This window comes from Pseudomonas sp. P7758 (assembly GCF_013386485.1).
Taxonomy (GTDB): Bacteria; Pseudomonadota; Gammaproteobacteria; order Pseudomonadales; family Pseudomonadaceae; genus Aquipseudomonas.
This window is the reverse complement of sequence record NZ_JACARS010000057.1, coordinates 1-45,036: the sequence shown is the minus strand read 5'-3', so window position 1 is coordinate 45,036 and position 45,036 is coordinate 1. Positions and strand designations below refer to the sequence as shown.

Sequence of the window (45,036 nt, the reverse complement as noted above, 5' to 3'; positions counted from 1 at the left end):
AAGCCCGCTCCCACATTTGTATTGCGGTGTTCTCTAGAACTTAGTTCTTCACCACTTCCTCAAGCGTGAAGCGCCCCAGCGGGTTTTGCAGGAAGTTGCTCACGTTCTTGCGTGAGATGTTGATGTACGGGCTGTAGTACAGGTCGATCCAGTTCACATCCTGTTTCGCCATTTTCTGCAGGTCGACGTACATCTGCTCACGCTTGACCGGATCCGCCTCGATCCGCGCCGCGGCCACCAGGTCCTTGACCTTGTCGTTCTTGTAGCGGGTCATGTAGTTCTGGTTGGTGTCGTGGCCCAGCACGAAGGTGGTCTTCTGGTCCGGGTCGAGGATGTCGTTGGTCCAGTACATCACCGAAATATCGTAATCGCCGTCCACCAGCATCTGCCAGCTTTGGGTCGGGTCGACCTTTTGCAGGTTGGCCGTCACACCGACCTTGGCCAGTTGATCCTTGATCATCACCGCAATCTGCTCGTCGGCTTCGTTGCCGGCGTTGACCACATAGTTGAGCTTCAAATCCTGGGCGCCGGCAGCCGCCAGCAGCTTCTTGGCTTCGGTCGGGTCATACGGGCGTTGCAGGTTGTTGGCGTAGTGGTACAGCGAGCCTTTTGGGATGTAGGAATAGGCCACGGNNTCGATGGCCATGTCCAGCGCCTGGCGCACTTCCGGCTTGGCCAGCAGGCCGTGGGCGTGGTTGATCAACAAGTGATCTTCACGGGTAGACGGGTCGGAGTGCACCACCACGTTCTTGTCTTTTTTCAGCTCTTCAACCCGGGAAAACGGGACGAAGATCGCCGTGTCCAGCTCATTGTTCTGCACCATGCGCATGCGGGTGTTGTCGTCGGTGACGGAGACCCATTCCACACCATCCAGGCTGACGTTGCTGGCCTGCCAGAAGTTCGGGTTCTTCTTCAGGATCACCCGATCGCCCTTGCGCCACTCGTCCACGGTAAATGCGCCGGAGGTCACCGGGTTTTCCGAGTAGGCGTCTTCGCCCATCTTGGTCATGGCTTTTTCCGACAGGATCGACACCGTCGGCGAAGCCAGTTGCGAGAGGAAGGCCACTGCCGGGGTTTTCAAGGTCACTACCAGGGTTTGCGGGTCGCTGGCCTTGGCGGTGTTGATCAGGCTGAACGGGTCGCTCCACAGCGAGGCCTTGTTGTCGCGGATGCGCAACAGGCTGAAGGCAGCGTCGTCGGCGGTGATCGGCGAGCCATCCGAGAACTTCGCGGCACGCAGCTTGAAGGTGTACGTCAGGCCGTCCTTGGAAATGTCCCAGCTTTCTGCCAGCCCCGGTTCCATCTTGGTGCCCAGGTTGTCCACGCGCACCAGGGTGTCGTAGACGTTGGCGAACACCCAGGTATCGCGGTTCTGCGCGCTTTTGATCGGGTCAAACGTGGTGCTGTCTTCGCGGCAGCCGATGGTCAGCACACCTGCGGCGTGGGCAATACCGGCGGTCAGCGACCAGGCGGTGAGTGTGGCGGCGGCGAGCAACTTCAAGTGACGGGATTGCATGTCATAACTCCTTGTCTATAACGGCGGTTGTTCATGATCGGCAGGAAGGGTTCAAAGCAAAGGTTCTTCAAGCACGCAACTGTACCGATGCGTTTGCACAACGTGAGTCGGCGGCAATACCTCGGCACACACGGCGCGTGCATGTCGGCAACGCGGGTGAAAGGCGCAACCGCTGGGCAGTCTCAACGGGCTGGGTGGCTCGCCCGGCAAGGGCTCGCTGGGCAGCGGGCGGTACGGATCAATCTCCGGGATCGCCTGGATCAACGCCGCCGTGTAGGGGTGACGGGGCGTGGTGAACACTGCCTCCACCGGGCCTTCCTCGACGATTTTCCCCAGGTACATCACCGCCACCCGATCACACAGGCGGCGGACGATGGCCAGGTCGTGGGCGATAAACAGGATCGCCAGGTTCATGCGCTGTTGCAGTTCCAGCAGCAGGTTGATGATCTGGCCCTGGATCGACACATCCAGGGCGGCCACGCATTCGTCGGCGATGATCAGCCGTGGCTCCACTGCCAGTGCCCGGGCGATGCCGACGCGCTGACACTGGCCGCCGCTCAGGGAGCCGGGCTTGCGGCTGGCGAGTTCGGGGCGCAGGCCTACGAGGTCGAGTAATTCGTCGACCCGGCGTGGGATGTTTTCTGGCGCCACCTTGCGCTGCACCCGCAGGACTTCGGCAATGGTTTCGCCGATGGTCAGCCGCGGGTTCAGGGCCGCGTAGGGATCCTGGAAGATCATCGCCGTCTCGTGCCGCAAACGGGCGATATCGACCGGCCCGGCGTGGGCCATGTCGATGCCGTCAAACACCACCTGCCCGGCGCTGATGGGGTTGAGGTGCAGGATCGCCCTCCCCAATGTGCTTTTGCCGCTGCCGGACTCGCCCACCAAACCCAGTGTTTCACCGGCGGCCAGGGTCAACGACACCCCGTTGACCGCCCTCACCCACTGTTTATTCAGGCCGAACAGGCCGCTGCCGGCGGCGGCGAAACGCACCTCAAGGTCATTCACCTGCAACAACGTCATGGGCGAACTCCCAGGGGATAGTGACAGGCCACCCGCGCGCCTTCCGGCAGCAGCTCGGTGCACAAGCTGCCGACTTGCGGGCAGCGCGGGTTGAACCGGCAGCCCTTGGGCAATGCGTCGAGCAATGGCGGTTGGCCGGCGATGGTGCGCAACAGGGCGTGGCCGCTGCTGGTGGCGGGCTGGCACTCGATCAGGCCGGCGGTGTAAGGGTGTTGCGGGTGTGCCAGCAGCTCGTATTTGCTGCCGTGTTCGCACAGGCGCCCGGCGTACATCACGGCGATGGAGTCGCAGGTTTGCGCCACCACGCCCAGGTCGTGAGTGATCATGATGATCGACAGGCCACGCTGGTCCCGCAGGTCCAGCAACAGCCGCAGAATCTGGGCTTGCACGGTCACGTCGAGGGCGGTGGTCGGTTCGTCGGCAATCAGCACCTTGGGATTGCAGCCAAGGGCCACCGCGATCATTGCCCGCTGGCGCATGCCGCCGGAAAACTCGTGGGGGTAATTGTCGATCCGCGCCTGGGGATCGGGAATGCCGACCTGGCGCAGCACTTCGATAGCCTGCAAGCGCGCCTCCTTTTTCGACGCGCCCTGGTGCAGTCGGATGCCTTCGGCGATCTGCTCGCCGATGCGCATCAACGGGTCGAGGTGGCTGCTGGGGTTCTGGAAAATCATCCCAAGTTGCCCACCGCGTACCGCGCGCATGCCGGCGTCATCCAGCTGCAGAAGGTCCTGGCCCGCCAGGCGCACCGAACCGCCCTGCACCCGCAGGCTCGGGGACGGCAGCAAGCGCATCAGCCCGCGACAGGCCATGGTCTTGCCCGAACCGCTTTCGCCCACCAGGCCGAGGATCTCACCTTCGGCCAGGTCGAACGACACCCGGTCCACCAACGTTACGTCGCGCCCGGTGTTATTGGCGATGACGCTCAGGTCCTGCACCTGCAACAGGCTCATGAGCGATCCCCCAGCACTTGCGCCACACCATCGGCCAGCAGGCTGAAGCCCATGGCCAGGGTCACGATGGCCAGGCCCGGGAAGGTGCAAATCCACCAGGCAGTAGTGATGAACGCCTGGCCTTCGGCAACCATGGTGCCCCACTCGGCGGTCGGCGGTTGTACGCCCAGGCCGAGGTAGCTCACCGCTGCGCCATTGAGCAGCACCAGCACTGCGTCAGACATCGAGAACACAATCGAGCCGAACATCGCGTTGGGCAACAAATGCCGGAATAGAATGCGCCCATGGCCAAAGCCCAGGCTTTTGGCGGCCAGGGCGAAGTCGCTTTCCTTGAGCACCAGGATCTGCGAGCGGATCAGCCGCGCGTAGGACACCCAGCCCACCAGTGCCATGGCGATATAAAAGCTTTTCAAACCCGGGCCGAGAATGGCCATGATCGCCAGCATCAGCACCAGGAAAGGGAACGCGAGGATCACGTCGATCACCCGCATGCAGAAGCTGTCGAAACGCCCGCCGATGTAGCCGGACACCGCACCGACGAAGGTGCCGATCAGGAACGGAAAGATCACCCCCACCACCGCCAGTTGCAGGTCGATGCGTGCACCCCAGATTACCCTCGAAAGGATGTCTCGCCCGTAGTTGTCCGTGCCAAATGGATGGGCCTGGCTGGGGCCCAGCAAACTGATATCGGTGTTTTGCGCAATCGGATCAAAGGGTGCGATCCAGGGGGCGAACACGGCCAGCGCCAGCCATGTCAGCAGAATCAACAGGCCCCAGGCCGCCGTCAGCCGGCCATTGCGAAAACCAAAGCGCAGGCGCAGGCGCCATGGGGCGATCAATGGGCGGCTGCTCATTGCATCTTCACTCGCGGGTCCAGCGTGACCGTCACCACATCGGCAACAAAGTTGACCAGCACGGTGGCACAGGCCAGCACCATCGCCACGCCCTGCACCACCATGTAGTCGCGGGTGAAGATGCCGCGCACCAGCAATTGGCCGATGCCGGGAATCGCAAACAGGCTTTCGATCACCACCGTGCCGCTGATCAGCCAGCCAATGTTCACCGCCAGCAGGTTCACCGCCGGCACCAGGGAATTGGGCAGCACATGACGACGAAACACCGCCGCCTCCGACAAACCTCGCGCCCGGGCGGCGGTAACGTGGTCAGCCTGCAACTCCATCAACATGCTCGCCCGCAGGTTGCGCACCAGCACCGCCGACAGCGCCAGGGCGATGGTCAGGCACGGCAGAACCATGTGGTGCGCCTTGTCCAGCCAGGTGCGCCCATACCCGGAGACCGGGAACAGGCCCCATTGCACGCTGAGCAACAGGATCAGCATCAAGCCCAGCCAGAACGCCGGCATGCCCAGGCCCACCGTAGTGAACAGCCGGATCAGGTTATCCGCCCAGCCACCTTTATTACGCGCGGCCACGGTGGCCAGCGGCACGGCGATCAACAGCGCCAGCAGCACACTGCCGAGCACCAGGAACAGGGTCGGCTCGATGCGGGTGACGATCAGTTTCAGCGCGTCGACCTTGTACAGCAGTGACTGGCCGAGGTCGCCCTTGAGCAGGTTTTTCAGGAAGTAGAAATATTGCAGCCACAGCGGCTGGTCGAGGCCGTACTGGGCGCGGATCTTCAGCAAGGCGTCCGGGGTGCTGCGCGAACCCAGCAGGGCCCGCGCCGGGTCGCCGGGAATCGAGCGCACCAGCACAAAGGTGATCAGGCTGATGCCAAACAGCACCGGCAGCAATTGCAGCGGCCGGGACAGCACAAAACGGTAACGCGCCAGGTTCATCCGTCAGCCTCGATGACGAGCGAGGAAGTCCAGCAGCACCGGGAAGTATGCCTGGGGCTCTTCGTAAAACGGCATATGGCTGCTGTTGGGGAATACGTGCAGCTCGGCGTGCCGGGCCGCGCTTTTCATGCGCATGGCGCAGGCCGGGGTCAGTTCGTCGTGCTGGCCGGTGGTGATCAGTATCGGCATCTTGAAATCGGCCATCTCGGGGATGCGGTTCCAGTCCTTGAGGTTGCCGATGTAGAGAAATTCGTTGGGACCCTGCATGGTTTCGTAGGGGCCCATGTTCCAGTCGCCGAGGGAACGCTGGACCGGCGCCGGCCATTCGTCCAGGCGGCAGACGTGGCGGTAGTTGAGCAAGGTGATGGCGGCCTGGTACTGCGGGTGATCGAGGGTGCCCATGGCTTCATGGCGTTGCATCATCGCCACGGTTTCGCTACCGAGTGCGCCGCGCAGGCGTTCCAGCTCGAGGGACAGGTGCGGAATGTCGCCGACGGTGTTTTCCAGAATCAGGCTTTTCAGCGCATCGGGGTAGTGAATGGCGTACTCGATGCCCAACCATCCGCCCCAGGAATGCCCCAGCAAGTGCACGCGGCCAAGGCCAAGGGCCTGGCGCACGGTTTCGACTTCTTCGACATAACGGCTGATTTCCCACAGCGAAACATCGGTCGGTCTGGCTGAAGCGCCCGTGCCAAGCTGGTCGAATGCAACCACTCGCAGGCCGTTGTCCTTGAGCCAGCCATGGGCGTCGCGCAAGTAATCGCAAGGCAGCCCGGGGCCGCCATTGAGGCACAGCAACACCTCATCGCCTTCGCCAAAGCTATAGGCCACGAGGTTGTGGCCATCGACCTGCACGTTGTACCGCTGGTCGGGGGCAATTTCACGCCACATGCATACATTCCTTGTTGTGTGTCGGCCCTGTGGAGAGTGGCCGTTTAGAGGCCAACACTACCGAGGATGCCGCGTGTCCATAACCTGGTAATTCTTATAGGTTTGGTCTGGCAGTCCTTCGCCGGGGCGTGGCATTCTACTTGCAGCAAGACGAGATTCAAATGAAATCGGGAGCAGAACGGATGCTGGCCAGGCTAACTGCGTTTAATGACCGTCTCATCCCCGGCAGGAGCCTGGATGAACAGATGGACAACACCCTCGTATTGGCCCAGGACCTGGGTTTTGATGCGTTGGTCTACGACTACACCCCCGTGCCCATTGACCATAATGGTGCACTGATCACCCCTTCTGTGCTGCAACTGCGCAATACCCCGCCCGACTGGTACAACCTGTGGTGCAGTTCCGGCTTTTATCAGATCGATCCGGTGCAACACCTCGCACTGTCGACGGTTTCACCATTTGTGTGGTCCTACGAGGCCAAGGCCGATACCGCGCTGCAAAAAATCATCGACCCCTGCCACGCCCCGGTTTCCAGCTACTTGCACGACCGCCAGATGACCTGCGGCGTCAGCGTGCCGATCCATTTGCCCCGTGGCGGCTTCGCCTCGCTGACCGGCCTGCGCACCGGCAAGGCCAGCGCCGTGTTGCAGGACGCACGCCAGACGCTGTCGGAATTCAGCCTGATTACCCACGCCTTGCAGGAAGCGGCCTACCCGCTTTTCAGCAAGGAACTGCGCTCCTACCCGCATATCCGCCTGACCAAGCGTGAGCGCGAATGCCTGAAATGGGCCGCCGACGGCCTGACCGCCGCCGAAATCGCCACGCAATTGAGCCGCTCCCTGGCAGTGGTTACCCTGCACCTGGCGTCGGCCATGCACAAACTGGGGGCCAAGAACCGGGTGCAAGCGGTGGTAAGGGCCACTCATTACCGGCTGCTGGAAGACTGATCCGAAGGAAAAACCTAGCTGTTTTGCTAGTTACTTAAACTTTCTGTGCCGACTATCGTGTACCTGATCACTTTTTCTCAGGGCAGGGCACGAAATGGAATTCATCGAAACAATCCGCGAAGGCTATGCGGCCTTTCGCGACTACCAGACCTGGTATCGGGTAACCGGCGACCTGGACAGCGGCCTCACACCGCTGGTCATCCTCCATGGTGGCCCGGGTTGTACCCATGATTATGTCGATGCCTACAAGGACGTAGCCGCCAGTGGCCACGCGGTCATTCACTACGACCAACTGGGCAACGGCCGCTCCACCCACCTGCCTGACAAAGACCCTTCATTCTGGACCGTCGGCTTGTTCCTCGAAGAACTGGACAACCTGCTGGACCACCTGCAGATCAGCAACAACTACGCGATCCTGGGTCAATCCTGGGGCGGCATGCTCGGCAGCGAACACGCCATCCTGCAACCCAAGGGCCTGCGTGCATTTATTCCGGCCAACTCGCCGACCTGCATGCGTACCTGGGTTGCCGAGGCCAACCGCCTGCGCAAGCTACTGCCTGAAGGCGTGCACGAGACCTTGCTCAAGCATGAACAGGCCGGCACCTACCAGGACCCTGAATACCTGGCCGCCTCGCGGATTTTCTATGACCAGCACGTGTGTCGGGTCAATCCGTGGCCGGAAGAAGTCGCCCGCACATTCGCCCAGGTGGATTCGGACCCGACGGTGTATCACGCCATGAGCGGCCCGACGGAATTCCATGTGATTGGCAGCTTGAAAGACTGGAACGTGATCGGCCGGCTGTCGAAGGTCAATGTGCCGACCCTGGTGATTTCCGGTCGCCATGACGAGGCCACGCCGCTGGTGGTCAAGCCGTTCCTGGATGAGATCGCCGATGTGCGCTGGGCGCTGTTCGAAGACTCCAGCCACATGCCGCATGTTGAAGAGCGGCAGGCGTGCATGGGGACGGTGGTGCAGTTTTTGGATGAGGCTTGTTCCGTGCCCCACAGAACGCTCAAGACTGGCTGAGATCAAAATGTGGGAGCGGGCTTGCTCGCGAAGGCGGTGGATCAGTCAGCATATTTAGCGACTGACACACCGCCTTCGCGAGCAAGCCCGCTCCCACATTGGACTCTTTGTGGCTGTTACACCTCGCTGGTCTGTGCCCTGCCGTGCACGGCCGCTCTCTTCGGCACTTCCTCCAGCAACGGAATCTCCTTGCCCTCGGCATCAAACAGCTTGCCGCCGCTGAAGTAATCCCCGTCCCGCAACGCCGCCACATCCTGGAAGCACAGGCTGCGTTCCGTCCCGGCGACAAACACCGACTGCTGGTCCGAGTTGCCCGCAGTGAAGTGGTTGAACGCCAGGTTCAACAGGATCGCCATGATCGCCGACGAACTGATCCCCGAATGGAAAATGGTCGCGAACCAGCTCGGGAAGTGATCGTAGAAACTCGGGGCCGCAATCGGGATCATGCCAAAACCGATGGAAGTGGCGACGATGATCAGGTTCATGTTGTTGCGGTAATCAACCTTGGACAAGGTCCGAATACCACTGGCAGCCACGGTGCCGAACAGCACGATCCCGGCCCCGCCCAGCACCGAAGTCGGCACTGCCGCAATCACCCGCCCCATGAACGGCAGCAGGCCGAGGATCACCAGGAATATCCCACCGGTGGCGACCACATAACGGCTCTTGACCCCGGTAACCGCCACCAGCCCGACGTTCTGTGCAAACGCACTCTGGGTGAACGAGCCGAAGATCGGCGCAAACATGCTCGACAGCATATCCGCACGCAGGCCATTGCCGAGGCGCTTGGAGTCGACCTTGGTGTCGATGATTTCACCCACTGCAAGAATGTCCGCCGAGGTTTCCACCAGGGTCACCATGACCACGATGCACATGGAAATGATCGCCGCGAGATGGAAGGTTGGCATGCCGAAATGGAAGGGTGTGGGAAAGCCGAACATCGGGCCCTGGGTCACGCTGGAGAAGTCAGCCATGCCGAGGAACACCGCGATAACCGTGCCGATCACCATCGCCAGCAGGATCGACAGTCGCGAGATGGTCGCGCTACCGATCTTGCTCAGCAGCAATACCAGTACCAGGGTCAGCGCCGCCAGGCCGATGTTCGGCATGCTGCCGAAATCTGCGGCGCGGCTGTTGCCGCCCATGGCCCAGCGGGCGGCGACGGGCATCAACGTCAGGCCGATGGTAGTGATCACAATCCCGGTGACCAGCGGCGGGAAGAATTTGGTGATTCGCGAGAACACCGGGGTGATCAGCAGGCCTATCAGGGAGGCGGCCATCACCGCCCCGAGAATCGCCGGGATGCCACCCGCACCGTCGCTGCCAACAATCGCCACCATGGTCGCCACCCCGGCAAAGGACACCCCTTGCACCAGCGGCAACTGGCAGCCGAAAAACGGCAGGCCCAGGGTTTGCAGGAGCGTGGCCAAGCCGCCGGCAAACAGCGAGGCAGCGATCAGCAGGCCAATATCGGCCGGCGACAACCCGGCCGCCTGGCCGACGATCAACGGTACAGCCACGATGCCGCCGTACATGGTGAGCACATGCTGCAGGCCGTAAGCCATGTTGGCCGCGACGCCGAGATTCTCATCTTCTGGCCGCTGCGGTGACGCCTTCGGGATAGTCATGGTGAGGGGTTCTCTGTTTTTGTTGTGCACTCACTGTATGCAATAGAAAGATTGGATGTCCATAGAGTTGTATACAATCATTTTCACAAGAACACCCTGAACGCCGTTACAAAAATCCATTCAGCCGCCCTGCCCCGTGGCTCGAAGCGCTGCGCACAAGGACTTGAAAAAAATGCTCAACCGCAAGCTGCGCATCCACGCCCCGGCGATTTACTACTTCGACATGGTTCGCCGCTGCCACTCGATCCGCGAAGCCGCGCGCCGCCTGAACGTGGCGTCTTCGGCGGTGAACCGGCAGATCCTCAAGCTGGAAGACGAGGTGGGCGCGGCGCTGTTCGAGCGCCTGCCCGGCGGCCTGCGCCTGACGGCGGCCGGGGAAATCCTGACCCGCCACGTGAGTTTCCTGTTGCAGGACGTGGAGCGCGTGCGCGGTGAACTGGATGGCTTGAACGGTGTGCAGACCGGCCACGTGGAAATCGCCACGGTGGAAGGCGCCACTGTGGAGCTGCTGCCCGCCGCCCTCAAGCGCATGCGTGAGCGTTATCCGAAAGTGACCATTGGCGTCACGGTACAAGGTTCGCAATCGATTCCCGGTGCGGTGGTCAACGGCCAGGCTGACCTGGGGTTGGCCTTTGCCTTACCGCGTAGCAGCGAAACCATCCAGGTGTGTGTCGGCCATTTCCGCCTGGGGGCGTTGATGGCACCGGGGCATCCGTTGGCCGGTGAAAGCAGCGTGAGTTACGCGCGCTGCTGTGAACACGGGGTGATCCAGGCCAAGAGCGAGCTCTCGGTTCACCACCTGATCGCACCGCTGCACAAGCGTTCGGCGGCGACGAACAAGCCACTGCTGCACAGCAACTCGATGGAGCTGGCCCGGCAATTGGCGCGCCAGCAACTGGGCATCGCGTTCCAGACGCGCATTGGCGTGGAGGTGGATTTAGCCCGCGGTGAACTGCTGCACATTCCGCTCAGCGACCAGGGCGGGATCTTCAGCGACCTGGGCTTGTACGCCCGCAAAGACCGGGACTTGCCGATGGCGGTGCAAGCCATGGCCCATCTGCTCAGTGAAGAAATCAGTTTGCGCGAACATCAGGAAACACCCTGGGCGCCGCGTATTTCCTGACTCTCAGGCCAGTTTCAGTGCTGCCGTTTCGGCATCGGCCCAGGCGAGATTCTGTTCTTTGGAACCTACAACGGATGTGCCGATACTGCGCCCGGCGACCCTTGCGCGGTCGCCATGAGCCAAAACGCCAAAGGAATTAAAACAATGAAAAAGGCACTGCACGGCGCAACCGTATTACTCACATTGTTCGGCGGCGGGGAGGCTGTCGCGCTGGAATGGATGAACAACAGCCTGGGATTTCGCTACGGCCAGCAGTTCACCAACCCGAACAACCCGGATGAATTCAGCAAGCGCATCTACAGCTTCACCCACGCCAGCGGCTACCAGTACGGCAGCAACTACCTGAACCTCGATGTGTTCCTGTCCGACAGCCGCGACCCGCGCAAGGGTACCGACCACGGCGGCAGCGAAGTGTATGCGGTGTACCGGCACCAGCTGTACGCCTCACGGGTATTCGATGTGCCGCTGGGCACCGGGGTGATCAAGGATTACGCACTGACCTTCGGCTTTGATGCCAACCGCAACAACAACCTGGCGTCGGCGAAAAAACGCGCGCTGGTGATTGGCCCGACCTTGAAGTTCAACACCGTCGGCGTGCTGGACCTGAGCCTGATGTACTACAAGGAAAGAAACCATTCCGGCATCCCTGGCGCGAAAGAACCCGATCACACCTTCGACGATACCTACATGCTTAACCTGACCTGGATGCGGCCTTTCGATATCGGCAACCACGGGGCGAAGTTTCAGGGGTTTATCAATCACGTCGGGGAAAAGGGCGAAGACTTCCATGGCCGCGACACCGCGCCGGAAACCCTGATGCGCACCGCGCTGATGGTGGCGGTGCGCCCGGGCAAAAGCGTCAAGCCCAATCTCTACCTGGGCGTCGGCTATGAGTATTGGCATAACAAGTTCGGCGTGGACGGCGGCCGGGGTAGCCGCACGTCAACGCCGACGGTGAACATGGAAGTGACGTTCTAGCGGGCGCGCACCAGGTCGGCATCGCCATCGTCAACCTTCGGCCGCGCCAGCCAGTAGCCCAACACGGCCAATGGCGCGGTCGCCAGCATCACGATCGCAGTGATCAACAGCGGCTGGTCGATCATCGACGACACGATCAGGCTCGCCAGGAAGCACAACCCCAACTGCAAGGTGTTCTGCAATGCCGCCGCCTTGCCGGAATTTTCCGCAAACGGCATCAGTGCATTCGCCACCACGATCGGGTAGCTGGCGCCATTGACCAGGGCCATCAGGCAGAACGGAATCAGCAAGGTGGCGAGCGTCGGCACGGTCAAGGTCGCGACGAGGTACAGCGCGACCATGCTGATGCAGTACGCCAGCAGCAGCCACGGCAACAAAGTCTTGCCCTGGAACCGCTGCAACGCACTGCGGCAACTGTAGCCACCGATCAGGAACGACAGCGTTGGCAATACGTAGCTCAAGCCGATGTCATTCGGGCTGTAGCCCATCCCGCCAAGGATGAACGGCGAGGCGGTAAGCCAGGCGAAAAAACTGGCCGAGCATGCGGCAAAGATCATCACGTTGCCGGTGAACACCCGCGACTTGAGCAATTGCCCATAGCCGAGTCGGGACGGTTCGCCGTCGGTTGTCAGGCGTTTGGGCAGCGGCCTGAGAAACAACGTAGGCAGCAGCAGGAGCAGCGAAACCACCAACAACACACCGAAAATCGCCTGCCAGCCCCAGTGATTCAGCATCAGCGCTCCCAGCAATGGCGCCAGGGCCGGAGACAGTGACATCAGCGGCATAATGCCGGCGAACACCCGATGGGCCTTGTCCGCCGGGTAGCGGTCGATCACCAGCGCCTGCCAACTGACGGCGGCGGAACACACGCCAATCGCCTGGACAAAACGCAAGGCCAACAGCTGCGGTGCGGTCTCGACCCAGAACATCCCCAGGCAGCCGAGCACAAACAGGGAAAGGCCCGTAAGCAGCACCGGCTTGCGTCCCAACCGGTCGGATAGCGGCCCCCACAGCAACTGCCCGACGGCAAAGCCGGCGAGGAAAATGCTCAGGCTCGCGCCCACCGCGCCGGGGGAAATCTGCAGTTGCTCGCCCATGGCGCCAAACGCCGGCAAGTACATATCCATGGCCAGATAGCCGAGCATGCTCAGCCCCGCCAGGTACCAGGTGAATCCAAAAGAATTTTTCATTGAAGCCTTGTATAACCTGCCATCAAACTATTTGCTGACTGGCGCCTATTATGAAGCTGAGCATTTCCCTGTGAAGCGATAATAATTGAACACTCTTATCAATATTTTTGAAGGCAACCCCCATGTGGTCTGAATACTCCCTGGATGTGGTGGATGCGGTGGCCCGCCACGGCAGCTTCAGCGCCGCCGCCCAGGAACTGCACCGCGTGCCATCGGCCATCAGCTACACGGTGCGGCAAATCGAAGAATGGCTGGCGGTGCCGCTGTTTGTCCGACGTCATCGGGATGTAGAGCTGACACCCGCCGGAAAATTGTTCGTCGACGAGACCCGGGGCGTCATGAAAAAAATGCTCGGCACCCGTCGGCTATGCCAGCAAGTGGCCAATGGCTGGAGTGGCCAATTGAAGGTCGCGGTGGACTCCATCGTCAAACAGCAGCGCTGCCGGCAACTGGTGCTGGATTTCTATCGGCAGTTCCCGGAGGTGGAATTGCTGATGGAATACGAGGTGTACAACGGCGTGTGGGATGCCCTGGCCGACGACCGCACCGACATCGTGATCGGCGCCACCAGCGCGGTGCCGGTGGCCAGTCAATTCACGTTTCGCGACATGGGCCTGCTGAACTGGCTGTGCGTGGTCAGCAGCCGGCATCCGCTGGCGGCGGAAGAAGGCCTGCTCAGCGATGACCAATTGCGGCCCTTCGCCTCCCTGTGCATGACCGACACCTCGCGCAACCTGCCCAAGCGCGACACCTGGACCCTGGATAACCAGCGCCGGTTGGTGGTGCCGCACTGGGCTTCGGCGATTGACTGCCTGCGGGACGGCTTGTGCGTCGGCATGGCACCGGCGCACTTGGTGCAGCCGTGGATCGAGCGCGGCGAGCTGAGCGCCCTGCAACTGTCCCGGCCCTTCCCTGCCAGCCCGTCGTGCGTGGCCTGGGCACAGAACAAACTGTCGCCGGCCATGGCCTGGTTGCTGGATTACCTGGGGGATACCGAGACCCTGAATCAGGAATGGCTGAACGGGGTGCAGGTGGGCTCCGGCTACCCCGTTTGACTGATCGTTCCCACGCTCTGCGTGGGAATGCAGCCAGTGACGCTCCGCGTCAGCCTCATCCGTGTTTAGTCCAGAAGCCGGGAAAGTGCGCGTACGATCATCTCCACTTCCTTGGCATCGATGGTCAGCGGCGGCAGCAGGCGGATGATCTTGCCCCGGGTGACGTTGATCAGCAGGCCATGCTCTTGCGCCGCGCGCTGGGCCAGGTCGCGGTGAGGTGTTGCCAGTTCGATGCCGATCATCAGCCCCTGCCCGCGAATCGCCAGCACCCGGGGATGCTCGTTCAATTCCACCCGCAGGCGCGCCAGCAGCCGCTCACCCTGTTGCGCCGCGTTGTCCAGCAGGCCTTGTTCTTCGATGATCTCCAGCACCGTACAACCGACACGGCAGGCCAGCGGGTTGCCGCCGAAGGTGCTGCCGTGGCTGCCGGGGGTAAACAGTTGCGCAACAGCGGCCCGGGCCAGGCACGCGCCAATCGGCACACCGTTGCCGAGGCCTTTGGCCAGGGTCATCACGTCAGGCACGATGCCTTCATGCTGGAAAGCAAACCAGCGCCCCGTGCGGCCGATCCCGGTCTGGATCTCATCGAGCATCAACAACCAGCCTTGCCGGCTGCAGTGCTCGCGCAAGGCTTTCAGATAGCCCGGCGGCGCGACTTGCACGCCGCTTTCGCCCTGGATCGGCTCAAGCAGCACCGCAACAATGCGCGGGCCAAACTCCCGGGTCACGGCCTCCAGCGCCTTCAAGTCACCGAAGCCGACCTTGATAAAGTCCCCCGGCAGTTTTTGAAATCCCAACCGCACGGACGGCCCGTCGCTGGCGGACAGGGTGCCCAGGGTGCGCCCGTGAAAGGCATTCGCCATCACCACCACCAGCGGCTGTTCGATGCCCTTTTTCCAGCCATGCAGCCGGGCCAGCTTCAGCGCCGTTTCGTTGGCTTCGGCACCGGAGTTGTTGAAGAACGCCTGGTCCAGCCCGGAGAGCCGGGTGAGGCGCTGGGCCAGGCGCTGCTGCCAGTCGATGCTATAGAGGTTGGAGGTGTGCAGCAGCAAACCGGCCTGCTCACTGATGGCCGCTACCAGCCGCGGGTGGGAATGACCGACGTTGGTCACCGCCACACCTGCCACCGCATCCAGGTATTCACGGCCCTGCTGGTCCCACAGGCGCGTGCCAAGGCCACGGGTAAAGCTCAGGGGCGACGGTTGATAAGTGGTCATCAGGCAGGCGGCGGTCATGGCATCAGGCTCCAGTGCATCGTAGTGATGGCACCAGTATCGTTAGCCACCCGAGCTGGATAAACTGCACAACACTGCGATCACTTTAAATCAGGGTTTGATAATGGATCTGTTCCAGGCGATGACGGTGTACGTAAAAGTGGTGGAAGCCGGCAGCATGACGGCGGCGGCGCAGGCGTGCGGCATGTCCACCACCATGGTCGGCAATCACCTGCGCGCGCTGGAACAAAGGCTGGGGGTCAGCCTGCTCAAGCGCACCACGCGCAAGCAAAGCCTGACCGAGTTTGGCGGGATTTATTACCAGCGTTGCCTGGAGGTGCTGGGCCTGGTGGCCGACTCCGAGCAGATGGCCGAACAAGCCAACAGTGACGTGCCCAAGGGGCTGCTGCGGATCACCGCACCACCGGCCTTTGGCACCGAACGCCTGGCACCGGCGCTCAGCGAATTTTCCCAGCGCTACCCACAGATCAAGCTGTACGTGGTGCTGAGCAACCAGCGGATGGACATGGTCGACAGCGGCTTCGACGTGGCCATCCGCTTGGGCGACCTGGACGCTCCAAGCCTGATTGCCCGCCCCATGCAGGATTACACCATCACCCTCTGCGCCTCTGCGGAGTACCTGGCGCGCCGTGGCACACCTCAACGCCCCGATGACCTGCAGCAACATGACTGCCTGGCGTTCGCTTACCCGGCGACCGACGATTGGCGCAACGCCGACAAATTGTGGCGAATGCGCGGTGCAGAGGGCGAAGTGGAAATTCCGGTTTCCGGCTCATTGACCATCAACAGTTCGCAGGCCTTGCGCCAGGCTGCCCTGGAAGGCATGGGCATCGTGATGCTGCCTGACGCCCTGGTCGAGCCAGACCTGCGGGCCGGGAAACTGGTGGCATTACTGACGGACTACCAACTGCCCAGCCGGCCCATGCATTTGCTGTACGCCCAGGACCGCTATCGCCTGCCCAAGCTGCGGGCGTTTGTGGACTTCGTCATGGAGAAATGGGCGCGCTAGAGGCTCACCCCCAGCTCGATCAAGCGCTCACGGGTCTGCGCGGCAGACACGTGGTGAATCCCCTGCCAACCCAGCGCAGTGGCCGCCTCGGTATTGCCGGCTACGTCGTCAATAAACACCACTTCACCCGGCTGGATATCCGGCAAATGGGCGCGCACCTGCGCCAGGCTGGCGTGGTAAATAGCAGGATCGGGCTTGATCAGCTTGATTTCGCCGGACACCACGATGTCGCGAAAATACTGCAGGAAGGGATAGTGGGCGCGGGCATAGGGAAAGGTCTCGGCGGACCAGTTGGTCAGGCCGAACAGCGGCATCTTCGCCTCATGCAACGCTTCGAGTATCGCCACGCCCTCCGGCAATGAACCACGCAGCATCTCGTGCCAGCGGTCGTAGTACGCCTGGATCATTGGTGCATGCTGCGGATGTTCGGCGATCAGCGCGCGGGTGCCCTCAGCCAGGCTGCGCCCGGCGTCCTGCTCGGTGTTCCAGGCCTGGGTGCAGACGGTGTCCAGGAACCGTTGGCGCTCCCGGTCGTCGGTAATCAGCTGGCGGTAGAGATGGTGCGGGTTCCAGTCGAACAGGACACCGCCGAAATCAAAAACGACTGCACGAATCGTCATGTAGATCCTCCGTTAGCGTGGGTGTGATAACGGCCGCAGTCTGGCATGACGCGCACAAAAAAGCGGCCCCTGGAGGCCGCTTCTTCGTTACCGCAAACGCTTAAGCCTGAATCAGGCCCTTGATCTTCACGGTCGGATTCACGTCAGCGTCGTAGTCCACGCCGTCGATCTCGAAACCGAACAGGCGCAGGAATTCCGCCTTGTAGCCGGCAAAATCGCTGATCTCGTTGACGTTGTCATCGGAGACCTGATTCCACAGGGCCGCTACCGCGTCCTGAACCTTAGGCTCAAGTTCCGCGAGGTCGGCGCGCAGGCGGCCGTCGGCGTCGAGCTTGGGCTCTTTGCCATACAGGCTGTCCTTGAACAGGCCGTAGACCTGCTCGATGCAACCTTCGTGGGTGCCCTGCTCTTTCATCACTTTAAACAGCAACGACAGGTACAGCGGCATGATCGGGATCGCCGAGCTGGCCTGGGTCACTACTGCCTTGAGTACCGACACACGGGCGTCGCCTTTCAGCGCCGCGAGGTTTTCGCGCAGGGTCAGGACTTTCTTGTCGAGGTCCTTCTTGGCTTCGCCGATGGAGCCGTTCCAGTAGATGTCCTGGGTCAGCTTCTCGCCGAGGTAGGTGAACGCAGTGGTCTTGGCGCCTTCGGCCAACACGTCGGCGTCACGCAGGGCGTCGATCCACAGCTGCCAGTCTTCGCCGCCCATGACTTTCACGGTGCCGTCGATTTCTTCCTGGGTGGCCGGTTCGAGGGTGGTGTCGACCACGACGCCCTTGTCGGTGTTGATGCCGCGCAGGGTCACAGCCTTGCCGATCGGCTTCAGGGTGGAGTTGTGCACCACGCCTTGCGGGTCGGTACGGCGTGGCGCGGCCAGGCTGTAGACCACCAGGTCGATCTTGCCCAAGTCTTTCTTGATGGTTTCGATGGTCAGGCGCTTGATCTCGTCAGAGAACGCATCGCCGTTGATGCTCTTGGCGTACAGGCCTTTTTCCAGCGCAAACTTCTCGAAGGCGGCGCTGTTGTACCAGCCGGCAGAGCTGAGCTTGCCTTCTTCGCCTTCTTTCTCAAAAAACACGCCCAGGGTGTCGGCGCCGCAGCCAAAGGCAGCGCTGATGCGCGCGGCCAGGCCGTAGCCGGTGGAAGCCCCGAGGACCAGCACCTTTTTCGGGCCGCCTTCAATGGCACCGTGTTCGGTCACGTAGTCGATCTGCTCTTTGACATTCGCTTCACAGCCAACCGGGTGAGCGGTCACACAGATAAAGCCACGAACCCGCGGTTTGATGATCATAAAATTTCTGCCTCTTCCAAGGTGCCGAAGGCCAATGGTGGCCATTACAGCGTCAATCGTACGGGTCTATGACGCCCGGAAAACCGAAGCGTCACGATAGTCGCAAATCTTCTGTTCACAAAATGCTATCCGCAACACCGCCAGCCTGGCCATCCGCCGAGGCATTTTAGGGGGACAGCGGTAAAAATCTGTGCAGTGACTTCACAAATTTCCAGCATTTAAAACGCCACGTGAGGGCGATAACACCCTATCATGACCATATTATTTCGATATGTTTCAGCTCAGGCATGATGCCCCACGGGTTGACTGACTCCTTTGCCTGGCCGGCCAGTCAATCGCAGACGGTTTTGAAGCAATCGAAAACTGCCCGATGGAGCCCAGTTTCATGAGTAAGAGTGTCATCCGCAAACGCCTGGCGTCCGCCGCCTGGGTCCTTGGCGTCTTGCTGTTCATTTATTGTTTCCCCAAGACCACCCTGGTGTTTCTGCTGCTGGTGGTGTTCTGCGGCCTGTACGATTTCCTGCGCAATGGCCTGTACGACGGCGCGACCATCAAGAAGTATTTCATCGGCAACGGCCGCAATACCTGGTTGCTGGCGCCGTTCAACACGCTGTTTGACCTGATGAGCCAGCGCAATCGCCACGTTTATAAAATGAACGACCTGCCGCCGGCCTGGCGCGAAGACCTGCAAAAGGTGATCGACGACGCCATGGCCAACAAAGACGAGATCATTCAGTACCTGGACGAGCGCATGGCCGAGAAAAAACGCGGCATGCTGTTTTTCCAGTGGTACGGCCGCCCGATCGAGACCACCCTGGATATCCCGCAACTGCGGGAAAAACTGCCCTACGTGAAAACCATCGGCGTGTCGGTATTCAACGAAAACCGTTCCACCTCGTTTCACTTCGGCCCGCTGCGCATGATGTTCCGCGTGCTCTACAACATGGCACCGGCGCCCCATCACGATGGCGTCTACATCCAGGTCGGCAAGCACAAACACTACTGGCACGATGATCCGCTGTTTATCTTCGATGACACGCTGATGCATGCCTCCTTCAACAAGAACGACGCCAAGCGCTACTGCCTGTTCATCGACATCGTGCGGCCAACCCTGGTGCCGTCGGTGCTCAACGGCCTGATCGCGGGCTTTGCCGGAGCAGTCTTTACCCTGCGTCGGTTTTTCTACAAAAACTGGAAGCTGATTCAGTAACTTCTGCGGCATGATGGTGCGCGACGGTGTTTGCGCTCGGCTCCAGTGCCGGGGAAAATGCCAGTCCAATGCGACCGAAAACGGCGCGCACTATCCTCAAGCCACTGGCCATGCATGGTCCGGTGGCTGTGCTTTCAGGGAATCAGAATGCCCCAAAGACAAGTCATCAATGCCTCCGTAAGCCCTAAAGGCAGCCTTGAAACGCTGTCGCAACGTGAAGTCCAGCAACTGAGCGAAGCCGGTACCGGCAGCATCTACACCCTCTTCCGTCAATGCGCCCTGGCCATCCTCAACACCGGCGCGCACATCGACAACGCCAAGACCATCCTCGACGCCTATAAAGATTTCGAAGTGCGCATCCACCAGCAGGACCGTGGCGTGCGCCTGGAACTGTTGAATGCACCGGCTGACGCGTTCGTCGATGGTGAAATGATCGCCAGTACCCGGGAGATGCTGTTCAGCGCCCTGCGTGACATCGTCTACACCGAAAACGAACTGGACAGCCAGCGCATCGACCTGAGCAGCTCCCAGGGCATCACCGACTACGTGTTCCACCTGCTGCGCAACGCCCGTACCCTGCGCCCGGGCGTCGAGCCGAAGATCGTGGTGTGCTGGGGCGGGCACTCGATCAATACCGAAGAATACAAATACACCAAGAAAGTCGGCCACGAACTCGGCCTGCGCAGCCTCGACGTGTGCACCGGCTGCGGCCCCGGCGTGATGAAAGGCCCGATGAAGGGCGCAACCATTTCCCACGCCAAGCAACGCATTACCGGCGGGCGCTACCTGGGCCTGACCGAGCCGGGGATCATCGCCGCCGAGGCGCCGAACCCGATCGTCAATGAGCTGGTGATTTTGCCGGACATCGAAAAGCGCCTGGAAGCCTTCGTGCGCGTCGGCCACGGCATCATCATCTTCCCGGGCGGCGCCGGCACCGCCGAAGAGTTCCTGTACCTGCTGGGCATCCTGATGCACCCGGACAACCGCGACGTGCCGTTCCCGGTGATCCTCACCGGGCCGAAACACGCCGCGCCGTACCTGCAACAGTTGCACGCGTTCGTCGGCGCGACCCTGGGCGAAGCGGCCCAGGCTCACTACCAGATCATCATTGACGACCCGGCTGAGGTGGCCCGGCAGATGACCGCCGGCTTGAAAGCGGTCAAACAGTTCCGCCGCGAACGCAACGACGCGTTCCACTTCAACTGGCTGCTGAAGATCGACGAGGGCTTCCAGCGCCCGTTCGACCCGACCCACGCCAACATGGCCAGCCTGCAACTGAGCCACGCGCTGCCGCCCCATGAACTGGCGGCCAACCTGCGCCGGGCGTTCTCGGGGATTGTGGCCGGCAACGTCAAGGACAAGGGCATCCGCCTGATCGAGCAGAACGGGCCGTATGAGATTCATGGCGACCCGGCGATCATGAAACCGCTAGATGAGTTGCTGAAGGCGTTCGTAGAGCAGCACCGGATGAAACTGCCAGGCGGCGCCGCCTACGTGCCGTGCTACCGCGTGGTGCAGTGAGTCAGCGCTGAACCGCTACGCACTTGATCTCCAGCAGCAAGCCTGGGTTGGCCAGTTCTGATACGCCAATGACCGTCCAGGCGCACAACCCGCGAGGGAACAGGCGGTTTTTCACTTCACGGAAAACCGCCATGTGCTCGCTCATGTTCACGTGGTAGGTGGTCATGTCGACCACGTCTTCAAACGTACAGCCCCCCTCCTCCAATACCAGGCGCAGGCTCTCCCAGGCGGCGACGAACTGTGCCTCGGGATCGGTGATGACTTCCAGGTGTTCCGTGCGGCCGACCTGCCCTGCGCAGTACAGGGTCTTGCCGACTTTTACCGCCGGGACGTAGCCGGCGCGCTCGACGATGGGGTGCATGGAAGTGGGGATGATGAGGTGGCGGTCGGTCATATGTTGTATCTCTTAAGGCTGGTTTCAGGCGTGTCGACGGGAAACGTTCGGACTATCGTTTTACCTGTTCCGACCCACCCACGCCAGATGAGTAACCTATGGACCAATGGATCTTGCCCTCCACTATTCCTTACCCTAAGGTAAGGAGTATCACGAGAGAGGCTTTCAACATGGCTACCGCCACACTCACTTCAAAAGGCCAAATAACCATTCCCGTTCAAGTCAGGGCCGCACTTGGGCTGAACACTGGCGACCGGGTCGAATTCGTCGAAATGGAAGAGGGCAAGTTTGCGATCATCGCGGCCAGCAAGACTGTGTTGGACCTCAAAGGGCTGATCCGCAAACCCGCCAAGCCCGTCAGCATCGAAGAAATGAACCTGGCCATCGCTGCACAGGGAGCCAAAGCACGATGATTGGACTGGATACCAATGTGCTGGTGCGTTACGTCACCCAGGATGATCCCGTCCAATCGCCAAAGGCATCCAGACTGATCGAGTCGCTCACCACTGCCTCGCCGGGTTTTGTCAGCCTGGTTTCAGTGATGGAACTGGTGTGGGTCCTGCAGTCCAGTTACCAGTCAGCCAAGAGTGAAGTGGTTGCGGTCCTGGAGACGCTGCTGCGTACCCGCGAACTGACCGTAGAGCACGCCGACGTTATCTGGCAGGCACTCCGGCGATTTACAAGCACCAGGGCCGATTTCGCCGACTGCCTGATTGAACGCTGCGCCCACGCAGCAGGCTGTGAATATACGGCGACATTTGATGTCAGCGCGGCCAAGGCTACCGGCATGCGGCGGCTGACCTGAGGCGTCGCGTTGCAGAAGCGTCAAGGCTTTGGTAGAAAATGCCATTACTGACTTTATCCAGAGACAAGACCAACGTGCGCACGCTTTTTCTCGCCGGCCTGGCATTAACGTCCCCATTGACCCTCGCCGAAGCCATCACCTGGCCCGACCTGCCCGACACCTGCTTCGTCAGCGGTCGCTCCGCTACCAGTCAGGATGTGGACACCGGTTGTGCGGCGTTTCTGATCAATGTGAAGGGCAAGGCGGCAGGCACGCCGATCAAGCTGGATATCCCGCAGTACGCCATGCATGTCGACGAAGGCACCGGCAAGGAAACACCGGTGATCCTCATCCAGGCGGAAGAGAATGGCGATGTTAAAGCGGTAGGTTACAAGGAGCTTGGCACCGGCCAGTTGGGCGCGGCGCTGCTCAGGGAAGTTCGGCTTCTGGGTACGAAGAAGCCGATTTAAGCCATCGGAAAACGGTCAGCGAACCCAACCGCCGCCCTGCCAGTGATAGCCGTCGTTACGCTGCTCCCAATGCGGGTGAACATAACGATAACCTGGCCGTACCGGCTCCCAGTGGCCGTGAACCGCCACATAGCGCCCGCCTTCCCAACGCCAGTAGCCACGCGACCACAGGTAACCTGGCCGCCCTTCGGGCTCGACCTCGATGACCTGCACCGGCGGCGGTTGCGGCGCGACGACTTCTACATAATCACGCTGCACCGGTCGTCGATCATGCACGACCCGCTCCTCTACACACCCGGAAGCCGCGACGACCAAAGCCGCCAATGCCGCATAACGTAACAACATACAGAATCCTCGGGCGTGACCGCCCAGCGTTTATACCGGTAAAAAAAATGCCCCCTTGTTCCAGCCGCGCTCCTGCTTGGCCATAAGACTTTTTAACAGGTGCCAACTGTCAGCTTGCTGAACCCACGGGCAGACAGCAGGTAAAGAAAAACTGACCTTTTCAAGAGGCACAGACTGCGACCGGCTGTTTCAGTCGCACCAGAATCAGCCCGGCCACCACCACGGAGATCCCTGCATACGTCGACGCATGAATCTCATCGCCAAACATCAGTGCCGCCCACACCAGTGTCACGGGAGGCTCCAGGTACACCAATGTCGCCACATGGGTAGCCGTCATTACGCGCAACAACATCCACAGGCTCAGGTAAGCCACGAAGGTAGAGAACACCGTCAGCCAAACGATGGAGATCAATACGTCGGGGGTCTGCGGAATGCTCAGCGTATCGGTGTACAGCACCGCTGCAGCAAAGCCGATCAAGGTCAGCAACGACTGGATAAACAACGCCAGGCTCAGGTCGCCGGAATCAGTGCGGGCCGCCCGCCGTTCGTACAGCGTGGCCACGGTCAGACCGAGTGCCGACACCAGGGGCAATGCATACATGACCCACCCGACTTCGGCCCCGCTGTTGCGGTATTGCCCGAAGATGACGATCGACACGCCGGCAAAACCGATCATCAACCCCAGCCACTGCCAGCCGCCGCTGCGTTCGGCGTGGCTACCCGATGACAGCGCCGCCGTCATCAATGGCTGCAGGGCCGCGATGATCGCCGCAATCCCCGGCGGCAAACCGTTCTGGATCGCCACGTAGACACAGGTCAAATAGAGAAACTGCGAGAGGAAACCCACCACCGCGTGATGGCGGATCTGTGCCCAGGAAACCTTCAGCAGCCGCACGTTCAAAAACAGCGCCAGGCACAACGACACCAGCAAGAAACGCCAGAACAGCACGTTGAACACGCCATCACTCCGGGTCGCCAGTTTCGCGCCGATAAACCCCGAACTCCACGACAGCACGAACACCGCCTGTAACAGCAACCGCCCCACGGTTGATCGCTTCATTGAGCCTCCGGTTCGCTTGATTGACCAAAAGGCTAAGTGCCGCGCATGATTCTGTATATTTGAATAATCTGTACCACTAATCCTTAAAAGTGGAATCATGAGCAAACAACTGAATATTGACCTGTTGCGCACTTTCCACGCGGTGGCCCGCTTCCAGCGATTCAACGAAGCGGCCAATCATGTGCACCGCAGTGCCTCGACGGTGACCACGCAGATCCAGAAGCTCGAAGACCAGGTCGGCCAACGCCTGTTCAGCCGCAGCAACCAGGGGGTTGAACTGACGATGTACGGCAAGAAACTCCTGGGCGAAACCACCGAATTCCTCAAGAGCCACGACCGCTTGCTGGCCTCCCTCACGCCGCAACGCATGCAGGGCAAGATTCGCCTGGGTTTGCCTGATTCTTACGCGCCAGACTTCATGCAGGAGTTCCTGCCCCGCCTGGTCGCCGACAACCCACTGCTGGAACTGGAGGTAGAGGCGCGCTCCAGTGGCGAACTGCTCACGCTGTTCGCCAGCAGGCAGTTGGACCTGGCCCTGATTGTCAGCGCCCAGCCGTTGGAACAAGGCGAGCGCCTGGGAGAAATCCAGCCGCTGTGGGTGGCCGCCGAACACTTCAGCTGCCCACCGCAGGCGCCACTGCCGATTGCCGTGCAACTGACAGGTTGCCCTTATCGCGCTGCAGCGATTCGAGCGCTGAAGGAGCACGGCACTTACTATCGGGTGCTGCTGGAAAGCGCGAGTTCGCCCGCTGTTGAAGCGTGTATCCGCAGTGGCATGGCGGTGGGGTTGGTGGAAGAAAGCCGCATGGGTAAGGGATTGACGCGCCAGATTGCTGGAGCTGAACTGCCGCCACTGCCGCTGCACCACCTGTACCTGCTTGGCGACAGCAGCAACCTGTTGGCACTGCATCTGTATGAGCAGGTCAAGGCCGGCTTCAGCGTCTAGGGCGGTCCGAAACGCAACAGCACCGCATCGACAAATCGCCGCAGCTTGGCGGTGCGCTGGCGATTCGCGGTGTAGAGCAAATGCATCTGCCGACTTGGCGCCTCATAGTCCGGCAGCACTCGCACCAACTCACCGCTCTTGAGGGCCGAGCGCAAGAAATCCTCAGGCCCCAGCACAATCCCGAAACCATCCCGCGCGGCCGACATCAAGGCCCGGCTTTCATTCACGTGCAGGCGGCTGGCGACCTGGGCCTTGTGCAGGACGGCGCCTTGGTAGAACGACCATTCGCGATCAGCCGGACGTGACCAGTAGGCGTATCCCAGGCACTCGTGGTGTTCAAGGTCAGCGGGCGTCAGCGGCGTGCCGCGCTCGGCCAGGTATTTGGGTGCCGCACAGACCACCAGGCGGTAGGGCTGCAGCGGCCGGGCGGTGAGGCTGCTGTTCGCCAGCGGGCCGATACGGAACGCCACTTCGTAGCCCTCCTCCACCAGGTCGACAAACCGGTCGGTCAGGTGCAGGTCGATTTCCACCTCGGGGTTGTCGCGTAAAAATTCGGTCACCAGTGGCATCAGGCTGTAGGAGCCAAAAGTCACTGGGGCGCTGATCTTGAGCTTGCCCCGTGGTGTGTCATTCATGATCTGGGCGAGGGAGTCTGCGGCCTCTGCCTCTGTCAGGATATGTTTGCAGCGCTCGTAGTACGCGCTTCCCAACTCCGTCAGGCTTTGCCGGCGTGTGGTGCGGTTGAGCAGGCGTGCGCCCAGCCGCCGCTCCAGCGCCGCCACATGCTTGGCTACCATCTGCGGCGACATTCCCAGGCGTTCGGCAGCACGGGCGTAGGACCCCAGCTCGGCAGCCATCACAAAGGCACTCATGCTTGAAAGGCGGTCCATCATTCACCACTCCCAGTAACAACACCAAGACCAGAACGGCCATTTATCCTCATCCAGTAGCCAATCATCATAACGTCTCTCTCAACTCAGGAGCACCGACATGAAAATTGGCATCATCGGAGCAGGCTTTATCGGACGCGCCGTTGCGCAGTTGGCGTTGGCGGCCGGCCATGAAGTGATGTTGAGCAACTCCCGCGGCCCGCAGTCGATGAGCAGCGTGCTGAGTGGCATTCGTGGGGTTCAAGTGGGTACTGCGCAAGACGCCGCGCAATTTGGCGAACTGGTCCTGCTGGCGATTCCGTTCGAACATTACCGCAGCGTGCCGGCGCAGTGGCTGGAAGGCAAAACCGTGATGGATGCCAACAACTACTACCCGAACCGCGACGGCCATATTCCCGTGCTCGACCGCTTTGAAACCACCACCAGCCGGTTGGTGGCCGAGCACCTGTCGCAATCAAATGTGGTGAAAGTGTTCAACGCTATCCTGGCGCCGGACCTGACCCAGGATGCTCGCAGCCGCGGCGCACCCGACCGGCGCGCGCTCCCGGTCGCGGCGGATGACCCGGCAGCCAAGGCGCAAGTCATCGCCCTGCTGGACGAGATCGGCTTCGACGCAGTAGATGCCGGTGGGCTGGATGAGAGCTGGCGGTTTGAACGCGCCAAGCCGGCGTACTGCATACCTCTGGATAAAGAGGGACTGAAGGCAGCGTTGGCAGCTGCAGAGCGGCAGGTCGAAGTACCCGCTCATTGGTGACACCTGCAAAAAAGCCCGCTGACCGTCACCGGTTCAGCGGGCTTTTTACGTTGCGCAGGCCCTGAATCAGGACCGCACCAACGTCTTACAGCGCGAGGTCAGAAGCTGGCTTGCTCGGCTCAGCCGCAGGCTTTGCAGCCTCGGTGGCTTTTGGAGCAGTCAGCTGCGGAATCGCAGGTGGAGGCGTCAGCTGCAGAATGTTGGCGGTGTAGGCCCATTCTTTAGCCACAGCTTCAGGGCTGTCGTTCAGCTTGGTGCCGTAGCTAGGCACGATCTGGTGCAGCTTTTCCTGCCAGGCCGGGGAAGCAACCTGTTCCTTGAACACTTTCTGCAGCACGGTCAGCATGATCGGAGCCGCGGTGGACGCGCCTGGCGATGCACCCAACAGGCCGGCGATGGTGTTGTCGGCGGAGCTGACCACTTCGGTACCGAGTTTCAGGACGCCGCCCTGCTCTTCGTCACGCTTGATGATCTGCACACGCTGACCGGCCTGCCACAGGCGCCAGTCTTCTTTCTTGGCGTTCGGGAAGTACTCTTGCAGCGCCTTGAAGCGGTCGTCATCCGACAGCATCAGTTGGCCGGCGAGGTACTCGACCAGTGGGTATTCGCGGATACCGACTTTGGTCATTGGCCAGATGTTGTGGGTGGTGGTGCTGGTCAGCAGGTCCAGGTACGAGCCTTCTTTCAGGAACTTGGTCGAGAAGGTAGCGAATGGGCCAAACAGAATCACGCGCTTGCCATCCAGCACGCGGGTGTCCAGGTGCGGAACCGACATCGGCGGTGCACCAACGGAAGCTTTACCGTAGGCCTTGGCCAGGTGCTGCTCGGCAATCGTTGGGTTATCGGTGACCAGGAACGAACCACCAACAGGGAAGCCCGCGTATTCCTTGGCTTCAGGAATGCCCGACTTCTGCAGCAGGTGCAGTGCACCGCCGCCCGCGCCGATGAACACGAACTTGGCGTCGGTTTCCGTCTTGGTGCCGTCTTTCAGGTTCTTGTAGCTGACACGCCAGGTGCCATCGGCGTTCTTGGTGATGTCCTGCACTTCGCTCGACAGTTTCAGGTCGAACTTCGGCGTAGTTTGCAGGTGAGCGACGAACTGGCGCGTGATCTCGCCGAAGTTCACGTCCGTACCGATCGGGGTCCAGGTGGCCGCGATTTTCTGGTTCGGGTCACGCCCTTCCATCATCAGCGGAACCCATTTGGCGATTTGCGCCGGGTCCTCGGAGTACTGCATGCCGGCGAACAGCGGGCTCGCCTGCAGCGCTTCGTAACGCTTCTTCAGGAACTTGATGTTGTCATCGCCCCACACGAAGCTCATGTGCGGAGTGGAGTTGATGAACGAACGCGGGTTCTTCAGGACGCCCTGCTGAACCTGCCAGGACCAGAACTGACGGGAGATCTGGAACGCTTCGTTGATCTCGACCGCTTTCGGGATCTCAACGTTGCCGTTCTTGTCTTCCGGGGTGTAGTTCAGCTCAGCCAAAGCCGAGTGACCGGTACCGGCGTTGTTCCAGCCGTTGGAGCTTTCTTCGGCCACGCCATCAAGGCGCTCGACCATCTCCATCGACCAATCCGGTTGTAGCTCATTGAGCCATACACCCAGGGTTGCACTCATGATGCCGCCGCCGATCAGCAGCACATCGACTTTCTTTGCCTCTTCCGCGTGAACGGAAGTGATCCCCATCGACAAAGCCAGCCCCAGCAGGGCAGTGTTTACTTTTTTAAACATCAGTAGCACCTATGATAAAACGCCATCCGCCCCACTGCCCCTGATCATGGGCAACCCTCAATCACGCTGCGCCAGGCAACGCACCGCGGGGTGTGCACATTCATTCGGGGACCGCAGGGTGGGCACACAAGGCCGACGTATCGACCTCACTTTTATGTCCCTTCTGCGCTGACTTCTTATCATTATTGGCTTCAGCTACCTGGGCGACAGCTAACCACCGGGACGTATACGGGTGTACGTACTCGATAGAGGCTAGACCAAGATGGCGCGCAGAATATCACGCTCGGCGCCTTATATGGACTCAGCGGTCGGGCGGCCATCAGTTCGCCAGTTTTTAAGATCCGTCTCATGTGCCTCTAAAACACAGCATTGCACTATGGATTGGCTTACCTGACGGGTAGGCAGACAACCTTCCTTCTCTTAAAAGAGGCACTGCAATGCTGAACAAACTGAGCCAACTCACCCTCGCCTGCGGCGCTTGCTGGTTGCTGGCCGGCACCGCTCAGGCGGCGGACGGGCAGATCGAATTCACCGGTTCCGTCACCGATAACGCCTGCACCATCACCACCGGCGACGTGAACAAGTCGGTGACTCTGGACCCGGTGCGCATCGCTGACTTCGCGCCCACCGTGGGTTCGGTGCTCACCGATAAAGCCAAGCCGTTTTCCATCAGCCTGGACAACTGCAGCACCGCGACCCGTAAAAACGTCGCGATCACCTTCAGCGGCCAGCAAGACGCCAGCGACCCGACATTACTGGGCCTGACCGGTGAAAACCAGGTGCGCGGCATCGCGATCCAGATCACCGACTCCCGTAACGGCAACAAACTGCCACTGAACACGCCGACCGCCGATTACGACCTGCGTGCACAGTCCAATACCTTCGACTTTACCGCTGCCTACGTGCGCACCGTCGCCGACACCACCACCGGTGAAGGCGACGACGCGGTGACCACCTCCGGCATCAGCACCGGTCAGGTGCACGCGCTGGCCAGCTTCGACGTTACCTACAAGTAATTGCTCGTCAACACCGTGGGCCAGGCGTTCGCGCGCCGGCCCGCGGGCTTCCGGAGGTCCCCCTGTCATGCGTTTGAAAGTCTATCTTCTGCTCGCCCTGCTGCCGCTCTGGCACAGCGCCGCCAACGCCGCCGTCACCGTCGGCGCCACGCGACTGATCTACGACGGCGCTTCCAACGAAGCCAACCTGAGCGTCAGCAACCGCGACGACACCTCGCCTTACCTCGTGCAGTCCTGGGTCAGCCACTTCGGCAGTGGCAACGAGGAAAGCGTCGATAACTTTATCGTCACGCCGCCGCTGTTCCGGCTGGATGCCGACAAGGAAAATATCCTGCGCATCATTTTTACCGGTGGCCCAGAAGTGCCCCAGGACCGCGAAAGCCTGTTCCTGATGAACGTCAAGGCAATCCCGGCCATGAGCGACGATCAAAAAGGCAAGAACGTGCTGCAGATCGCGCTCAAGACCACGATCAAACTGTTCTACCGCCCGGCCGGCCTCAAAGGTTCGCTCAAGGACGCGGTGGCGCAAGTGAACTGGAAGGCCCAAGCGGGTGCATTGGCCGTCAATAACGCCTCCAAGCTGCACGTGGTGGTCAGCGAACTGAAGCTCAACGGCCTGCCGATCACCCAGGCGCCGGATGTGCTGCGCCCAGGCGAAGCGCGTGAGCTGCCGATCCAGGCAAAGGCCGGCGATGAAGTGCAACTGAGCTACATCGATGACTACGGCAGCATCGTGACCGCCCCCGTCATCCGCATTCACTGATACCCACGCGACAACCCCGGAACGCCTTTTCAGGAACGACCATGCTCCGTTCATTCCCATTCATGCGCCGTCGGGCCGTGAAGGCTTTCGGCTGCCCGCTCGTGGCCGCCGCCGCCTTGCACCTGGCCCCCGCACACGCCGGCTACGAATTCGATGCGTCGTTTCTCGAAATCGGCGGCGGGCAGAGTTCGGCCGCTGTGAAACAACAGGTCAGCGCCATGAGCGACGGCCAGTTGCCGGGGATTTACCGGGTGGATATCCAGCTCAACCAGCGCTCGATCGAACAGCGTGATGTGCGTTTCATCCGCGCCACCGGCACCCAGGAACGCTCGAGCACCGGCCTGTTCCCCTGCCTGGATGTCGAGTTCTTCCGCGCCCAGGGCGTGGCCGACACGGCCCTGCAAAACCGCACCGACGCCGACCCCACCTGCATTGCGTTCGATCAGGGCCTGGCCGGCGTGAGCTACGACTACGACTTCAACCGCCAGATCCTGTCGATTGAAATCCCACAGGCCTACCTGGGCAGCATCCCTTTTGAAGTGCGCCGTCGGCAATGGAGTAACGGCGAACAGGTGGCCTTCACCAACTACAGCTTCACCGGCAGCACCGTGGAGTCCGATACCGGCCGCCGCCAGGACCAGTTCGGCAGCCTGAGGAGCGGCGTGAATGCCGGGGCCTGGCGCCTGCGCAATTTTTCGACCTGGCAAAAAGGCAGCACCACGCCCGGGCGCTGGGAGTCGCTGGAAACCTACGCCCAGCGCGACATGGGCAATATGATGGCGATCGCCACCCTGGGCGATTCCACCACCGAAGGCGACCTGTTTGACGCGATCCCCTATCGCGGGCTGGGCATCGCCTCTGATCTGGACATGCTGCCCGACCAGGCCCGCGAATTCGCCCCGGTGATTCGCGGCATTGCCAATGGCCGCTCGCGGGTGATCATCCGCCAGCGCGGCTATGTGATCCATGAGCAATGGGTGCCGTCGGGGCCGTTCGCCTTGACCGACCTGTACCCCACCGCCAGCAATGGCGACATCGAAGTCACCGTGGAAGGCCCGGACGGCCAGCGCCAGGTCTACACCCAGTCGTTCTCGTCGGTGCCCTACATGCTGCGCGAAGGCCAGCAAAGCTATTCGGTATTCGCCGGCCAATACCGCCCGGCGCAATCGTCCTTTGTGCAGCAAACCCCAACATTTATCCAGGCCTCCCTACGACGCGGTTTGAGCGGCAGCACCACGCTGTTTGGCGGCAGCCTGCTGAGTAATCAATACAACGCCGGCCTGCTGGGTTTTGCCCACGACTTTGCCGGCTTTGGCGCGATCTCGGTGGACGTGACCCACGCCCGCAGCGACGCCGTGGGCCGGGAGAAAACCACGTCCAGCGGCCAGTCGTTTCGCTTTCGCTATTCCAAGTCCCTGGCGGCCACCGACACCAACTTCAGCCTGATCGGCTACCGCTACTCCACCGGCGGCTACTACTCGTTCAACGAAGCGCTGAACAGCCGCAGCACCGAGCAAACCCTGGACACGTACCGCAGCGGCCACATGAAAAGCAACTTCACCGCCAACGTGTCGCAGCAATTGGGCGGCTACGGCGGGGTCTATGCCAACGTGTCGAAAACCGCCTACTGGGACAAGAGCAAGGCCGACACCTCGATCCAATTGGGATACAGCGCGAGCGTCGGGGACATTTCCTACTCCCTTGGGCTGGGCCTGAACAAAGGCGCCAACAGCGACGACCGCAGCCTGTCCCTGAGCATCAGCATGCCCCTGGGCGGTACGCGCAGCCAGCGCGTTACGGCCAACATGAACCAGAGCGCGCGGGGCTCGGCATCACGCACCGCGACCCTGAGCGGCAACGCGTTCGAGGACGATACGCTGGCCTACAGCGCGGGTGTGTCGCAGCAAGTCAGCGGCGCGCAACGCCAGACCGGCGGCACCTTCGCCGCGCAATACGACGCGCCCAACGCGATTGTGCGCGGTGCCTATAACGAGACCACCGGCAGCCGCCAACTGGACATGGGCGTCGAAGGTTCGGTGGTGGCGTATGGCAGCAACCTGATGTTCAGCCAGCCATTGGGCGAAACCAATGTGATCGTCGCCACACCGGGCGCCGCCGACGTGGGCATCAGCAACAAGCGCGGTGTGCGCACCAACAGCAATGGCTACACCGTGGTGCCGCAGGCCCTGCCCTATCGCAAAAACCGCGTGTCGCTGGACACCCAGTCGATGCCGTCTGACGTCGACATCGCCGAGCCGGTGCAGGAAGTCACGCCAAACCGCGGCGCGTTTGTACTGGCCGACTTCGACACCCGGCGCGGCCAACGCATCCTGTTTCGCATCAGCGACCCCCTTGGCGAAGCAGCGCCGTTTGCCGCCCGCGCCGAATTGTTTGCCCCGGATGGCCGCGCCCTCGGCAACACCCTGGTGGCCGACAAAGGCCGCGCGTTCCTGACCGGCGTGCCGCCCGAGGCGCGGTTGTTGGTCAGCGTCGACGGCCAGCCGTGGTGCAGCCGTGAATTGAAGCTGGACGAAACAGCGCCTGCCGACGGCGGCATCACCCAAATGAATATTCAATGTGAGCGCGCGGCCGGTGGGTCGGGTGCCAAGGACTCCTGACATGATCGTTAAAGCAACACATAAGGTGCGTGGACGGCTGATGCTTGCGCTGTTGTGCGCAGTATTGAGCTGCCTTTCACAACAGGCGCAAGCGTTGGTCGAAGGGAATCTCAACTGCACAGTGCCAGGCGTTCCGAGCGGCGGCTACACGTTTACACCGGGCCAGGCGATCAGGATCGTCTTCGAGGGCACGTGCACCGTTCGCCGCGCATTCCCCTATTCAGCCGGTTTAAATACGCGAATCAACTACATGAGCGGCCCGAATCAAGCCCCGTTGAGATGGTCCGACCCGTATAACAACATCTATTTATACGATCTGAATATCGGCCAATACAGCCGCAATTGCCTGGGCGGCTACTGCCGGCCTCTACCCCTTAATACTGTGGTGCCTTACCGCTACATTCTGGTGGGCACAGCACCCCAAACTGCAGGCACACGTTGGATAGGGGTGTTGCTGGGCGTTACCTCGGAAAACTGGCTGGGTTATGGCGAGTGGTTTCTTAACACAGGGTTTTCATACACCGTAGTCCCGCCTGCCTGCAGCCTGAGTTCACCCGGCAGCGTCAACCTGCGCTTCGGCTCTATCAGCAACAGCGACCTCAATAACCAGATGCAGTCGACCACAGTGTCAATTAAATGCTCGGCGCAGATGCGAGCCAACGTCTACCTGCTTCCAAACCAGACGGTAGTCAGCCCTACTACCGGTGTGACGCGCACCTCGCTGGCAGGTTTGAACATGCAGGCGCTGTGGACCGACACCCTGAACCCGGTGAACTTCACTACCCCGCGCTTTATGCAGTTACGCGTGGGCAGCAATGACGTAAACCTGAGCTTCAAGCCACAACTGGCGGCCGGGCAATCACCGACGGGTGCGTTTCAGAGCCAATACACGCTGAACATCGACTATCAATGAGGGCCTTGCCATGAAAACTCCACTGCTCGCCCTGATGCTGCTCAGCAGCACCGCTCACGCTGCCGACGTGGTGAATATCACCGTCAGCGGCACCCTCACCCGCCCACCGTGCGTATTGAGTACCGGCACAACCCTGACCGCCGCATTTGGCGACGTGCGTACTGACCAGGTGGCGACCACCGGCACTGTGGAAGTGCCGGTGCGCTTGAAGTGCTCGTCGGGTTCTTCGCTAAATGTCAGCTTCACGTCCAATAACGGCACCTACACCTCCACCGTGGCCAAGACCACGGCGGATAACCTCGGTGTGTCGTTGCTGTGGGCGGACAACACGGCGGCAAACCTCAATGGCACCGTCAAGAAATACACCAACCTCAGCGGCGACGTGGATATCAGCCTCAAGGCGCAACTGGTCGAACGCGGCACGCTGGCGCCGGGCGCGTTCACCTCGTCGATGGTCATGACCCTCAATTACCTATGAAAGCGCTCGCCTGGATGCTGCTGGCCGTAGCCAGCACCGCCCTTGCGCAAGCGGCGGAAGAAGCGCAGATCGACGTCAGCGGCAAGCTGACCGCACCGCCGTGCACCGCAAGGTTTCCGAGTACGCAACAGGTGGACCTGGGCAAGGTCAACCTCAACCAGTTGGCCGACGGCAGCACCGTCGCCACCGATGTGCCGCTGGTCTTCGACTGTCAGGCGGGCGCTCAGGTCGAGCTGAGTTTGTCGGCGGGCATGGCCCGGGCCCTCACCGTCAGCCCGGTGCTGCTCACCAATCTCCCATCCCTGGGGTTGCAGGTGCAATTGCGTGACAAGACCGACAAGCCGGGGATCGGCCTGGGCCAAACCGGCACCTGGCCGGTAGAAGACGAACCGTTGGCGCTGACCCTGCGCGTCAAGCCCGTGTCCCTGGGCGAGCTGCCCGAGGCGGGTAGCTACAAAGCCACCCTGTTGATGCAGATGACGTACCGCTGATTACTGAAACTGCCGGGCTTCGATGCAATAGGTCAGCAGCGCCTGGTCACTGTCCACCTCCAGCTTGCGCATGGCCGAAATCTTCTGCGCGCTGACGGTCTTGTTGCTGCGGCTCAACTGCCGCGCGATATCGCTCACGCTCATGCCCGTCACGAATAAACGCAGCACTTCCATCTCCCGTGGCGACAGGCTCTGGAAGCGCGCCTGCACCTGGGTCACATTGGCCAAGACCGAAGTCGCGGCGGGCTCCGGTGCGCGGTAACTGCGCTGGGCACTGATCGCGCCGAGGGCCTTTTCGATCTCGCCGTGCAGGTGGTTCTTCTGGATCACCCCGGCCACACCCAATTCCTGCAAGCGGGTGAGAATCAGGCTGTTGGAAATCATGGTCAGCACCAGCACCTGGGTCGCGGGAAAGTGACGCAGGATGTACTCGATCAGCTTCAACCCATCGCCATAGGTGTCGTCACCCGGCATGTTGAAATCGGTGATCAGGACTTGCGGCCGGTGCTTGCGCAACTGCTCGATCAGTTGACTGGAACTGACCGCCTCGCCCACCAGGCTGTAGCGTGAATCACGCTGCACAATTTCGCGCACGCCCACCAGTACGATCGGGTGGTCATCGGCGATCACAACGTTCATTTCTCGCATTCTTTATCTTCCTTGTAATGGGCTTTCATCAAGTTTGCGACTCTGCCAGCAAGCACTGCGCAACCGCTGTAAGCCGTGCGCACACGCCTCGAATCTGCGTGGTGGCGTATGTATCCAGCGGTGCGTCGTACAGGGTGTTCTCCCATGCCTGACAAGCGCTGGACAGTTCCCCGGCACGCACACTGGCCAGCGCGCCGTTGAGGCTGTGCAAACGCTCACGTACGAGGGTGGCATCGCCGGCCGTCAGGCCTTGTTCGATCTGCTGCACATCCACCAGCAACGTGTCGGCCATCAGTTGGCGCATGGCCGGGGAAAGCTCGATCCAGCCTTCGCGGTCCCGGTCCACCTGCACCACCGGCAAGGCCGTGGCTCGCCGGCAGTGCGCCATTAACGCCTGGCGCAGCATGCTCAGGCTCAGCGGTTTGACCACCCACGCGTTCATGCCCACCGCCAGGCAACGCTCGCCCTCCTCGCGCAGGGCATTGGCGGTGACGCCGATGATCGGCACCTGGACGCCTTGTTCACGCAACGCGCGGGCCAGGTCGTAGCCGTTGAGGCGCGGCATATTGATGTCGGTGATCACCAGGTCGAACGGCTGCGAACCCCAGATTTGCAGCGCATGCTCGCCGTCACGCGCTACGGTGGGGTGGGCGCCAAGGGCCTCGAGCTGTTCTTGCAGCACGGCCTGGCTGACCGGGTTGTCTTCGGCGACCAGCACGCGCACGTTCAGGCACGGTGCGTCCAGGCACGGCGGCATCGGCGGTTGTTCCGCAGAGGGCAGGGTTTCCTGAAGCACCGGCAAGGTGATGAACAGCGAAAAACTGCTGCCCAACCCTGGCTCGCTGACCACGCGCATGCTGCCGCCCATCAACTCACTCAAGCGCGAGCAGATAGACAGGCCCAGGCCGGCGCCATTGCCGTCCTGGTCGCCCGCTACCTGATAAAACGGCTTGAACAACTGGTCCAGCGCCTTTTCCGGAATGCCCACGCCGGTGTCAGTGACCTGCCATTGCAGGGTCACTTTATCGTCAAGTAGTTGCTGCACCATCAGGCGCAAACGCACGCGCCCGGAGTCGGTGAACTTGATCGCGTTGCCCAGCAGGTTATGCAGGACCTGCCGGATGCGGCCAGCATCGCCAAGCAGTTGCGGCGGTAGCAGCGGGTCGATCTCGGCATCGATCTGCAAGCCTTTATTGCGCGCGGTCGCGCTGAACGCCAACACCGATTCCGCCACCAACTGGCCCGGGCTGAACGGCGCCGCTTCCACGGCCATTTGCCCGGATTCGATTTTCGATACATCCAGTACGTTGCTGATCAACTGGAACAGCACAGTGGACGAACCCTGGATAATTTCCAGGTAGTGGCGCTGGCGCTCGCTCATGTCGGTCAGGGCCATCAGTTCCAGATTGCCGAGCACGCCGTACAGCGGGGTGCGGATTTCATGGCTCATGGTTGCCAGGAACACGGTTTTGGCCTCGTTGGCTTCGGTGGCTTCCTGGCGCGCCTGGGTCAGCAACTGGGCTTCGTCCACGTGTCGGGTGATGTCGTTGCAGCCGCAGAGGAACACGTCCTCACCTTCGTACCGCGCCGCCACCACCACGACCTGCAAGTACCGCCCCTCCACCGCCAGGCACATCTCGCCGGGGGTGTCCGGGCCATCGTTGGCCTTGAGCACGTCGAGCAGCGGTGCGGTGCCCTGCAATTGCAGCGCGCGCTGGTTTTCCAGGAGTAACTGGTGATCGCTGCGGCGCACTACGCACAATCCCACCGGGGCGTTGTGCAGCATGATGCGGTTGAATGCCTCGCTCTCGAACAGACGCTCCTGCGCGCGTTGCGCCGGGCTGACGATGCGGGTCTTGTACCAATGGTTGATCCACCAGCCCAGCAGCACGGCCGCCAGAAACGTCAGGCCAAGGCCCAGCAGCGGCCATTTGGCGTAGCGCAGGAAATCCTGATAGCTGATGGCGTACAGGCCGGTCCAGTGCTCGCCACCCTCGCTGAGCATCTTGAAGCGCAAACCCTGGCTGTTGAAGCTCAGGCCCAGGGGCGCCATGTGTTCATCGCCGAGGCTGCCGAGCAACACGTCGCCCTGGGGCGAGATCAGGGTGAACTGGTTGTAGACCGACAGTTGCAGTACTCGCTCGATTTCGTCGACCTGCGAGGTGTCCACCACCGCCGCCAGCGTGAGCAGGCCCTGAGGCTGATTGGCCGGCAATACGGCGGCAGGCGCGTCGAGGCCGATCATCGCGACCACGCTGCGGCTGTTCTGGTACAACTGCGGCGGCGCACGCATCCAGCGCACGCGGCTGTCGGTCAGCAGGAGGCTTTGGCTCTGTTGCAGTTGCTGCAAGCGGCTCACCACGTCGCGGTACTGCTCGCGCAACAATGGCTGGTGCTGGCGCAAGCCGCCCACGCCGGGCACGGCCAGGCTGGCGACGGCATTGGGGGTGAACACGAACAGCTGCGGCGAGGCGTAAAACGAGCTGGCCCAGTAGCCGCCGTAGTAGTCAGTCAGTTGCACGCCAAACGCCAGTGCCCGGCGCGTGTCATCCGCCGAGAACGTCTCGGCGTGGGACAAGGTGAAGGGTAGCGACATCGCAAACCCCTTGGCCTGCAACACCACCTGCCCGCCTTCGTGCTGCAACTCCACCACCGAGGTCGACTGCACGGCCGGCAGCGGCGGCGCGTTGCTGCGGCTGTAGCCACTGGCCACGTTGCGCAGGAACGCCTCGTGCTCATGGATGATCTCCACCACGCGGGCGAAGTGGAACTCGACCTTTTCCTGTTCAGCGTCGAGCAACCGCGACACCGCCCAATAGCAACTGCTGGACAGCAACAAGGCGAGCCCCGTGAGCAATAACAGGGCTTTGTTCAAGCGTTGAGAGCTTTGCGCCAGCTTGTCCAGGCGCAGACTTGCATGTTTCATCGTCAGTACCGCAGAAGCCTGAATCAGGATATGGGGCCTATGCTTGATCCCGGCATTGGCCAATAACGCCCGGCTGACCGGGCGACCCTTCCTTCGGGCTTCTTGACTGTGTGACCCTGGCCACTCACATAAGTGCTGGCGCAGGGCCATCCTCGATTAACAGGGCGCTGAATTTTTCCGCCGCCACGGCATGGGAGATCAGGAAACCCTGCACCTGATCGCAGCGGATACGCCGCAACACCGCCAGCTCCGCCTGGGTCTCGGCGCCCTCGGCGATGGTGGTCAGCCCGAGTTTGCGGCCCAGCTCGACAATGCTTTGCAAGGCCGACGCCAGGCTTTCGTTCTCGGCACAGCCATGCACCAGTGACCGGTCGATCTTGACCTCGTTGAACGGCGTCGACACCAGGTTGAAGTAGGAACTGAACCCCTTGCCGAAGTCATCCTGCGCCAACCCAAAGCCCATCATGCGCAAGCGACATGCTCCAGCGTAGTAGTTACTGGGCAGCCGTGTGGTGGAGCTTTCCATCAATTCGAAGGTAATTTGCCGGGGTTCGGCGTCGCGGCTTTGCACCTGGGCAAGCAGGCGGTCGACCAGGTCGCTCTGGTCGAGCAAATGCGTGGGCAGGTTGATCGACACCGGCAGCCGGTAACCGAGTTGCGCCCACTGGGCCTGGGCGATGAGGGTTTGGCCGAGAATGCAGGTGAGCAAGCGGGTTTCCAGGTCAAGGCGCTCGATGTCGTCAAGAAACGCGCCGGGCATCAATAACCCTTCCACCGGGTGCACCCAGCGTGCCAGGGCTTCGGCGCCCACGATGCGCCCGTCATGCAGGGATTTTTTCGGCTGGAACCACGCCTGGATTTCACCATTGGCCAAGGCGCGCTCAAGGTTCTCCCGGGCATGGCTGACACCCCGGTGGCAACACGGCGTGCGCGCCTGCTCGGCGAGTTTGTCGAGGCAATCGCGCAGGGTGCGCACCTCGCGTTCGCGCACCGGCTTGGAGATTAGCCCGGCGACGGTCAGGCCGAGGTTCCCGGCCACCTGCCCGGCGCCCACCAACATGCGCCGCGACGCCACGCTCATCAGCGCCAGCGCAGGCGGCGCGTGCATGCGGGCCAAGTGCTGGATCAGTTGCACACCGTCCATCCCCGGCATCATCAAGTCGCTGAGCAGCAGATCGTAGCGCTGTCGGGCCAGGCGTTGCAGCGCGGTGGCGCCATCCCAGACCACATCGACGTCAAACCCGCCGATGGCCTGGAAGACGTTGATCAAGTACTCATGCTGGAAAGGATGGTCTTCCACGATGAGTACGCGATAGGCGCTCAAAGCACCCTCCTCTGATAGCGATGCAGGCACTGGTAGAGGGCGCGCAGGGTGAACGGCTTGACCAGGCAATGATCCATGCCAGCGTTCAGGCAGCGCTCGGCTTCGTCGAGCATCGCGTTGGCGGTGGCCCCGATGATCGGCAGTGAGCAACCCAGGCGACGCAGTTGTTCGGTGAGTTCATAGCCGTTCATGCGTGGCATGTTGACGTCGGTGAGAATCATGTCGAACGCGGTATCACCCCACAATGACAGCGCTTCAATGCCGTCGCCGGCCAGCACCACGCTGCAGCCGAGCTCTTCCAACTGGTCGCGCAGGATCAACTGGTTGATCAGGTTGTCTTCGGCCACCAGCAGGCGCAGGTTGAGGCTGAACTCGGTGGGCTTCTCGCTGATCCTCGGCGACAACAACTCTTCGCTGCCCTGGGCGCGGCTGACCGCGCGGTTGAGCGCCTGCAGGTTGTTCAGGCCGATCTGCCAGGGATAAGCGCCATGCTCGTCGACCGCGGCCATCACCCGCGGCCCGGACCAATGCAGCAACTGGTCGGGCTCGGTCGGGCCGGGATACAGCTCGACCAATACCGCGCCGGGGTCGGCCTCGGCGGACTCCGGCGCACCGAGTTGCGCGCGCGCGCCCCAGCGACGCAACCAGCCGCCAACACTTTCCGCCAGCTCACGCACCGGCGACACCACATACACCCGCTCGCCGAGCAGCGGCTGCGCCCAGGGAGCCTGGTCGTCGTCGTTGACTTGCTCCAGCGGCAAGGTGAAGGAAAAGCTGCTGCCCAGGCCCGGTTCGCTGACCACCCGCAAGGCGCCGTTCATCAAGTGCATCAGGCGCTTGCAGATCGACAAGCCCAGGCCGCTGCCGGCGACCACATTCGCATTGCCGCTGACCTGGAAGAACGGCTCGAACAGGTACCGCTGGTCTTCCTCGGCGATGCCCTTGCCGGTGTCGACTACCTGCCACTGCAACATCGTGCGCTCGCCTTCACGGCTTTCCAGGCGCAGACGCAAGACAATCCGGCCGCTTTCGGTGAATTTCAGCGCGTTGTTCAGCAGGTTATTCAGGATCTGGCGGATGCGTGTGACATCCCCGCTCACGTGGTCGGGCAACTGCGGGTCGAGGCAGGCGAACAACTGCAGGCCCTTGCTTTGGGCGGCGCCTGCGTAGCCCTGGATCACTTCCTGCACCAACTCGATCGGTGAGAACGTGCTGAACTCTAGGGACAGTTGTCCCGCTTCGATTTTCGACACGTCCAGCACATCGCAGATCATTTGCAGCAAGTTCGCCGACGAGCCCTCGATGGCATTCAGGTAGCCACGCTGCTGGCTGTTAAGGTCGGTGCGCGCAAGCAATTCCAGGGTGCCCAGCACGCCATACAATGGCGTGCGGATTTCATGGCTCATGGTTGCCAGGAACAGGGTCTTGGCCTCATTCGCCGCGTCCGCCAGCGTGCGCGCCTGCTGCAGGGCCAACTCCACCTGCTTGCGTTCGGTGATGTCGCTGAAGGCGCAGATCAGCACCTCCTCACGCTGGTAACGGGTTGGCGCGAAACTCAGGTACAGGTGACGACCGTCGGCCATTTGCAGCTCGTCGGTGCTGCTTTGTTCCGACTCATCGAACGCGCGGCGAATCCAGCCGTGACACAGTTGCTGGCGCTCGTGGCCGTTGCCCAGCCATTGCCGGGACAGGGGGTTTTCCAGCACTACCTCGCCGTCGCTGCGGCGCAGCACGCACAAGGCCACTGGCGCGATGCGAATCACCGCGCTGCTGAATGCCTCACTCTCCACCAGCGCTTCGATGCGATTGGCTGCCGGGATAATCAAACGCTGATCGATGCGCCGCACCAACCGCACCATCAACAAGCTGGCCGCTGCGCACAACAGCAGGCACAGCAACAACGGCATGGCCAGGCTGGGCAACAGTGAACTCAGCTCCAGGCTGTAGACGATCTGCCACTGGGAGTAACCCAGGTGCTTGCGAATGGCCAAGCGATCCGGCAGCCAGCGGCTGCCTTCCCAACCAAAGCTGGCCGTGGCGTGATACTGGCGCAGCACCTGCGCAGCCGAGGGTTGATGAGGCGTGCTGCTGAAAATCAGCTGCCCGGCGCCGTCAAGCAACATGAAGTCCCCGGCTTTTTCATGCTGCAGGGCGTTGATCAGGTCCGGGCCGTCCACCTCCAGCCCGAGCCAACCCGACGTGGGGCTACGGTCGTCGAGGCGGGTGAAGATGTATAGCGGTGAATCCAGGCGGCTCTGCTCAGTCAGCCACAACTCATCGCTGACCGAGACCTTGCCGGTGTCCACCGCCATCAACCGCTGCAATACCGGCTGCGGCACATTCTCCGGGGCCGCCCCAACGGTAAACAGGCGCTCCACCACCGGCTCGGCGCGCTGCGCGACGTAGATCAGGTTGACCTGGTTGACCTGCAGGTAATCAAGCAGGCGCCTAGTCAGCCAAAGGCTCCAGATATTGCCCGCCTCGCCCAAGGTGATGTGCAACTCTTCGGCCGGCACATTATTGAGGTTGCCCACGGGTGGCGTGACATGACGAACCGTCGACAGGCCGAGGCTTTTGAGCAGCGTCTGGCGGCTGACAAAAAAACTCTGCGCATCGGAAATCGCCTCATTCATATAACTGCGCCGTAGCGAAATTTCCTCATTCAACGCCGCACGCAAGTAGCTGTAGGCACCCACATACACGCCGAGCACCAATGCCAGGGCAAACAGCCGCAACAACTTGCGCGCGGCCTTGGGCGTCGAAAAAGAAGAGTCGAGTGGTTGCAGGAAATGTTTGAGCTTCATCGCCAAAAGAGTAAGCGTGGCGAGAGGGTAGTTGAATAAGACGGATCTCAAAGCCCCGCACTGCTTGCGCCGATGGAACTCTCGCGCAACACGCTGTTCTAGACACCTTCGTCGCTGCATGCGTAGCATCGGCGGCTGTCCTTCGTGCACTTCATCAAACAGAGTTACCCATGACTATCCAGCAAACACCCGGGCACGTGCTGCCCGCGCGCAGCGCCGCCAAAATGGAAGCGGCCATGGCCGTGGGCGCCTTTGCGATCGGCACCGGCGAATTCGCCATCATGGGCCTGATGCCCGACATCGCCCACAACCTCAATCTCAGCGAACCGCAAGTGGGCCACGCCATCAGCGCCTATGCGCTGGGCGTGATGGTCGGCGCCCCGCTGCTGGCCATCCTCGGCGCCAAGTTGCTGCGTAAACACATGCTGCTATTGCTGATGGGCCTTTATGCCCTGGGCAACCTCGCCACGGCGTTTACCCCGACCTTCGGTTCGCTGGTGGCTTTCCGCTTTATCAGCGGCCTGCCCCACGGTGCCTACTTCGGCATCGCCGCCGTGGTCGCCTCCAGCATGGTGCCCAACGACAAACGCGCTGGCGCCGTCGCCCGCGTGATGATGGGCCTGACCCTGGCCATGCTGCTCGGCAACCCCATCGCGACCTTCCTCGGTCAACACTTTGGCTGGCGCTCGGCATTCGCGCTGGTCAGTGCTATCGCCCTGTGCACCATCGCGCTGGTCTGGCAATTCGTACCGGACCGCCACGACGACCCCCGCAGCGACCCGCGCAAAGAACTGCGTGCCTTCACCAAACCGCAGGTGTGGATGGCGCTGTCCATTGGCGCTATTGGTTTTGCCGGGATGTTTTGCGTGTTCAGCTACCTGGCGCCGACCATGCTCGAAGTGACCAAAGTCTCGCCGCAGTGGATCCCATTCGGTCTGGCCGCGTTTGGCGTAGGCGGCATCATCGGCAACATCGCCGGCGGCAAGCTGTTTGATCGCCTGCAATTTCGCGCCGTGGGCTGGATTATGGTGTGGTCGATGGCCGTGCTGATCTTCTTCACCTTCGCCGCGAGTTCGCTGTGGAGCGTACTGCTGGGCATCGGCCTGGTCGGCACCATGATCGCCATGGCCGCGCCGCTGCAAATCCGCTTGATGGACATTGCGCATGAAGCACCGAGCCTGGCGGCGGCGTCCAACCACGCGGCGTTCAACCTGGCGAATGCGCTGGGGCCGTGGTTCGGTGGGATGGCGATTACGGCGGGGTATGGGTGGACCAGCACGGGCTACATTGGCGCGGCTACGGCGCTGGTAGGCTTGGGCATCTACCTGATCGCCCGACGTATGAAAGGCGGTCACTAAAGCCCTCCCACGATCCAATGTGGGAGCGGGCTTGCTCGCGAAAGCGGTGGGTCAGTCACTGAGTAAATGACTGCCCCACCCGCTCAGTCAGTCATCATGCATCAACCCCGAACCATACTCCCCGTAACTGCTCCCCAGCGCGTTGCCCCCAAAATTCATCTTGGCGGCCTTGCTGGGGCTGTGGTCGCCAAAGGCTTGGCATCCCCCTGAATAACAAGGGTCGCTACTCAGGTCGCTACTCATGCCCGATGAACCCGACGAACAAGCGGCCAAGAGCAACATGCCTGCGACCATCACGACTTTGACGAGGTTGGAGATCATTTTTTCAGTTCCCTTTGGGCTTATGGGCTGAGCGTAGGCCTCAATGCCGGTGAGAATTATGAAACTTTGCCGTAGGACAGGATCGGTTCAGGTTGATGTCGTTTTGGCGACGAATTATCCAGGCACATATTCTGATTGGCGATATCAACAGTTAGCCCCTACATATTAAAGCCGACCAGGCATCAATTCAGATGAACCTGCGGCCTACGTAGAGGGAAGCTCAAGTAATGGCTAAAGACGAAAAAACCAGTGAAAGCATCGCTTCAAAAGCAGCCAAGCTGCTGGCGGATCCCACCACTCCGCCGGATGTGAAATCTGTGGCGGCTTCGGCGCTGACTCAGGCGCCCGACAAAAAGAAGAAATAAGCTGAAAACCGTGCCAGGGTGGCTGGAGCTCTGGCACTGGCCACCACGGCACCACGCCCATTCCTGTTAAACTGTCCGCCCTTCGCCTTATCCATCTCAGACCCTAATGTCCTCACCTATAGCACCAACGCCATCGTTCTCCCGTCGCTTCTCCGTTGCTCCGATGATGGATTGGAACTGCTAACTCTACAGGCTATGTATTACGTGCCCTGTAGCACTCCAAAGAAAACCACGTACCACTTTCGTACCACCCACTCTCCGAAACAACCCGTCCCATCCCCTCCGTAAGGTTGTGCCACGGCACTTTTCGCCAGTGTCTGTCGCTCCAATCCATGCCCCCTGGATACGCCGACATCTGTAGCTGTGTGAGTGAGTGGGCGGGCGCGTGAAGGTAAAGATTGTGAGTACTGCGCGATCCAGCTCGCAGCATCAAAAGTGCCCCGCCCTAGGCATACTCGGCGTTTTCATGTTGACCCACGGGAACGAGGTAAGGAAGGTTAGTTTTTTGCTGGTCGTTCTGGAAGCCCTGTCTGTCGTGGCTTTCCGAAGGGTTGGCAAGGTTAGCTCTTCGGTTAGGTTTGGTTATTTCCTAACCCTTATTGATGTTAAATATTCAAT

At 61.3% G+C, this 45,036-nt stretch carries 42 protein-coding genes; 21 read left to right on the top strand and 21 right to left on the bottom strand.

Annotation, left to right across the window (positions count from 1 at the left end; translation table 11 throughout):
• Nucleotides 1–40: 40 nt before the first annotated feature.
• From HX873_RS12325 to HX873_RS12300, 6 genes are read right to left on the bottom strand one after another with little or no spacing between them, the layout of a single operon-like run.
• Nucleotides 41–1,516 carry an ABC transporter substrate-binding protein gene (locus HX873_RS12325; protein ID WP_177122730.1) on the bottom strand — a complete coding sequence of 492 codons (1,476 nt, stop codon included), beginning with the start codon at nt 1,514–1,516 and terminating at the stop codon, nt 41–43.
• A gap of 51 nt (nt 1,517–1,567) precedes the next feature.
• Nucleotides 1,568–2,539 (bottom strand): ABC transporter ATP-binding protein, encoded by a 972-nt coding sequence (locus HX873_RS12320; protein WP_087693677.1) that lies wholly within the window; start codon nt 2,537–2,539, stop codon nt 1,568–1,570.
• A complete protein-coding gene (locus HX873_RS12315; RefSeq protein ID WP_102368420.1) occupies nt 2,536–3,492 on the bottom strand; it encodes an ABC transporter ATP-binding protein in 957 nt (318 codons plus the stop codon). The genes HX873_RS12320 and HX873_RS12315 overlap by 4 nt, the downstream gene beginning before the upstream one ends.
• The gene (locus HX873_RS12310; protein WP_003218837.1) at nt 3,489–4,346 is read right to left on the bottom strand and encodes an ABC transporter permease; all 858 of its coding nucleotides are present in this window, start codon (nt 4,344–4,346) and stop codon (nt 3,489–3,491) included. Before HX873_RS12310 ends, HX873_RS12315 begins: the two co-directional genes overlap by 4 nt.
• On the bottom strand, nt 4,343–5,290 hold the full coding sequence (locus HX873_RS12305) for an ABC transporter permease (RefSeq protein ID WP_003218838.1): 948 nt from the start codon (nt 5,288–5,290) through the stop codon (nt 4,343–4,345). The genes HX873_RS12310 and HX873_RS12305 overlap by 4 nt, the downstream gene beginning before the upstream one ends.
• A gap of 3 nt (nt 5,291–5,293) precedes the next feature.
• Nucleotides 5,294–6,181, bottom strand: a complete 888-nt coding sequence (locus HX873_RS12300; RefSeq protein WP_003218840.1) for a proline iminopeptidase-family hydrolase — start codon at nt 6,179–6,181, stop codon at nt 5,294–5,296.
• Nucleotides 6,182–6,363: 182 nt separating this feature from the next.
• Here HX873_RS12300 and HX873_RS12295 point away from each other — a divergent pair, with 182 nt between their 5' ends.
• Both HX873_RS12295 and HX873_RS12290 read left to right on the top strand, forming a co-directional pair.
• Nucleotides 6,364–7,128, top strand: coding sequence for a LuxR family transcriptional regulator (locus HX873_RS12295; protein WP_008437673.1), 765 nt, complete (start codon nt 6,364–6,366; stop codon nt 7,126–7,128).
• Between the two features lie 94 nt (nt 7,129–7,222).
• A complete protein-coding gene (locus HX873_RS12290; protein ID WP_003218843.1) occupies nt 7,223–8,155 on the top strand; it encodes a proline iminopeptidase-family hydrolase in 933 nt (310 codons plus the stop codon).
• 116 nt (nt 8,156–8,271) lie between these two features.
• Here the strand turns inward: HX873_RS12290 and HX873_RS12285 are convergent, their stop codons facing one another.
• The gene (locus HX873_RS12285; protein ID WP_177122729.1) at nt 8,272–9,783 is read right to left on the bottom strand and encodes a nucleobase:cation symporter-2 family protein; all 1,512 of its coding nucleotides are present in this window, start codon (nt 9,781–9,783) and stop codon (nt 8,272–8,274) included.
• A 172-nt stretch (nt 9,784–9,955) separates the two neighbouring features.
• On the opposite strand from HX873_RS12285, the gene HX873_RS12280 reads away from it, so the two are divergent.
• Together HX873_RS12280 and HX873_RS12275 are read left to right on the top strand one after the other, a co-directional pair.
• Nucleotides 9,956–10,906, top strand: coding sequence for a LysR family transcriptional regulator (locus tag HX873_RS12280; RefSeq protein ID WP_177040078.1), 951 nt, complete (start codon nt 9,956–9,958; stop codon nt 10,904–10,906).
• A gap of 144 nt (nt 10,907–11,050) precedes the next feature.
• Nucleotides 11,051–11,884, top strand: coding sequence for a nucleoside-binding protein (locus HX873_RS12275; RefSeq protein WP_177122728.1), 834 nt, complete (start codon nt 11,051–11,053; stop codon nt 11,882–11,884).
• On the opposite strand, the gene punC is transcribed toward HX873_RS12275, so the two are convergent.
• Nucleotides 11,881–13,074 (bottom strand): purine nucleoside transporter PunC, encoded by a 1,194-nt coding sequence (gene punC / locus HX873_RS12270; RefSeq protein WP_008437667.1) that lies wholly within the window; start codon nt 13,072–13,074, stop codon nt 11,881–11,883. The two genes, HX873_RS12275 and punC, sit on opposite strands and share 4 nt — an antisense overlap.
• Nucleotides 13,075–13,196: 122 nt before the next feature.
• Between punC and punR the strand changes: the two genes are divergently transcribed.
• A complete protein-coding gene (gene punR / locus HX873_RS12265; protein ID WP_177122727.1) occupies nt 13,197–14,129 on the top strand; it encodes a DNA-binding transcriptional activator PunR in 933 nt (310 codons plus the stop codon).
• Nucleotides 14,130–14,194: 65 nt separating this feature from the next.
• Here punR and HX873_RS12260 read toward each other — a convergent pair whose 3' ends face one another.
• Nucleotides 14,195–15,364, bottom strand: a complete 1,170-nt coding sequence (locus tag HX873_RS12260) for an aspartate aminotransferase family protein (protein WP_177122726.1) — start codon at nt 15,362–15,364, stop codon at nt 14,195–14,197.
• Nucleotides 15,365–15,467: 103 nt separating this feature from the next.
• Between HX873_RS12260 and HX873_RS12255 the strand changes: the two genes are divergently transcribed.
• Entirely contained in the window at nt 15,468–16,373 is a 906-nt protein-coding gene (locus HX873_RS12255) for a LysR family transcriptional regulator (RefSeq protein WP_102368413.1), read from the top strand.
• On the opposite strand, the gene HX873_RS12250 is transcribed toward HX873_RS12255, so the two are convergent.
• Entirely contained in the window at nt 16,370–16,993 is a 624-nt protein-coding gene (locus tag HX873_RS12250) for an HAD family phosphatase (RefSeq protein ID WP_177122725.1), read from the bottom strand. The genes HX873_RS12255 and HX873_RS12250 overlap by 4 nt on opposite strands.
• Nucleotides 16,994–17,093: 100 nt before the next feature.
• Nucleotides 17,094–18,287, bottom strand: a complete 1,194-nt coding sequence (gene fabV, locus HX873_RS12245; protein WP_003218863.1) for an enoyl-ACP reductase FabV — start codon at nt 18,285–18,287, stop codon at nt 17,094–17,096.
• 385 nt (nt 18,288–18,672) lie between these two features.
• Between fabV and HX873_RS12240 the strand changes: the two genes are divergently transcribed.
• Together HX873_RS12240 and ppnN are read left to right on the top strand one after the other, a co-directional pair.
• Complete coding sequence (locus HX873_RS12240) at nt 18,673–19,497, top strand: aspartyl/asparaginyl beta-hydroxylase domain-containing protein (protein ID WP_177046062.1); 825 nt, start codon at nt 18,673–18,675, stop codon at nt 19,495–19,497.
• 147 nt (nt 19,498–19,644) lie between these two features.
• Nucleotides 19,645–21,018 carry a nucleotide 5'-monophosphate nucleosidase PpnN gene (gene ppnN, locus HX873_RS12235; RefSeq protein ID WP_088424477.1) on the top strand — a complete coding sequence of 458 codons (1,374 nt, stop codon included), beginning with the start codon at nt 19,645–19,647 and terminating at the stop codon, nt 21,016–21,018.
• 1 nt (nt 21,019) lies between these two features.
• Here ppnN and HX873_RS12230 read toward each other — a convergent pair whose 3' ends face one another.
• The gene (locus tag HX873_RS12230; protein WP_003218870.1) at nt 21,020–21,412 is read right to left on the bottom strand and encodes a RidA family protein; all 393 of its coding nucleotides are present in this window, start codon (nt 21,410–21,412) and stop codon (nt 21,020–21,022) included.
• A gap of 98 nt (nt 21,413–21,510) precedes the next feature.
• On the opposite strand from HX873_RS12230, the gene HX873_RS12225 reads away from it, so the two are divergent.
• The 3 genes from HX873_RS12225 (at nt 21,511) to HX873_RS12215 (ending at nt 22,666) form a co-directional block, all read left to right on the top strand.
• Nucleotides 21,511–21,825: an AbrB/MazE/SpoVT family DNA-binding domain-containing protein gene (locus tag HX873_RS12225; RefSeq protein ID WP_003218872.1), complete on the top strand. Its 315-nt coding sequence runs from the start codon at nt 21,511–21,513 to the stop codon at nt 21,823–21,825.
• Complete coding sequence (locus HX873_RS12220) at nt 21,822–22,217, top strand: PIN domain-containing protein (RefSeq protein ID WP_177122724.1); 396 nt, start codon at nt 21,822–21,824, stop codon at nt 22,215–22,217. Before HX873_RS12225 ends, HX873_RS12220 begins: the two co-directional genes overlap by 4 nt.
• A 74-nt stretch (nt 22,218–22,291) precedes the next feature.
• Nucleotides 22,292–22,666 (top strand): hypothetical protein, encoded by a 375-nt coding sequence (locus HX873_RS12215; RefSeq protein WP_168197525.1) that lies wholly within the window; start codon nt 22,292–22,294, stop codon nt 22,664–22,666.
• A gap of 15 nt (nt 22,667–22,681) precedes the next feature.
• On the opposite strand, the gene HX873_RS12210 is transcribed toward HX873_RS12215, so the two are convergent.
• Nucleotides 22,682–23,011, bottom strand: a complete 330-nt coding sequence (locus HX873_RS12210) for a YXWGXW repeat-containing protein (RefSeq protein WP_177122723.1) — start codon at nt 23,009–23,011, stop codon at nt 22,682–22,684.
• Nucleotides 23,012–23,171: 160 nt separating this feature from the next.
• A complete protein-coding gene (locus HX873_RS12205) occupies nt 23,172–24,071 on the bottom strand; it encodes a DMT family transporter (RefSeq protein WP_177036278.1) in 900 nt (299 codons plus the stop codon).
• A 97-nt stretch (nt 24,072–24,168) separates the two neighbouring features.
• Between HX873_RS12205 and HX873_RS12200 the strand changes: the two genes are divergently transcribed.
• On the top strand, nt 24,169–25,017 hold the full coding sequence (locus HX873_RS12200; protein ID WP_134325972.1) for a LysR substrate-binding domain-containing protein: 849 nt from the start codon (nt 24,169–24,171) through the stop codon (nt 25,015–25,017).
• On the opposite strand, the gene HX873_RS12195 is transcribed toward HX873_RS12200, so the two are convergent.
• Nucleotides 25,014–25,910 (bottom strand): LysR family transcriptional regulator, encoded by an 897-nt coding sequence (locus HX873_RS12195; RefSeq protein ID WP_173883044.1) that lies wholly within the window; start codon nt 25,908–25,910, stop codon nt 25,014–25,016. The two genes, HX873_RS12200 and HX873_RS12195, sit on opposite strands and share 4 nt — an antisense overlap.
• 97 nt (nt 25,911–26,007) lie before the next feature.
• Here HX873_RS12195 and HX873_RS12190 point away from each other — a divergent pair, with 97 nt between their 5' ends.
• Nucleotides 26,008–26,661: an NADPH-dependent F420 reductase gene (locus HX873_RS12190; RefSeq protein ID WP_008437644.1), complete on the top strand. Its 654-nt coding sequence runs from the start codon at nt 26,008–26,010 to the stop codon at nt 26,659–26,661.
• Nucleotides 26,662–26,746: 85 nt separating this feature from the next.
• Here the strand turns inward: HX873_RS12190 and mqo are convergent, their stop codons facing one another.
• Nucleotides 26,747–28,393 carry a malate dehydrogenase (quinone) gene (mqo, locus tag HX873_RS12185; RefSeq protein WP_003218888.1) on the bottom strand — a complete coding sequence of 549 codons (1,647 nt, stop codon included), beginning with the start codon at nt 28,391–28,393 and terminating at the stop codon, nt 26,747–26,749.
• 437 nt (nt 28,394–28,830) lie between these two features.
• On the opposite strand from mqo, the gene HX873_RS12180 reads away from it, so the two are divergent.
• From HX873_RS12180 to HX873_RS12155, 6 genes are all read left to right on the top strand, one after another.
• Nucleotides 28,831–29,409, top strand: coding sequence for a fimbrial protein (locus tag HX873_RS12180; RefSeq protein ID WP_003218890.1), 579 nt, complete (start codon nt 28,831–28,833; stop codon nt 29,407–29,409).
• A 67-nt stretch (nt 29,410–29,476) separates the two neighbouring features.
• Complete coding sequence (locus HX873_RS12175) at nt 29,477–30,172, top strand: molecular chaperone (RefSeq protein WP_003218892.1); 696 nt, start codon at nt 29,477–29,479, stop codon at nt 30,170–30,172.
• A 41-nt stretch (nt 30,173–30,213) separates the two neighbouring features.
• A complete protein-coding gene (locus tag HX873_RS12170; protein ID WP_177122722.1) occupies nt 30,214–32,790 on the top strand; it encodes a fimbria/pilus outer membrane usher protein in 2,577 nt (858 codons plus the stop codon).
• A gap of 1 nt (nt 32,791) precedes the next feature.
• On the top strand, nt 32,792–33,703 hold the full coding sequence (locus HX873_RS12165) for a fimbrial protein (protein WP_236260813.1): 912 nt from the start codon (nt 32,792–32,794) through the stop codon (nt 33,701–33,703).
• 10 nt (nt 33,704–33,713) lie between these two features.
• Nucleotides 33,714–34,181, top strand: a complete 468-nt coding sequence (locus HX873_RS12160; protein WP_003218898.1) for a fimbrial protein — start codon at nt 33,714–33,716, stop codon at nt 34,179–34,181.
• On the top strand, nt 34,178–34,672 hold the full coding sequence (locus tag HX873_RS12155; RefSeq protein WP_003218900.1) for a fimbrial protein: 495 nt from the start codon (nt 34,178–34,180) through the stop codon (nt 34,670–34,672). Before HX873_RS12160 ends, HX873_RS12155 begins: the two co-directional genes overlap by 4 nt.
• Here HX873_RS12155 and HX873_RS12150 read toward each other — a convergent pair whose 3' ends face one another.
• From HX873_RS12150 to HX873_RS12135, 4 genes are all read right to left on the bottom strand, one after another.
• Nucleotides 34,673–35,320: a response regulator gene (locus tag HX873_RS12150; protein WP_017477281.1), complete on the bottom strand. Its 648-nt coding sequence runs from the start codon at nt 35,318–35,320 to the stop codon at nt 34,673–34,675.
• Between the two features lie 28 nt (nt 35,321–35,348).
• Nucleotides 35,349–38,246, bottom strand: coding sequence for an ATP-binding protein (locus HX873_RS12145; protein ID WP_087693699.1), 2,898 nt, complete (start codon nt 38,244–38,246; stop codon nt 35,349–35,351).
• Nucleotides 38,247–38,370: 124 nt separating this feature from the next.
• Nucleotides 38,371–39,570: an EAL domain-containing protein gene (locus HX873_RS12140; protein WP_003218906.1), complete on the bottom strand. Its 1,200-nt coding sequence runs from the start codon at nt 39,568–39,570 to the stop codon at nt 38,371–38,373.
• On the bottom strand, nt 39,567–42,374 hold the full coding sequence (locus HX873_RS12135; RefSeq protein ID WP_177122721.1) for an ATP-binding protein: 2,808 nt from the start codon (nt 42,372–42,374) through the stop codon (nt 39,567–39,569). The genes HX873_RS12140 and HX873_RS12135 overlap by 4 nt, the downstream gene beginning before the upstream one ends.
• Nucleotides 42,375–42,544: 170 nt before the next feature.
• Between HX873_RS12135 and HX873_RS12130 the strand changes: the two genes are divergently transcribed.
• Nucleotides 42,545–43,732 carry an MFS transporter gene (locus HX873_RS12130; RefSeq protein WP_177122720.1) on the top strand — a complete coding sequence of 396 codons (1,188 nt, stop codon included), beginning with the start codon at nt 42,545–42,547 and terminating at the stop codon, nt 43,730–43,732.
• Between the two features lie 87 nt (nt 43,733–43,819).
• On the opposite strand, the gene HX873_RS12125 is transcribed toward HX873_RS12130, so the two are convergent.
• Complete coding sequence (locus tag HX873_RS12125; protein ID WP_134325966.1) at nt 43,820–44,053, bottom strand: hypothetical protein; 234 nt, start codon at nt 44,051–44,053, stop codon at nt 43,820–43,822.
• Between the two features lie 227 nt (nt 44,054–44,280).
• Here HX873_RS12125 and HX873_RS12120 point away from each other — a divergent pair, with 227 nt between their 5' ends.
• Nucleotides 44,281–44,418 carry a hypothetical protein gene (locus HX873_RS12120; RefSeq protein ID WP_166742147.1) on the top strand — a complete coding sequence of 46 codons (138 nt, stop codon included), beginning with the start codon at nt 44,281–44,283 and terminating at the stop codon, nt 44,416–44,418.
• The last annotated feature ends 618 nt before the right edge of the window (nt 44,419–45,036 follow it).

Bases quoted from the DNA above. Each gene is read 5' to 3' on its own strand.
- HX873_RS12320 (WP_087693677.1), bottom strand. From the start codon at position 2,539: ATGACGTTGTTGCAGGTGAATGACCTTGAGGTGCGTTTCGCCGCCGCC.
- HX873_RS12315 (WP_102368420.1), bottom strand. From the start codon at position 3,492: ATGAGCCTGTTGCAGGTGCAGGACCTGAGCGTCATCGCCAATAACACC.
- HX873_RS12310 (WP_003218837.1), bottom strand. From the start codon at position 4,346: ATGAGCAGCCGCCCATTGATCGCCCCATGGCGCCTGCGCCTGCGCTTT.
- HX873_RS12305 (WP_003218838.1), bottom strand. From the start codon at position 5,290: ATGAACCTGGCGCGTTACCGTTTTGTGCTGTCCCGGCCGCTGCAATTG.
- HX873_RS12300 (WP_003218840.1), bottom strand. From the start codon at position 6,181: ATGTGGCGTGAAATTGCCCCCGACCAGCGGTACAACGTGCAGGTCGAT.
- HX873_RS12295 (WP_008437673.1), top strand. From the start codon at position 6,364: ATGCTGGCCAGGCTAACTGCGTTTAATGACCGTCTCATCCCCGGCAGG.
- HX873_RS12290 (WP_003218843.1), top strand. From the start codon at position 7,223: ATGGAATTCATCGAAACAATCCGCGAAGGCTATGCGGCCTTTCGCGAC.
- HX873_RS12285 (WP_177122729.1), bottom strand. From the start codon at position 9,783: ATGACTATCCCGAAGGCGTCACCGCAGCGGCCAGAAGATGAGAATCTC.
- HX873_RS12280 (WP_177040078.1), top strand. From the start codon at position 9,956: ATGCTCAACCGCAAGCTGCGCATCCACGCCCCGGCGATTTACTACTTC.
- HX873_RS12275 (WP_177122728.1), top strand. From the start codon at position 11,051: ATGAAAAAGGCACTGCACGGCGCAACCGTATTACTCACATTGTTCGGC.
- punC (WP_008437667.1), bottom strand. From the start codon at position 13,074: ATGAAAAATTCTTTTGGATTCACCTGGTACCTGGCGGGGCTGAGCATG.
- punR (WP_177122727.1), top strand. From the start codon at position 13,197: ATGTGGTCTGAATACTCCCTGGATGTGGTGGATGCGGTGGCCCGCCAC.
- HX873_RS12260 (WP_177122726.1), bottom strand. From the start codon at position 15,364: ATGACCGCCGCCTGCCTGATGACCACTTATCAACCGTCGCCCCTGAGC.
- HX873_RS12255 (WP_102368413.1), top strand. From the start codon at position 15,468: ATGGATCTGTTCCAGGCGATGACGGTGTACGTAAAAGTGGTGGAAGCC.
- HX873_RS12250 (WP_177122725.1), bottom strand. From the start codon at position 16,993: ATGACGATTCGTGCAGTCGTTTTTGATTTCGGCGGTGTCCTGTTCGAC.
- fabV (WP_003218863.1), bottom strand. From the start codon at position 18,287: ATGATCATCAAACCGCGGGTTCGTGGCTTTATCTGTGTGACCGCTCAC.
- HX873_RS12240 (WP_177046062.1), top strand. From the start codon at position 18,673: ATGAGTAAGAGTGTCATCCGCAAACGCCTGGCGTCCGCCGCCTGGGTC.
- ppnN (WP_088424477.1), top strand. From the start codon at position 19,645: ATGCCCCAAAGACAAGTCATCAATGCCTCCGTAAGCCCTAAAGGCAGC.
- HX873_RS12230 (WP_003218870.1), bottom strand. From the start codon at position 21,412: ATGACCGACCGCCACCTCATCATCCCCACTTCCATGCACCCCATCGTC.
- HX873_RS12225 (WP_003218872.1), top strand. From the start codon at position 21,511: ATGGACCAATGGATCTTGCCCTCCACTATTCCTTACCCTAAGGTAAGG.
- HX873_RS12220 (WP_177122724.1), top strand. From the start codon at position 21,822: ATGATTGGACTGGATACCAATGTGCTGGTGCGTTACGTCACCCAGGAT.
- HX873_RS12210 (WP_177122723.1), bottom strand. From the start codon at position 23,011: ATGTTGTTACGTTATGCGGCATTGGCGGCTTTGGTCGTCGCGGCTTCC.
- HX873_RS12205 (WP_177036278.1), bottom strand. From the start codon at position 24,071: ATGAAGCGATCAACCGTGGGGCGGTTGCTGTTACAGGCGGTGTTCGTG.
- HX873_RS12200 (WP_134325972.1), top strand. From the start codon at position 24,169: ATGAGCAAACAACTGAATATTGACCTGTTGCGCACTTTCCACGCGGTG.
- HX873_RS12195 (WP_173883044.1), bottom strand. From the start codon at position 25,910: ATGATGGACCGCCTTTCAAGCATGAGTGCCTTTGTGATGGCTGCCGAG.
- HX873_RS12190 (WP_008437644.1), top strand. From the start codon at position 26,008: ATGAAAATTGGCATCATCGGAGCAGGCTTTATCGGACGCGCCGTTGCG.
- mqo (WP_003218888.1), bottom strand. From the start codon at position 28,393: ATGTTTAAAAAAGTAAACACTGCCCTGCTGGGGCTGGCTTTGTCGATG.
- HX873_RS12180 (WP_003218890.1), top strand. From the start codon at position 28,831: ATGCTGAACAAACTGAGCCAACTCACCCTCGCCTGCGGCGCTTGCTGG.
- HX873_RS12175 (WP_003218892.1), top strand. From the start codon at position 29,477: ATGCGTTTGAAAGTCTATCTTCTGCTCGCCCTGCTGCCGCTCTGGCAC.
- HX873_RS12170 (WP_177122722.1), top strand. From the start codon at position 30,214: ATGCTCCGTTCATTCCCATTCATGCGCCGTCGGGCCGTGAAGGCTTTC.
- HX873_RS12165 (WP_236260813.1), top strand. From the start codon at position 32,792: ATGATCGTTAAAGCAACACATAAGGTGCGTGGACGGCTGATGCTTGCG.
- HX873_RS12160 (WP_003218898.1), top strand. From the start codon at position 33,714: ATGAAAACTCCACTGCTCGCCCTGATGCTGCTCAGCAGCACCGCTCAC.
- HX873_RS12155 (WP_003218900.1), top strand. From the start codon at position 34,178: ATGAAAGCGCTCGCCTGGATGCTGCTGGCCGTAGCCAGCACCGCCCTT.
- HX873_RS12150 (WP_017477281.1), bottom strand. From the start codon at position 35,320: ATGCGAGAAATGAACGTTGTGATCGCCGATGACCACCCGATCGTACTG.
- HX873_RS12145 (WP_087693699.1), bottom strand. From the start codon at position 38,246: ATGAAACATGCAAGTCTGCGCCTGGACAAGCTGGCGCAAAGCTCTCAA.
- HX873_RS12135 (WP_177122721.1), bottom strand. From the start codon at position 42,374: ATGAAGCTCAAACATTTCCTGCAACCACTCGACTCTTCTTTTTCGACG.
- HX873_RS12130 (WP_177122720.1), top strand. From the start codon at position 42,545: ATGACTATCCAGCAAACACCCGGGCACGTGCTGCCCGCGCGCAGCGCC.
- HX873_RS12125 (WP_134325966.1), bottom strand. From the start codon at position 44,053: ATGATCTCCAACCTCGTCAAAGTCGTGATGGTCGCAGGCATGTTGCTC.
- HX873_RS12120 (WP_166742147.1), top strand. From the start codon at position 44,281: ATGGCTAAAGACGAAAAAACCAGTGAAAGCATCGCTTCAAAAGCAGCC.